The 57,269-nt window shown below is 40.3% G+C and carries 55 protein-coding genes; 36 read left to right on the top strand and 19 right to left on the bottom strand.

What is annotated here, in order from left to right:
• The first annotated feature begins 215 nt into the window (after nt 1–215).
• A complete protein-coding gene (locus tag EKC99_RS06750; RefSeq protein WP_163151172.1) occupies nt 216–1,430 on the top strand; it encodes an MDR family MFS transporter in 1,215 nt (404 codons plus the stop codon).
• 28 nt (nt 1,431–1,458) lie between these two features.
• Nucleotides 1,459–2,310 carry a transcriptional regulator gene (locus EKC99_RS06745; RefSeq protein ID WP_240468821.1) on the top strand — a complete coding sequence of 284 codons (852 nt, stop codon included), beginning with the start codon at nt 1,459–1,461 and terminating at the stop codon, nt 2,308–2,310.
• A 16-nt stretch (nt 2,311–2,326) separates the two neighbouring features.
• Here the strand turns inward: EKC99_RS06745 and EKC99_RS06740 are convergent, their stop codons facing one another.
• Nucleotides 2,327–3,004, bottom strand: a complete 678-nt coding sequence (locus EKC99_RS06740; RefSeq protein ID WP_075039742.1) for a formate dehydrogenase subunit gamma — start codon at nt 3,002–3,004, stop codon at nt 2,327–2,329.
• Entirely contained in the window at nt 2,985–4,034 is a 1,050-nt protein-coding gene (locus EKC99_RS06735) for a 4Fe-4S dicluster domain-containing protein (protein WP_075039741.1), read from the bottom strand. The genes EKC99_RS06740 and EKC99_RS06735 overlap by 20 nt, the downstream gene beginning before the upstream one ends.
• A 171-nt stretch (nt 4,035–4,205) precedes the next feature.
• Between EKC99_RS06735 and EKC99_RS06730 the strand changes: the two genes are divergently transcribed.
• The 3 genes from EKC99_RS06730 (at nt 4,206) to EKC99_RS06720 (ending at nt 6,603) form a co-directional block, all read left to right on the top strand.
• Nucleotides 4,206–4,850 (top strand): peroxiredoxin, encoded by a 645-nt coding sequence (locus EKC99_RS06730; protein ID WP_075039740.1) that lies wholly within the window; start codon nt 4,206–4,208, stop codon nt 4,848–4,850.
• A 117-nt stretch (nt 4,851–4,967) separates the two neighbouring features.
• The gene (locus EKC99_RS06725) at nt 4,968–5,453 is read left to right on the top strand and encodes a sigma-70 family RNA polymerase sigma factor (RefSeq protein ID WP_163151170.1); all 486 of its coding nucleotides are present in this window, start codon (nt 4,968–4,970) and stop codon (nt 5,451–5,453) included.
• A complete protein-coding gene (locus EKC99_RS06720; RefSeq protein WP_163151168.1) occupies nt 5,440–6,603 on the top strand; it encodes an immunoglobulin-like domain-containing protein in 1,164 nt (387 codons plus the stop codon). Before EKC99_RS06725 ends, EKC99_RS06720 begins: the two co-directional genes overlap by 14 nt.
• Before the next feature lie 19 nt (nt 6,604–6,622).
• Here the strand turns inward: EKC99_RS06720 and EKC99_RS06715 are convergent, their stop codons facing one another.
• On the bottom strand, nt 6,623–6,991 hold the full coding sequence (locus EKC99_RS06715; protein WP_163151166.1) for a hypothetical protein: 369 nt from the start codon (nt 6,989–6,991) through the stop codon (nt 6,623–6,625).
• A gap of 220 nt (nt 6,992–7,211) precedes the next feature.
• Here EKC99_RS06715 and EKC99_RS06710 point away from each other — a divergent pair, with 220 nt between their 5' ends.
• Both EKC99_RS06710 and EKC99_RS06705 read left to right on the top strand, forming a co-directional pair.
• Nucleotides 7,212–8,279, top strand: a complete 1,068-nt coding sequence (locus tag EKC99_RS06710; RefSeq protein WP_240468820.1) for a nitric oxide synthase oxygenase — start codon at nt 7,212–7,214, stop codon at nt 8,277–8,279.
• A 120-nt stretch (nt 8,280–8,399) separates the two neighbouring features.
• A complete protein-coding gene (locus tag EKC99_RS06705) occupies nt 8,400–9,881 on the top strand; it encodes a methyl-accepting chemotaxis protein (RefSeq protein WP_163151162.1) in 1,482 nt (493 codons plus the stop codon).
• A gap of 46 nt (nt 9,882–9,927) precedes the next feature.
• Here the strand turns inward: EKC99_RS06705 and EKC99_RS06700 are convergent, their stop codons facing one another.
• The 3 genes from EKC99_RS06700 to EKC99_RS06690 form a co-directional block, all read right to left on the bottom strand.
• Nucleotides 9,928–11,826 (bottom strand): protoglobin domain-containing protein, encoded by a 1,899-nt coding sequence (locus tag EKC99_RS06700; protein WP_163151160.1) that lies wholly within the window; start codon nt 11,824–11,826, stop codon nt 9,928–9,930.
• 17 nt (nt 11,827–11,843) lie between these two features.
• Nucleotides 11,844–13,940, bottom strand: coding sequence for a putative bifunctional diguanylate cyclase/phosphodiesterase (locus EKC99_RS06695; RefSeq protein WP_240468823.1), 2,097 nt, complete (start codon nt 13,938–13,940; stop codon nt 11,844–11,846).
• A 198-nt stretch (nt 13,941–14,138) separates the two neighbouring features.
• A complete protein-coding gene (locus tag EKC99_RS06690; protein ID WP_163151156.1) occupies nt 14,139–14,588 on the bottom strand; it encodes a C40 family peptidase in 450 nt (149 codons plus the stop codon).
• A gap of 225 nt (nt 14,589–14,813) precedes the next feature.
• Here EKC99_RS06690 and EKC99_RS06685 point away from each other — a divergent pair, with 225 nt between their 5' ends.
• Nucleotides 14,814–15,503 (top strand): TerC family protein, encoded by a 690-nt coding sequence (locus EKC99_RS06685; protein WP_163151154.1) that lies wholly within the window; start codon nt 14,814–14,816, stop codon nt 15,501–15,503.
• Nucleotides 15,504–15,630: 127 nt separating this feature from the next.
• On the opposite strand, the gene cdr is transcribed toward EKC99_RS06685, so the two are convergent.
• Complete coding sequence (cdr, locus tag EKC99_RS06680) at nt 15,631–18,069, bottom strand: CoA-disulfide reductase (protein ID WP_163151152.1); 2,439 nt, start codon at nt 18,067–18,069, stop codon at nt 15,631–15,633.
• 177 nt (nt 18,070–18,246) lie between these two features.
• Here cdr and EKC99_RS06675 point away from each other — a divergent pair, with 177 nt between their 5' ends.
• The 4 genes from EKC99_RS06675 to EKC99_RS06660 all read left to right on the top strand — a co-directional run bounded on the left by EKC99_RS06675 (nt 18,247) and on the right by EKC99_RS06660 (nt 21,453).
• On the top strand, nt 18,247–18,963 hold the full coding sequence (locus tag EKC99_RS06675) for an arginase family protein (RefSeq protein WP_163151150.1): 717 nt from the start codon (nt 18,247–18,249) through the stop codon (nt 18,961–18,963).
• A 98-nt stretch (nt 18,964–19,061) separates the two neighbouring features.
• A complete protein-coding gene (locus EKC99_RS06670) occupies nt 19,062–19,292 on the top strand; it encodes a FeoA family protein (protein ID WP_009360812.1) in 231 nt (76 codons plus the stop codon).
• Nucleotides 19,289–21,292 carry a ferrous iron transport protein B gene (gene feoB / locus EKC99_RS06665; RefSeq protein WP_163151149.1) on the top strand — a complete coding sequence of 668 codons (2,004 nt, stop codon included), beginning with the start codon at nt 19,289–19,291 and terminating at the stop codon, nt 21,290–21,292. Before EKC99_RS06670 ends, feoB begins: the two co-directional genes overlap by 4 nt.
• A gap of 14 nt (nt 21,293–21,306) precedes the next feature.
• Nucleotides 21,307–21,453 (top strand): FeoB-associated Cys-rich membrane protein, encoded by a 147-nt coding sequence (locus tag EKC99_RS06660; RefSeq protein ID WP_019418590.1) that lies wholly within the window; start codon nt 21,307–21,309, stop codon nt 21,451–21,453.
• Nucleotides 21,454–21,469: 16 nt separating this feature from the next.
• Here the strand turns inward: EKC99_RS06660 and EKC99_RS06655 are convergent, their stop codons facing one another.
• Entirely contained in the window at nt 21,470–21,748 is a 279-nt protein-coding gene (locus tag EKC99_RS06655; protein ID WP_009360814.1) for an acylphosphatase, read from the bottom strand.
• Nucleotides 21,749–21,851: 103 nt separating this feature from the next.
• On the opposite strand from EKC99_RS06655, the gene EKC99_RS06650 reads away from it, so the two are divergent.
• Nucleotides 21,852–22,592, top strand: a complete 741-nt coding sequence (locus tag EKC99_RS06650; RefSeq protein WP_163151147.1) for a DUF4397 domain-containing protein — start codon at nt 21,852–21,854, stop codon at nt 22,590–22,592.
• A 25-nt stretch (nt 22,593–22,617) separates the two neighbouring features.
• On the opposite strand, the gene EKC99_RS06645 is transcribed toward EKC99_RS06650, so the two are convergent.
• Genes EKC99_RS06645 through EKC99_RS06615 form a run of 7 tightly spaced genes read right to left on the bottom strand, consistent with a single transcriptional unit; the run spans nt 22,618 to nt 28,091 of the window.
• Nucleotides 22,618–23,115, bottom strand: a complete 498-nt coding sequence (locus tag EKC99_RS06645) for an NAD(P)-dependent oxidoreductase (RefSeq protein WP_163151145.1) — start codon at nt 23,113–23,115, stop codon at nt 22,618–22,620.
• Between the two features lie 5 nt (nt 23,116–23,120).
• Entirely contained in the window at nt 23,121–23,828 is a 708-nt protein-coding gene (locus EKC99_RS06640) for a sirohydrochlorin chelatase (protein ID WP_163151143.1), read from the bottom strand.
• Between the two features lie 4 nt (nt 23,829–23,832).
• On the bottom strand, nt 23,833–24,606 hold the full coding sequence (gene cobA / locus EKC99_RS06635) for a uroporphyrinogen-III C-methyltransferase (protein WP_163151141.1): 774 nt from the start codon (nt 24,604–24,606) through the stop codon (nt 23,833–23,835).
• A gap of 9 nt (nt 24,607–24,615) precedes the next feature.
• Complete coding sequence (cysC, locus tag EKC99_RS06630) at nt 24,616–25,203, bottom strand: adenylyl-sulfate kinase (protein WP_009360819.1); 588 nt, start codon at nt 25,201–25,203, stop codon at nt 24,616–24,618.
• Nucleotides 25,200–26,279, bottom strand: coding sequence for a sulfate adenylyltransferase (gene sat / locus EKC99_RS06625; RefSeq protein ID WP_163151139.1), 1,080 nt, complete (start codon nt 26,277–26,279; stop codon nt 25,200–25,202). The genes cysC and sat overlap by 4 nt, the downstream gene beginning before the upstream one ends.
• Nucleotides 26,280–26,323: 44 nt before the next feature.
• Complete coding sequence (locus tag EKC99_RS06620) at nt 26,324–27,370, bottom strand: sulfate permease (RefSeq protein WP_163151137.1); 1,047 nt, start codon at nt 27,368–27,370, stop codon at nt 26,324–26,326.
• 13 nt (nt 27,371–27,383) lie between these two features.
• The gene (locus EKC99_RS06615; RefSeq protein ID WP_163151135.1) at nt 27,384–28,091 is read right to left on the bottom strand and encodes a phosphoadenylyl-sulfate reductase; all 708 of its coding nucleotides are present in this window, start codon (nt 28,089–28,091) and stop codon (nt 27,384–27,386) included.
• Between the two features lie 183 nt (nt 28,092–28,274).
• On the opposite strand from EKC99_RS06615, the gene EKC99_RS06610 reads away from it, so the two are divergent.
• Complete coding sequence (locus EKC99_RS06610; RefSeq protein WP_163151133.1) at nt 28,275–29,252, top strand: HD-GYP domain-containing protein; 978 nt, start codon at nt 28,275–28,277, stop codon at nt 29,250–29,252.
• Here EKC99_RS06610 and EKC99_RS06605 read toward each other — a convergent pair.
• Nucleotides 29,247–29,465: a DUF1128 domain-containing protein gene (locus EKC99_RS06605; protein WP_019418581.1), complete on the bottom strand. Its 219-nt coding sequence runs from the start codon at nt 29,463–29,465 to the stop codon at nt 29,247–29,249. The genes EKC99_RS06610 and EKC99_RS06605 overlap by 6 nt on opposite strands.
• Before the next feature lie 70 nt (nt 29,466–29,535).
• On the opposite strand from EKC99_RS06605, the gene EKC99_RS06600 reads away from it, so the two are divergent.
• Genes EKC99_RS06600 through EKC99_RS06590 form a run of 3 tightly spaced genes read left to right on the top strand, consistent with a single transcriptional unit; the run spans nt 29,536 to nt 31,135 of the window.
• Nucleotides 29,536–30,006, top strand: a complete 471-nt coding sequence (locus EKC99_RS06600) for a low molecular weight protein-tyrosine-phosphatase (RefSeq protein WP_009360825.1) — start codon at nt 29,536–29,538, stop codon at nt 30,004–30,006.
• A gap of 13 nt (nt 30,007–30,019) precedes the next feature.
• Nucleotides 30,020–30,283 carry a hypothetical protein gene (locus tag EKC99_RS06595; protein WP_019418580.1) on the top strand — a complete coding sequence of 88 codons (264 nt, stop codon included), beginning with the start codon at nt 30,020–30,022 and terminating at the stop codon, nt 30,281–30,283.
• Nucleotides 30,284–30,301: 18 nt separating this feature from the next.
• Complete coding sequence (locus tag EKC99_RS06590; RefSeq protein ID WP_009360827.1) at nt 30,302–31,135, top strand: YihY/virulence factor BrkB family protein; 834 nt, start codon at nt 30,302–30,304, stop codon at nt 31,133–31,135.
• 207 nt (nt 31,136–31,342) lie between these two features.
• Here the strand turns inward: EKC99_RS06590 and EKC99_RS06585 are convergent, their stop codons facing one another.
• Complete coding sequence (locus EKC99_RS06585) at nt 31,343–31,489, bottom strand: BH0509 family protein (RefSeq protein WP_033383638.1); 147 nt, start codon at nt 31,487–31,489, stop codon at nt 31,343–31,345.
• A 65-nt stretch (nt 31,490–31,554) separates the two neighbouring features.
• On the bottom strand, nt 31,555–32,727 hold the full coding sequence (locus tag EKC99_RS06580; RefSeq protein ID WP_163151131.1) for an MFS transporter: 1,173 nt from the start codon (nt 32,725–32,727) through the stop codon (nt 31,555–31,557).
• Between the two features lie 139 nt (nt 32,728–32,866).
• Between EKC99_RS06580 and cax the strand changes: the two genes are divergently transcribed.
• Both cax and EKC99_RS06570 read left to right on the top strand, forming a co-directional pair.
• Nucleotides 32,867–33,916 carry a calcium/proton exchanger gene (cax, locus tag EKC99_RS06575; protein WP_009360830.1) on the top strand — a complete coding sequence of 350 codons (1,050 nt, stop codon included), beginning with the start codon at nt 32,867–32,869 and terminating at the stop codon, nt 33,914–33,916.
• 100 nt (nt 33,917–34,016) lie between these two features.
• Nucleotides 34,017–34,793 carry a YfkD famly protein gene (locus EKC99_RS06570; RefSeq protein WP_009360831.1) on the top strand — a complete coding sequence of 259 codons (777 nt, stop codon included), beginning with the start codon at nt 34,017–34,019 and terminating at the stop codon, nt 34,791–34,793.
• A 40-nt stretch (nt 34,794–34,833) separates the two neighbouring features.
• Here EKC99_RS06570 and yfkAB read toward each other — a convergent pair whose 3' ends face one another.
• Nucleotides 34,834–35,958 (bottom strand): radical SAM/CxCxxxxC motif protein YfkAB, encoded by a 1,125-nt coding sequence (yfkAB, locus tag EKC99_RS06565; RefSeq protein ID WP_163151129.1) that lies wholly within the window; start codon nt 35,956–35,958, stop codon nt 34,834–34,836.
• A 113-nt stretch (nt 35,959–36,071) separates the two neighbouring features.
• Here yfkAB and EKC99_RS06560 point away from each other — a divergent pair, with 113 nt between their 5' ends.
• The 17 genes from EKC99_RS06560 to EKC99_RS06480 all read left to right on the top strand — a co-directional run bounded on the left by EKC99_RS06560 (nt 36,072) and on the right by EKC99_RS06480 (nt 56,706).
• Nucleotides 36,072–36,266 (top strand): SE1561 family protein, encoded by a 195-nt coding sequence (locus tag EKC99_RS06560; protein WP_026011859.1) that lies wholly within the window; start codon nt 36,072–36,074, stop codon nt 36,264–36,266.
• Nucleotides 36,267–36,358: 92 nt separating this feature from the next.
• Nucleotides 36,359–37,882, top strand: coding sequence for a fumarate hydratase (locus tag EKC99_RS06555; protein ID WP_163151178.1), 1,524 nt, complete (start codon nt 36,359–36,361; stop codon nt 37,880–37,882).
• Between the two features lie 36 nt (nt 37,883–37,918).
• Entirely contained in the window at nt 37,919–38,749 is an 831-nt protein-coding gene (gene pdaA, locus EKC99_RS06550; RefSeq protein ID WP_163151127.1) for a delta-lactam-biosynthetic de-N-acetylase, read from the top strand.
• Between the two features lie 51 nt (nt 38,750–38,800).
• Nucleotides 38,801–39,649 carry a DNA-3-methyladenine glycosylase family protein gene (locus tag EKC99_RS06545; protein WP_163151125.1) on the top strand — a complete coding sequence of 283 codons (849 nt, stop codon included), beginning with the start codon at nt 38,801–38,803 and terminating at the stop codon, nt 39,647–39,649.
• 11 nt (nt 39,650–39,660) lie between these two features.
• Nucleotides 39,661–41,019: a 23S rRNA (uracil(1939)-C(5))-methyltransferase RlmD gene (gene rlmD, locus EKC99_RS06540; RefSeq protein ID WP_163151123.1), complete on the top strand. Its 1,359-nt coding sequence runs from the start codon at nt 39,661–39,663 to the stop codon at nt 41,017–41,019.
• Nucleotides 41,020–41,303: 284 nt separating this feature from the next.
• On the top strand, nt 41,304–41,909 hold the full coding sequence (locus tag EKC99_RS06535) for a hypothetical protein (protein WP_240468819.1): 606 nt from the start codon (nt 41,304–41,306) through the stop codon (nt 41,907–41,909).
• Nucleotides 41,910–42,140: 231 nt separating this feature from the next.
• Entirely contained in the window at nt 42,141–43,817 is a 1,677-nt protein-coding gene (locus tag EKC99_RS06530) for an McrB family protein (RefSeq protein ID WP_163151119.1), read from the top strand.
• Nucleotides 43,786–46,281 (top strand): restriction endonuclease-like protein, encoded by a 2,496-nt coding sequence (locus EKC99_RS06525; RefSeq protein ID WP_163151176.1) that lies wholly within the window; start codon nt 43,786–43,788, stop codon nt 46,279–46,281. The genes EKC99_RS06530 and EKC99_RS06525 overlap by 32 nt, the downstream gene beginning before the upstream one ends.
• Before the next feature lie 256 nt (nt 46,282–46,537).
• The gene (hsdR, locus tag EKC99_RS06520) at nt 46,538–49,783 is read left to right on the top strand and encodes a type I restriction-modification system endonuclease (RefSeq protein ID WP_163151117.1); all 3,246 of its coding nucleotides are present in this window, start codon (nt 46,538–46,540) and stop codon (nt 49,781–49,783) included.
• The gene (locus EKC99_RS06515) at nt 49,784–51,265 is read left to right on the top strand and encodes a type I restriction-modification system subunit M (RefSeq protein WP_163151115.1); all 1,482 of its coding nucleotides are present in this window, start codon (nt 49,784–49,786) and stop codon (nt 51,263–51,265) included. It begins immediately after the preceding gene.
• Nucleotides 51,262–52,668 carry a restriction endonuclease subunit S gene (locus EKC99_RS06510; RefSeq protein ID WP_163151113.1) on the top strand — a complete coding sequence of 469 codons (1,407 nt, stop codon included), beginning with the start codon at nt 51,262–51,264 and terminating at the stop codon, nt 52,666–52,668. The genes EKC99_RS06515 and EKC99_RS06510 overlap by 4 nt, the downstream gene beginning before the upstream one ends.
• A 448-nt stretch (nt 52,669–53,116) precedes the next feature.
• Entirely contained in the window at nt 53,117–53,836 is a 720-nt protein-coding gene (locus EKC99_RS06505) for a hypothetical protein (protein WP_163151111.1), read from the top strand.
• Between the two features lie 109 nt (nt 53,837–53,945).
• A complete protein-coding gene (locus tag EKC99_RS15895) occupies nt 53,946–54,359 on the top strand; it encodes an ATP-binding cassette domain-containing protein (protein WP_163151174.1) in 414 nt (137 codons plus the stop codon).
• Between the two features lie 65 nt (nt 54,360–54,424).
• A complete protein-coding gene (locus EKC99_RS06495; protein WP_163151109.1) occupies nt 54,425–55,288 on the top strand; it encodes an ABC transporter ATP-binding protein in 864 nt (287 codons plus the stop codon).
• 53 nt (nt 55,289–55,341) lie between these two features.
• The gene (locus EKC99_RS06490; RefSeq protein WP_163151107.1) at nt 55,342–55,998 is read left to right on the top strand and encodes an ABC-2 transporter permease; all 657 of its coding nucleotides are present in this window, start codon (nt 55,342–55,344) and stop codon (nt 55,996–55,998) included.
• 87 nt (nt 55,999–56,085) lie between these two features.
• On the top strand, nt 56,086–56,235 hold the full coding sequence (locus EKC99_RS06485; RefSeq protein ID WP_163151105.1) for a hypothetical protein: 150 nt from the start codon (nt 56,086–56,088) through the stop codon (nt 56,233–56,235).
• 231 nt (nt 56,236–56,466) lie between these two features.
• On the top strand, nt 56,467–56,706 hold the full coding sequence (locus tag EKC99_RS06480) for a transposase (protein WP_163151103.1): 240 nt from the start codon (nt 56,467–56,469) through the stop codon (nt 56,704–56,706).
• The last annotated feature ends 563 nt before the right edge of the window (nt 56,707–57,269 follow it).

The raw sequence follows: 57,269 nt of genomic DNA, 5'->3' as shown, positions 1-57,269 counted from the left end.
GTTACAGAACTCCACAAGAAGTAGAAGATCAAGCACGTCAGTCAGCATAACGAGTTAACTTTTTTCTGTCCAATATATTGACTCAGGTCCAACACGATTGATGATGTGGCTGAACAGTCATGATGTTTCTACAATTTTATCAAAATATTTTTAATTTATTCTAAAGTATAATATAATTTTAAACAAAGTTCATTCAAAAAGATAGAAGGGGAATTATGGATCATATAAAAAAACTACATCCTGTCAGCGCAACGATCATTATTGGGACATTGTTTGCAAGAATGGCGATGTTTATGACCATTCCGTTTTTAGCTATTTATTTAACGAGCGTAAAAGGAGTTAGCGCTTCGTTGGCAGGGGCAATTATTGGGATCAGTTCGATTGTAGGGTTGTTTGGTGGGTTTTTCGGCGGATATTTTTCCGATCGATACGGGCAAGAAAAAGTGATGAAGATTTCTCTTTTGATGTGGACGTTCGTGTTTATTGGTTTTGCGACAGCGGAGAGCGTTTGGACGTTTTTTTTATTAAATGCGTTAAACGGATTATGCCGTTCGTTTTTTGAACCTTCGTCGCGAGCGTTGTTGTCGCAGGTGACAAAACAAGAAAATAAATTGCTTGTGTTTAACTTGCGATATGCGGCAATTAATGTCGGGGCGGCGATTGGTCCATTAGTCGGCTTGAAGATCGGTGCTTCGTCATCGACGACGGCATTTTTTATTACTTCTTTTGTTTATTTTCTTTATTTCATTTTACTTGTCGTGATTTTTTCAAAATATACCATTGAACAAACGCATAGCGATATATCTGAACATGTAACGCTTCGCCGTGCTGTCCATGTATTAGGCAAAGATCGCGTTTTTTTATTCGCTGTCATCGGAATGATTCTTGGTGTCACAGGGTATTCGCAATTCAATTCAACTATTCCGCAATATTTGTCGCAATATAAAGATGGTGTACAACTTTTTTCTTATTTAATTGTATTTAACGCAATCACGGTGCTCGTTGTACAGTATCCTGTTTCGCGAATTGGCAAGCGGTATTCTGCGCTCACATCGATTATGTTTGGCATTGTTGCGGTGTCATTCGGACTTTTCGGGTTTGGTCTATTTACTGCTGTGCCGATGTTATTTCTTTCTATGTTTATTTTAACGGTAGGAGAAGTGATGATGTTTTCAATGGTCGACATATTTATTGACCAAATTGCACCTCGACAGATGAAAGGATTATATTTTGGTTCTATCGGTTTTACGGCCATAGGCAACGCCGTCGGTCCATGGATTGGGGGACTGATGCTTCAATACTTTGGTTATGAAAACCATCTCCTTATTTTTAGCTTATTATCTTTATGTACTTTGATCGGCTTTCCAGTTTTTTTATATGTTAGTGGGGTAATGAAGGCGACGAAACGGCATATCGAGTATAGCTTGTAACAGTTTGTTTCACGACGGAGGTGGAGAGATGAGGAAGTTTTCCATCTTTAGTTTGCTTATTGTAGCCATGATTGTAGCGATGTTTTTTTATGGTGGGAACAATTTTAAGGCAAAGGATGCTAGGGCTATTCTTGATGAAAATGGTTCCAGTTCATATGAACGAAAAGACGCGACACATGTTGAAACAGCGGTAAGCGAAGCGATTAAAGAACATGGGAAAACGTATGGGAAGGGAGAATACGTTGCGGAAGGACATATCATTCTTGATACAGAACAAAAAGGAAATAAAGTGAAAGCATATACAATCGCAAGTATAGGGGTATTTGAATTTCAAGATGGCATATTCGCCATTGTGTCGGGCAGCGGAGCCATTCCGACTGTGATGACATTTTTAATCGATAAGCATGGGAAGTATAAACTTGTCGCATACGAAGAACCGCTTGATGGAGAAGCATATGTGGAATCCATTAAGAAAATGTTTCCGAAAAAATATGACTCGAAGGTGTTATATGCGGAGGAATACTATGAGGAACTTGCTAAGCAACAAGAAAGACAGGCGCAGGAGTATTTAAAAAAGATTGGTCGGCATGCAAAAGTGAGCCTATCTTATGTGGAAAAACAACCGCTCAACATCTCCGTACAAGCGATGAATCATTTTCTTCGAATGCTTAGTAGGGATCCATTTTTGAACGAGTGTCCGGATTGGCTCGGAACGCGTGAAGTAGTCGAACAAGGGATTCGATATGTGTACGAAACATCTCAAAGTAAAACAAATGACGGACGAGATGTCGTCACTTTGCGAAAGATGAAAGAAGATGGAACGGTGATAGACATGCGGCAGTATGTTATTGAGGAAAATAAATTAAAGCGTATAAAGTAAAAAGCAATCCTTCGCATCAGGATTGCTTTTCATATGTCTTTTTTAACTCCTTATACCAGAGGGAATGGCGCTCTTTAACGTATTCCTCGTCCACGTAACCTGTAAACATACCTGGCAATAGTTTGCGATTTTCCTTCACGATAAATGCAGCTAAGTGCATGATGACACCGAGAATAACCATGACTGTTGCTAAGTTGTGCAGCTGTGCTCCCCAAAATAAAATGCCGTTTGTCGGTTGAACGCCCATGATATTTTTAATTACTTTAATAATACCAGTAACGATGACAAGACCGATAGAAATGACGAAATATAAGTAAGCGATACGTTGTTCAGGTAAGTATTTTTCGCTCGGTGGTTCTTTTTGTCCTAAAATCATCGCTTTTAAAATAAGATAAGAGCCTTTCATATCGCCTTTTTTCGGCCAAATGTCGAATTCTTTTTTTACAACGTGGTAGACGATATGATACGTTGTGAAGAAAAGAAGGGTAGCTGCAAAAAAGTAATGCACTAACAATGTGATCTCATATGAAGTGAGCCATTTTGTGCCGAACGGCTGCACGATCAAATAGCGACCGTATACGGGCATTTGTCCGATTCCAGTAATGATGAGCATAATAATAGAAATAGCGATACCCCAATGGACAAAGCGGTTCGGAAGTGGTTGACGGTAAATTTTATTTTTCTTCTTGTTCATGATCGTCTCCCCCTTCTTTTTTCTTCTGTCCAGATAAAACTTTGTAAGCGGTAATGCCTGCAGCAGCCGCACCAGCAATTGGAGCGATGAGTGTGGCAAGCATATACCCGTGGGTTGTTTCTAACATATTTTCGACTTCTGGTTTCATATGCGGACGACCGAAACGAGTATCGTTTTCTTCTTTTTTCTTTGTTTCAATTGCTTCGTTAATCTTATCAAATGGAACGTCTGAAACGTAAAGCGTTAACGTTCCGCTATTTTCGATATCCCCATAAATAAAGCCGCCTATTTCTTTTGCCCGTTCGTACGCTTTTTTGCGAATTTGTTCGTATGGGCCAAATTCAATTGCCCCTTTCGGACAGGCTGTTTCACAAGCAGGACTCTTTCCTTCTTCAAGCAAGTCTGCGCACATGTCGCATTTGTACATTACACCGCCCCCAGCTAATTCAGGAACGAGCTTCATATACAAACCGACGCCTGCTTGTCGTTGTGGAATGTCCCAAGGGCAAACGGCACGGCATTTTGCTCCACCCATGCAAAAGTTTTCGTCAATTTTGACCGCCCCGTGTTTCGTTTTCTCAATCACACCAAAAGGACAAAGTTTTTGGCATGGCGCATCAAGACAATGCATGCATCGTCTTGGGATAGCGACATCTTTTATTTGTCCATTCCAATTTACTTGCACTTTTTCAACGTATGTCCAATTGTAAGGGGTGAGGCGATCGGTGCGGTCTTTTTCGTTGGACCAGTCTTCATGTTTTTTTCGTGGCCAATAGTCTTTAATAGGTTTTTGTGGCTGTGGAAAACGGTGTTCGTTTTTTTGTCTACATGCTGTAACGCATAGTGGTGTGTCGTAAGCCGCGCAACCGTCGCATTTTGTTAAATCAATGATTGAACCGATTAACGTGCTTTCTTCTGATTGGTCTGTTTGAGCATATCCCGGTGTTTTAGTTGCAAGTAATATACCCGCTGTTGCACCAGCGACTGTCGAACGCTTTAAAAACGTTCGTCGACTAATTTTTTCACTCATCTTTTCACCCTCCTTTACTTATACACCTATAGGTATTTTATATAAAGCGAACAAAGTTGAAAAGGGGAAACGAGCTTTCATTTATGAAGAGTTTGTGACAGAATGGGGACAATGTTCGTGGCTAAGGGGAGATGCATAAGCTGAAACGGTAAAACGTATGGAGGGATATGTATGCCATTTATTTCGGACCGCTTTCCAAAGATAACGGTAGCGACGACTATGGGGACGATCACATTACCAGATGACTACGCAGGATATTGGTTTGTCCTCTTTAGCCATCCGGCTGATTTTACTCCCGTTTGCACGACGGAGTTTGTGGCATTTGAAAAAATGAAGCCGCAATTTCAACAGTTAAATACTGAGTTAATCGGTTTGTCGGTTGAGCAAGTGTTTTCTCATATCAAATGGGTAGAATGGATTCGAGAAAAGCTTCATGTTCACATTTCATTCCCAATTATTGCAGATGAACTCGGACATGTGGCAAAACAACTTGGGATGATTCATCCGACGAAAGGGACGCGGACGGTACGTAGTGTATATATTGTTGATTCTGAAGGAACCATTCGTCTTATGTTAACGTATCCGGAGTCAATTGGAAGAAACATATACGAAATTGTAAGAGCAGTGAAAGCATTGCAGACAGCGGATGCATATGAAGCAGCAACACCAGCGAATTGGCCGCACAATGAGCTGGTGGGTGAGCGACTCATTATGCCGCCGCCACGCACGATTCAACAAGCAGCAGAACGATTAAACAAAGCGAAACAAGGAGAAATGAGTTGCTTTGACTGGTGGTTTTGTACGAAGGGGACATAAAAAGACAGCGAGCGCATCACCCGCTGTCTTTTTGTATACTTAAAAAATAAAAAGTGTAGATCCGTTGCAACATTTTTATTTATTCAGTTGTATATGAAGTGAAAGGAGGTCGTTTCTTTGTGCACAAAAGAGCAAATCCAGCGTGCTATGGATGAATATGGGAATATGGTGTTGCGCCTCGCGTATATGTATATGAGGAATGAACACGATGCAGAAGATGTCTTTCAAGATGTGTTTATTAAGCTATATGAGCATATGGATCGGATACAAAGTGAAGAACATATGAAAGCATGGTTGATTCGGGTCACAGTCAATGTATGTAAAAACAAATTAAAATGGTTTGCGTATCGAAAGGTTGATGTATATGAAGAATGGTTGCATTCTCCTAATGTTGATGCCAACGATGACTTCGAAGTCATGTCAGCCGTCACATCGCTTCCGATAAAATATCGAGAGGTCGTTCATTTATTTTACTATGAAGGGTATCAAACGAAAGAAATTGCCGAGTTGTTGAAAAAGCGAGAAAGTACGGTTCGTTCGCTGTTAGCCCGTGCGAGAGAAATGTTAAAAAACAAACTGAAAGGGGAGTATGATTTTGCGTGAGCGATATAAAAAAGAGATGGAGCACATTGTCGTGACGGAAGAATTGAAAAATAAAGTCATTGAGCGGATTGAAAAAAGAGAAAAAGAACGGAAGCGAAAGTCGTTTCGACCAGCTTATATGACTTTAGTTGCTGCGAGTGTATTATTAGCTGTTAGTTTGTATCCACCTGCTAAAGAAGAAACGCAAGAAAAAATGGACATGATGATGGAACAAGAGAAAGGAGGGGATATGGTGAAAATGGAAGTGACTGATTCGTATGTAACTATTCATGACGTCACGTATGATTCGAACAAACAAAAGCTCCATTTCTCTGTGACAAATAAAAGCGATGGTGTCATTTCGTTCGGATATGCATATACAATTGAACGATACGATAACAAAAAACAGACATGGTTACAGACGACGTTAACAAATGATATTGCAGTCATTGAAGTTTTAGCATTAGTTGAAAAAGGACAAACGGTGAAGGATGTTATTGATTTTTCGTTGTTAAATCAACCGTTGGAAAATGGAAAATATCGCATCGTGCGTACGTATTATGCGGATACAGCTCATTTCATTGGTTATATTGAATTTGACGTCGCTGATCACAAGTTGTCGAACTTTCAAACGTATATGGAAGCAAAGCCGATTGAGACGAGCGAAACGAAAGATGTGAAACTAGCATGTGAAAAAGATCGCCACTTTTCTGTTTATAGTAGTCATAACGGACTTGTTTTAACGAGAACGAACCGTCAAGGGTTGCATATATACCCAATGTATGAAGGAAAAGAACAAGTGAATTTTTCGATGGAAGCAAGTGATGGAACGCTATTTACGGACAAAATGGCTGATGATGCGTTAACGATTTATGAAGCGGAGCAGCCTGTATCGTCTGATGAACAAATTATTGCTGAATCAATGCCACCTGATAGCGGACAGATCGAAGGCATGGAAGGATATGAAGGACCGAAAGTATTGTTTTTAAATAGAGAACGAGTGAACGTTGAGCCATCGATCGTGTATTGGGAACCGAATGAAGCAAGTAAAAAAGAGGAAGTCAAAGTGAAAGTGACTGTGATGAATGCGCGTAACAATGAACAAATAAACGTATTTTATGTCGTCATTGTTCGAAAAGGAGACGAATATGTATTAAGTCACATTGAATAAACGAGGGGAGTCCCCTCGTTTATTTTGCTAAAAGGAAACGAATGCTAGAAATAGCTGCTTCATGCTCGAGTGAACGATGCGAAAGAAGAGTTAAAAGCTTTTCATGACTGTCAATTTTACTTTCTAGTTTTTTGACGATTTCATTTGTTTCAAGCACGGCTTGCTGGACAAGCGTAAAGTCCTGCTTTGTCGCCATATTGGCTTTGACTTCTTGAAGTTCTTGTTTTGTTGCCATACTGCTCTTGACTTCCTCAAATTCTTGTTTTGTTACCATACTAGCTTTGACTTCCTCAAGTTCTGCTTTGATTTCTGCAAGCTCTTGCTTCGTCGCCATGTTAACTTCCATTTTGTTAAGCTTGTCCAAAATTTGTCGCAACGTATGCTCCATGAGTGAACCTCCTTTCGTTTAGAAGTGTAGAAAGGGAAACAGGTGACAGGCATGTACGGTGCTAGGAAGAGGTGTTTAGGATGTGTGGTAATGCGGATAAAGACTGTTTCCTGTATTTTATTATACACAATAGGCTCAAGGGGTGGAATATACTCTTTGTTGTGATTTTGTTGCTAGATGGTGTATTGTATAAACAGACAAGATGGCGGGGGGGCTAACGTTGACAGCATTATGGACAGAGGCAGAACAATTTATCACTTTATGTTATACAGAACTAGGAAAAAACGATGATGAAATATATGAGCGGTTGCAACAAGTGAAGCGAGAAATTGAACAAACGGGAACGTATGAACATACGTATGAAGAGCTTGAACATGGGGCGCGCATGGCGTGGCGCAACAGCAATCGTTGTATCGGACGTTTATTTTGGCAAACGCTTCATGTGTTTGATGCACGTGCGGTAGAGAGAGAAGAAGATATTGCAGAGTGGCTATTCCATCACATTGCTTTTGCGACAAACGAGGGAAAAATTCGTCCGACTATTACTATTTTTCGTCCTGAACGTGTTCGTATTTGGAATCATCAGTTAATTCGTTATGCCGGTTATGAAACAGAGCAAGGAATCATTGGAGATTCCTCATCCGTTTCGTTTACGAAAGCATGCGAGCAGTTAGGATGGAGAGGAGAACGGACGCATTTTGATATTTTACCTCTCGTCATCCAAGTAGATGGTCGCGAGCCGAAGTTGTTTCCGATTCCGAAAGATATTGTACTCGAAGTGCCAATTGAACATCCGAAATTTGCGTGGTTCCATGATTTACAGTTAAAATGGTACGCTGTGCCGATTATTTCAGATATGTGTTTAGAGATTGGTGGGATACAGTATACGGCCGCCCCGTTTAATGGTTGGTACATGGGGACAGAAATTGGTGCGCGCAATTTCGCGGATGATTACCGATATAATATGCTTCCGAAAATTGCTTCATGCATGGGCCTTGATACATCGAGAAATAGCACACTATGGAAAGATCAAGCGCTTGTTGAATTAAATATAGCCGTTTTATATTCGTATAAAAAAGCAGGAGTAAGCATTGTTGATCACCATACAGCCGCTCAGCAGTTTAAGCGTTTTGAACAACAAGAACAAGAAGCAGGAAGGAAAGTAACGGGCAGTTGGACGTGGCTCATTCCTCCGCTTTCCCCAGCGACGACGCACATTTTTCACCAATATTATGATAATACAATTGTAAAACCGAATTATTTTTACCAACAACGTCCTTATGAATGACACCGCGCTATTCACGCGGTGTTTTTTGTAAGAATATATTCCTAATTTTCAGAATAATATTTACTATCTTCTTATTTTTTTGATATAGTTATAGAAAAAAGGAAAAAGGGGGAGGCTTGATTGGATTTTATTGAGCAACTCAAAATGGAAGAAATGAGGAAGAAAAACTTTTTTCTGTTTCTCATTTATACGTTTAGTGCGTTAACAGGCTTGATTGGACTTATTTTGATTGGGGAGAAAGTAGAGAAGATTGCCATTTATGGAGGAAGTCTTCTGCTTAATGTGCTCGTTTATATCGTGTTAAAAAAAATAAAAAAGCATGAGCACATATATCCGTACTTTATTATTTTTATATTATTTTCTGCGACGTTAGGCAGCTTGTTTACGACAGGGGGAAGTTTAGGGACAATCGCTCTCGCTTTTTGTTTAGTCGTGTTGTCGGTGTTACATTTGTATCGCGTGTTGTTTATAACGGGAATGTTGCTCGGAACGATTATTTTAGTTGTTAGTGCACTTGCCCCTTCTCCATTTCAACACGTGTTTCAAAAAACTGGGCATACTGTTTTTATCGTTTATGTCATGATCGGTATCGCACTTTCTGTTTTATTGTATTTAAGCCGTAAGCAGTTTCATCAACTTGTTGAACATGTCGGACAGACGCATGATGAAAAAGAAAAGCAAAGCGCAAAAAGGTATGAACTTGAACAACAATTAAGGTGCATTATTGAAAATGTAGAGCATATTCATCAAAAGGTACTTCAAAATGTACAATCGCAAGAAGAAATGAAAGAAGCGATTCGGCAAGCTGCGGTGGCAGGTCAAGCACAAAGTGAACAAGTCATTGATATTCATGATGAAGTAGCAGAAGCGAAAACGATGAGTGAACGAATTTACGAAACTTCTAAACAATTAAAGGAACATTCAGCACAATCAAGTGAAATGGCGCAGGCTGGTATACAAAAGATGTATCTTTTACTAACACATACAGCAAAGTTCCATGAGACGATTCATGCGACGAGAACGACATTAAATGCATTAACGAGTAAAATTGCAAATACAAATGAGTTAACGAAACAAATTAAACAAATTACAAATCAAACGAATTTATTAGCATTAAATGCAACAATTGAAGCAGCGCGAGCAGGGGAGTATGGGAAAGGATTTGCGGTCGTTGCAGAAGAAATTCGAAAGTTGGCCGTATTAACGGAAGAAACGACACAACAAATCGTTTGTAATTTGGCAGAAGTAAACGAAAGTAACAATGAACTGTTAGAGCGGATGGATGAAACGAGTGAACAATTAACGAAAAATGAATCATTGACGGATGAAGTGAATGTATATTTTGAACGATTGTATCAGTCGTTAACTTATTTGCAAGAACAACTTTCTCACTTTTTTATCATTAGCGAGAAGTTAGAGAAACAAGGAGAAAAAATGGATCGTTCGATTAGCGATTTTTCTGTTTTCATTCAACAATCGAGTGCAGCGCTTGAAGAAGTAAGTGCAACAGTAGAACACTTAAAAGATGCGAATGAAAAAATGGCGGCATATGTGACAGAAACTGCCCATCGTGCCGCAATCATTCAACAACAAATGGTATAGAAGAACAGCACCCCTAGATCACTTAGGGGTGCTTCTTTAATGATATTTATGATAGCTTTTCCCTTGTTTCGAGAAAATCGTTCCACATTGTAATGAATAAGTCAATCAATTTCGGATCGAATTGTTTTCCACGACCATCAAGTAAAATCTCTTTTACTTTCTCTGGAGGAAAAGCGTCCTTGTAAATGCGTTTAGACAACAAGGCATCGAACACATCAACAATGGCGACAATTCGTCCTTCTAGCGGAATTTCTTCTCCTTTTAATCCGTTTGGATATCCTTGGCCATTCCACCATTCATGATGGGTTTGTGCAATGTTTGCGGCCATTTGAATGACAGGTAAATCGAGATTAGCTAAAATTTGATGTCCGATGAGCACGTGCGTCTTCATCGATTCCCATTCTTCTTTTGTCAATTTTCCTGGTTTGTTTAAGATGTAATCAGGGATACCAACTTTTCCGATGTCATGAAATTTCGCTGCAATTTGAATATCAGCCACAAATTGTTCGTCACATCCAGCAAGACGAGCAAGCATGCTGGAAAGAATACCGATGCGATGCACATGATTTTTCGTATCATCATCGCGATATTCAGCTAGTTGAAGCAACCGTTCAAGCGTATCAAACATCACTTTTGCCTCTTTTGTGACATCTTGAATGACAAGAAGGGCACGAGATAGCTCAAAAATTTTATTTTGTGGCAAAAGCCGAACCTTATAATAATGGGGCCCACTTTCGTTTTCAAATGTGGCAAGCATTGGTTCGGACTTTTCTTCCAGCGCTGGACAGCCTGAACAAGGGACGGTACGTTGATGAAATAACTCGTAACAACGACGTCCAATCGGATGCTCTCCCTCTATGCCGATGTGTTGCAACAATCGTTTCGTTTTTTCATCAATCCACGTAATACGACCAAAATCAATTGTGCTAATTTCGTAGGCATAAATATCAAGAAAATCGAAATCGCGTAAAAATAAGTATGGTCGAATAATTTCTTGCATAATTGAAAGTGTAAATTTCGTAAATCGCTCGAACGAGTGAATATATTGAACGACATGTGGGTCATGCAAATATTCTTTTGTTAAAAACACCTTTTTTATCGCTTCACAAATGGACTCGGTTGTAATATGGAAAAAGCTTTCATGATATTTTTGATCGATAATTAATCGACTCCAGTCGCGAATGATGCGAAAGTATGCTTCAGTGTCATAGTAAATTTTTTCTTGGAAAAATTGCAACAAAAAGTTTTTAACATAATGAAAAAACTTCTCACGTTCAAAAAAGCTGTATGAATACTCTTCCCATAGCCGTTGGGAAAACGATTGACGAAAAGCGTCCATAATTGCATCGACACGAAACGAAATATAGCCGCTAAATTGATCAAGATGTTGCAAATCTTGTTCTGTAAATCCGTTCACTTGCTGTAGTTTGTGCAACTCATAGCGAAGTGGATGAGCCGCTTTTTCGATTTCAGCCATTTCATATGCTTCAAGGGTAAGCTGCATGTCAAATGAAAATAATGCATGGATCGCTAATAAAACGTTGATCGTTTCATCCGACAAAATGGGAGAGATATGTTTATAAATAATTTCGATATATTTTGTATACGTAGCTAAATACCATTTTAAATCCAGTCCGATTTCGGAGTGCACTTTCCCGATATTGTATCGCTTTTGAATATACGCATCATCAATGATTCCTGCAAAACATTCATTCAAATATGTGATTTGTGTTTTTTTCAATCGTCTTAATGTCGAATGTTCTTCAATTAACTTGCGCAAAGAAGGGATAGATAATATCTCTTTATATAAATCTTCCACAATCCCTTTGACTAACGGTTGTAATACATTGCGATGATTGTAAATGGATTGTAGCTTTTCTTCTGTTACCCCTGTATAACGTAGCTGTTGGAGTCGCTTTTTGTCTGTTACTTGTATATGTTTCATCCCCCGAATTCTCCCCTTTATTGTATATGAGCAATTTGAACTTGTTTCACAACTTTTTCAAACGGAACAGGCGGGCTAAAGAAATAGCCTTGCACTTTGTCGCAATGAGTTGATTGTAAAAATGAAACGTGTTGATCTGTTTCTACTCCTTCAGCGACAATATGCAAATGCAAGCGATGGGCAAGTGCAATAATGGCTTCGGTTAATTTTGCAGTATGTTCGTTTGTAATGACTTCGAAAATAAACGATTTGTCAATTTTAAGTGTATCGACAGAAATATGGCGCAAATAACCGATTGATGAATAACCGCTACCGAAATCGTCAATTGCGATACGAATTCCCATTTGTTTTAGTGCACGAATCGTTTCGATGACTTGCTTTTCATCGCTTAACGCAATGTTTTCTGTAATTTCTAATTCAATATGGTTTGGTTGTAAACTCGTTTTCTCTAATAATTGTTGTACAAAAGAAAGAAATTGTTCATTTTTTAATTGACGGAGCGATAAGTTAATGCTGACGTATACGTGAGTCATGCCTTGTTCATGTAGTCGTTTTAAATCAAAAACAGCTGTTTGGAAAATATATTCTCCAAGCGGAATAATAAAACCATCCTCTTCGGCGATGCTAATAAATTCATTTGGTGGAACGAAGCCAAGTTCTTCATCGTTCCAGCGAGCGAGCGCTTCCATTCCAACCAGTTGATTTTTTTTCATGTCGATAATTGGTTGATAATATACAGCAATGGCACGTTGCTCTAAAGCGACGTGTAATCGTTGGCGAATGAGTGATTTGCGGATGCGCTCTTGTTCAAACGTTGGATCGTACATCGCCCATTGATTTTTTCCTTTTTTCTTTGCCTCGTACATTGCCATATCCGCATGTTGAATCAAAGTCATTTCATCTTCCCCATCTGTTGGGTATACGCTCACGCCAAGACTTGTTGTAATAAATAATTCTTTTTGACGAATGAAAAAAGGTTCATGTAGTATATCAATCATTTGTTGTGCCACTTGTTCAAATGAAGGGACATCAGCAACAATGACCGCAAATTCATCGCCCCCAAGGCGAGCGACAAAATGATCGTGCAAATGGCTTAATCGTTTCGCCACCAATTGCAACAAAAGATCGCCAGCCGCGTGACCAAGTGAGTCGTTAATGTTTTTAAAGTTATCTAAATCAAGAAAAAAAAGCGCCACAGTTTCGTTTTTTTCTTTCGCTATTTTTAAGTGTTCACGAAGTGTATCAATAAAATAGCGACGATTTGGTAAATTTGTTAGCTCATCAAATAAAGCTTGTTTTCTCAGTTGTTCTCTACTTTTAGCGAGCGCTTGCTCGGCGCGTTCTCTTGCTTGAAACGGTTCTTTAAACGATGCTAAATATAACCCGCGTAAAAAATAAGAAAAGCCGATCACTTTATATACGTGTCCGAATACATTTAACACATCATAAACGTGACGATATAACGTAAAAATGAGCTCGCTTAAAAATAAAAAGACGAAACCGATGATGACATCAAGCGTTGGCGCTAGCCGTTTTTCTTTATAGTGTCGAATGAGTAAAACGATCGTGATGATGTGTAATGTTGTGACGACGTACTCTACTCCGTTTTTTAGTGGAGTTGTTCCTAGTCCTTCAACGACAAGCGGTGGCAAGGAATCTGCAAAATGAACGATACTCATTGACACAATTCCTACATATAGTAAAGGAACAAAGAAACCGAGCAGCTTCTCGTTTTGTTGAATCGGTCCATCAGGAAGTAAAAAAGCGAGCAATAAAAAGACTGCTTGTGTGAGCCGAGCAGCTAGCCAAAAAGAAGTTGCAAGTTGAACGGAACTATCCGCAAACACAATGCCCGGCATTTCTTTATATGTAAGCGCATGCAATAAATCGAGGCAGCCGACGGCTAAAAAAGTTGTCGCAATGCGCAATCGACGGCGCGATAACGCTTGCGGAAACGAAATCCATCCTTGAAACGCAATAGCCATCGCAACTGTAATGCTGAAAAACTCAAGCAATGTATGAAGCGATAAAAAGTGATTTTGTTTAAATGTCATTGTTAGCGCTGAACTAAACAGCAAAATGGCAATGAAACAAATGAAGGCCAACGAGATCACCAGTATTGACCATTTCTCTTTTTTTGTCATCGATGTTATGTCCCTCCATCATCCCCATGTTACATCCATTATATATCGGAAAAATAGGAGAGGAAATGAAAAAATAATGAAAAAAGCAGGGAGAGTCCCCCTGCTTTGTTGTCGAGAGCAAGCACTTCGCGTCGAAAAGACGTTCGGCATGAAGTGCTTGCCTTCGCTTTATAAACGTTTTGCTCCAACAAAACGTTGTTTCCAATAAGATTGATGAATAGAGTCTATTTTGACCCCTTTTGACGATGTGGAATGAACCATACGTCCGTTGCCAATATAGATTGCAACGTGAGAGATCCCTTTATGTTTCGATGTTTTAAAAAACAGCAAATCCCCCGGTGCTAATCGTTTGAGGGAAACAGGCTTTCCGACTCCATACATCGCTCCTGAAGAACGAGGAAGCGAAACGCCTACTTTTTTGTATGTATAGCTAACAAAACCAGAGCAATCAAACCCTTTTGGTGTCGTTCCTCCTGCACGATACGGTGTACCAATCACTTTATGCGCTTCAGCAATGAGCGTATTTGCTGAAAACGCAGCTTCTGTTTTGAAAGGGTTTGCAAAAAAAGCGAAACTTAGTAACATGAAGAGAGCGGCAGTGGCTAGAGACTTTTTCATTGCTTGAACCTCCAAAAGACTTGTTCCGTCGACGAATACATTATAGCAAAAAAGATGTCGAAAAATTGTTACATAGCCATTAAATTATGTTACAAATACATTACAACGGTCGGTTTTTGTAAAAATAAAGAGAGAATTTAACATATATGTCGGAATAGAAAAGTTGAATGTAGACGAGCTTCGCGATAAGATAGGGGAGAAATATATTGAAGAAGGGGAACTTAAATGGGTGATTGGATGATTTCTTCAGAAGCGATTGTCGCTTTGTTAAAAATTATTGCGATTGACATTATTCTATCTGGAGACAATGCGATTGTCATTGCGATGGCTACACGGCGATTGCCGGAAAAACAACGCAATCGGGCTATTTTATTCGGTACTGCTGGCGCGGTCATTTTGCGCATATTGTTTGCGGCCATTATCGTCTTTTTATTGCAAATTCCGTTTGTTCATTTTATTGGGGGATTATTGTTGCTTTGGATTGCGTATAAAGTGCTTGTGAATGAGGAAGAAGAAGCGAATGTGCAAGCGGCTGACCGTTTATGGAAAGCGATTTGGACGATTATTGTAGCCGATGCTGTCATGAGCTTAGATAATGTTGTGGCGATTGCTGGAGCATCAGGGGGGCATATTGGTATGATCGCTTTCGGTGTCGCAATCAGTATTCCGATTATGATTTTTGGGTCGAAGGCGATTGTGTTGGCAATGGAGAAATATAAATGGATTCCGTATGTTGGATCAGGTATTTTAGCGTGGACCGCGGGGGAGATGTTATTAAAGGATGAACAAATCAACAAATGGATTGCTTTTCCGCACGGTTCGCAATCGCTCGTATTTCTTATTATGGTGACAGCTTCTATTTTACTAGCGGGATATGTAAAAAATAAAAAAATAGATAAACGAAAAATCGCATAAAAATTTTATGAACATATGTATAAAACAAAAAAGAACGGTCATAATGAATAATGCTAAGTGTATTCCCCCGATCCCCCTGTGAATATACTTGAAAGGGCTATCTCGATTGCGAGATAGCCCGATTTTTTTAAATAAATAAGTTTAAGCCTGCTTCTTCTGCATCACCTAAATATGTTGCGACACCGCCCACTTCGATTCCATCAATTAATTCCTCTTTTTTAATGCCCATAATGTCCATTGACATCGAGCAAGCGACAAGTTTGACACCTGCGGCCATGGCATTTTTCATTAATGTTTCAATGTCGTCTACATGTTTCTTTTCCATGACGTATTGAATCATTTTTGGTCCCATGCCTGCCATGTTCATTTTTGATAATGGGAGGTCATGAACACCTTTTGGCATCATCATGCCGAACATTTTCTCAAGCATATCTTTTTGTACCGGAGGAGCGTCTTTTTTCCGTAAAATATTTAGTCCCCAGAATGTAAAGAACATCGTTACTTTTTTGCCCATTGCCGCCGCACCAGATGCGATAATAAACGATGCAATCGCTTTATCTAAATCTCCGCTAAACACAACGATCGTTGCCCCGTCTTTTTTCGTTTCTTTTATAGATGGAGTCGGTGCTGTCGTTCCTTTTTGAATATAGGCGATAAACATTTTATTTTCGAACGTAGTTTTTAGTAACGTGTTCCCTGTTTTTTTACACCATGATTGAATGTCGCGAGCAAATCCTGGGTCCGTTGCTTTTACTTCTAATACGTCGCCATCTTTTAGCTGTTCCATTGTTTGATATACTTTCATAATTGGGCCAGGGCATTGAAGTCCGCATGCATCTAATGTTGTTGTCGCTTGAACATTCATGACATCGACACGCTCCACTTGTTTTTCTTCTTTCTCTGTTTGCTGTGCTTCATATTCGTTGTAAACAGCGGCATATGTTTTATATCCGCCATCTAAGTTTTTCGCACGGAAGCCATGTTGAGTTAATATGCGTGCTGCTAAATAACCGCGTAATCCTACTTGGCAATAAACGTAGATCGTTTCATCTTTTGGTAGCTCGTGAAGTCGTTTGCGTAATTGCCCGAGCGGAATGTTGATTGAGCCTGGAATAAATCCCATGTCGCGTTCCATTTCTTCACGAACGTCCACGAGGCATGCTCCGTTTTTCACTAATTGATTGACTTCATGCCATTGAATTGTTTCGACCATGTTTTCAATCATATTTGATGCAACGTACCCTGCCATATTGACTGGGTCTTTAGCCGATGAATATGGTGGTGCGTAAGCTAATTCTAAATCTGGTAAATCGAATACTGTCATTCCACCTTTGATTGCTGTTGCAATGACATCAATTCGTTTATCCACCCCATCGTAACCGACCGCTTGAGCACCGAATATGCGACCGGTTTTGCGATCGAACAATAATTTTAGGGCGATTGGAAACGCACCTGGATAATAGCTTGCATGTGAATTTGGATGGATGTGTAACACTTCATATGCGATGCCGAGACGTTGTAGCGTTTTTTCGTTGTTTCCTGTTGCGGCAACCGTCATATCAAATACTTTTGCAATCGCTGTGCCAAGCGTTCCGTTGTAACGTACGTTCCGGCCATAAATATGGTCGGCAACGATTCGACCTTGGCGGTTTGCTGGCCATGCGAGCGGAATGTGAGTCGGCTTGCCGTTAATATAGTCAATCACCTCAATTGCATCACCAATCGCATAGATGGATGGATCAGACGTTTGTAAATATTCATTGACTTGAATGCCACCCCGTTCGCCAATAGTTAGTCCTGCTTGTTTGGCTAATTCATTTTCTGGTTTTACGCCAATGGCTAAGACGATCATGTCCGTTTCGATCGTTGTTCCACTTTGTAAGCGAACGATTTTTCCTTTTTGCTCAAATGATGCAACGCCATCTTCTAAAATGAGACGAACGCCTTTATCTCTTATATGTTGGTGAAGAATCGCCGCCATTTCATAGTCAACGGGTGCCATAATTTGTTTTGCCATTTCAACGAGCGTCACGTCTATGCCGCGCTCCCATAAGTTTTCCGCCATTTCTATACCGATAAAACCGCCACCGATGACGACAGCTTTTTTCGGTTTCTTTTCATCTACATATGATTTGATTCGATCTGTATCTGGAATGTTGCGCAATGTAAATAAGTCGCTTGCTTCTTCTATGCCTGGAATGTTTGGTTTGATCGGGCTTGCTCCAGGTGATAAAACGAGATAGTCATAACTTTCTTCGTACGTTTCACCTGTTGGTAAATGTTTCACAGTTACCGTTTTACGTTCGCGGTTGATCGCAATCACTTCACTTTGAATGCGGATGTCGAGATGAAATTTTTCCGCCATGCCTTCAACCGTTTGAACGAGCAAAGCATCACGCTCTGCGATAGCACCGCCGATATAATATGGAAGACCACAGTTTGCAAACGAAATATATTCTCCACGTTCAAACATCACGATTTCTGCTTGTTCATCTAAGCGGCGTAGACGAGCCGCTGTTGTTGCGCCACCAGCTACACCACCAACAATGACAATTTTTTTGCTCATATTGATCAACCTCCTTACATTGTGAATTGTATCACAATAAAAATTATAGATGAAGGGGTATTAGTATTTGTTTGTGACGAATATGTGAATGTTTTCACCAAAGAACATTGTTGTATTGGTGATAGAGATATTTGTATAATTTGGTTGAAGAAAAACTTGCACAAGGGTGGGGAAAGTATGCATCCAAGTGTAACGTTTTTAAACTTCGACAACACGTATACGTGGCAACGAAATCTTCTCCGTTTTCCTCATGAATGGATCGATATGTATGACATCGAAGGAACAAATTTATATTGTGATGATGATGCAATAAAAGAAATTGAAAAAAGAATTGCACGTCGCCATACGAGAGGGATGACGTTGATCGGAAGCGGCAACTATCATTATGTTTCATACGTATTGCTTAAGCAGTTTCACGAGCCGTTTACACTCGTATTGTTTGATCATCATACAGACATGAATGAACAAACGCTGTTTCCGCTTCTGTCATGTGGCTCATGGGTATCATATGCTCAAAAACATGTTCCGACATTAAAACACGTTGTCATGATCGGTTCAGCAACTTCGTACGTATCTTCACATGTCACGACTTTTCCAAAAAATGATGTGATGTATGCGCCAATGACGATTGTGCGCGCCATTCCGACAAAACATGTGTACATTAGCATAGATAAAGATGTGCTTCGCCCACAAGATGCACAAACAAACTGGGACCAAGGGACGATGTCGTTACAGATGCTTTTGACTTACATCGACTATCTTTTCCGGTACAAGCATGTGCTCGGTGTTGATGTATGCGGTGAGGATCGAACATTTTGTGTAAAAAATGAGCAAGCAAATGAAGCGATTATACGCGCATGTTTCAAACATATGCCGATATCATCTGCGTCGTAACATTTTGTGAACACAATAAAAAAAGGATAGATGTTTTCCGCCTTGCGTACTATAATGGATATTGAAAAAGGTTATCATTATTAATTGGGGGATTATGTATGGTTGCGATGACGCAATTACGAGTTGGGGAACGTGCAAAAATTGTTGATTTATCGCGAGTAAGCGATTTAGTAAAAAGAAGATTGCTAGACATGGGGGTTACGGAAGGGGCGGAAATTTGTTTAAAATGTACGATGCCACTTGGTGGTCCATTTATGATTGAAAATTGCGGACAATGCGTCGGCATTCGTCGCAATGAAGCAATGAACATTCAGGTGAAGCCGTTATGATGCATATTGCGCTTGTGGGTAATCCAAATACAGGAAAAACATCGTTGTTTAATCAGTTAACCGGCACGTACGAATATGTTGGAAACTGGAGCGGCGTGACCGTTGAAAAAAAAGTGGGTGTTTTGCGAAATAAACAAGCAAAAATGATTGATTTGCCTGGCGTATATTCACTTCATCCACTTTCCCGTGATGAACGAGTGGTGACGCAATTTTTATTGACGGAGTCGTTCGATGAAATTTTAAATATCGTCGATGCCTCACAACTAGAACGGAATTTATTGTTAACTGTTCAACTACTAGAATTCGGTAAACCACTAGCGATTGCTTTAAATATGGTCGATGTCGCAGAAAGACGCGGGATATTCATTAATCAAGAAAAATTGGCAGCAGCGTTGCGCGTGCCAGTTGTCCCTGTCATTGCTCGCACAGGGAAGGGATGTGATCAAGTAGAGCATTTGTTGCTTGAAAAAGCAACAGAGCAAACAGAGCCTCTTACTCTTTTTTATGGTAGAACGATGGAACGAGCAATTGAGCGCTTTCGTGCCGCATGGGGAACGGAGGAGAAATTCCCTGTCCGTTGGTTAGCTATTCAGTTTTATGAAGGGAATAGCTATGTTCGTGATTATGTAGCAAAAAAATTGCCAGAAGCAACATGGCGCTCATTGTATGAACAAGCAGAAAAAGAAGTGCAACAAACAGAGCAAATGCCACCTGCACAGCTCATTTATGAACGGCGCCGTTCATTTGTAAAAGAAATCATTGAACAATCTGTACAGCGCAAAGAAATCGGACGGGTGACGCTAACGGATCGAATTGATGCTGTTGTAACAAATAAATATGTCGGTATTCCGCTTTTTTTATTGGCGATGTATATTTTATTTCAACTTACATTCGACTGGCTCGGAGCACCGCTTTCCGATTTGCTTGACGCATTTTTCGCTGGCCCGTTGACGAATGTGGTCACAGCGATGTTGGAAGCCATCGGGGCTTCTGAATTTATTCGTTCGCTTATCGTCGATGGCATTATCGCAGGAGTAGGCGGCGTGCTTGTATTCGTGCCACAAATTTTCATTTTGTTTTTCTTTATTTCGTTTTTAGAAGATTCGGGATATATGGCGCGTGTAGCGCTTGTCATGGATCGATTAATGGAAGCGGTCGGATTAAACGGAAAAGCATTTATTCCGCTTATTATTGGATTCGGTTGTAATGTTCCTGGCGTCATGGCAGCACGGACGATTGAACAACCGCGCGAACGGCTTGTGACGATGTTGTTAACACCACTGATGTCTTGTTCGGCACGTTTGCCTGTATATGCTTTATTTGTCGGTGCGTTTTTTGCTGCACATCAAGCGATTGTCGTTCTTTCGTTATACGTTCTTGGCGTCTCACTTGCTCTTATACTCGCTAAGCTATTTTCATTAACGATCTTAAAAGAAGAAGCATCCGTATTCGTCGTTGAATTGCCACCATATCGTATGCCCCAGTGGCAAGCATTATGGCGCAGTACGTGGGATAAAGGAAAAGGATTTGTGAGAAAAGCAGGGACGTTCATTTTTGGTGGTTCCGTTGCTATTTGGCTCTTATCTTATGTCGGTCCACATGGTGTAAATGTAAATATGGACGACAGCTTTTTAGCGATGATTGGTGGTGTGCTTGCGCCGTTACTTGCTCCGCTTGGATTTGGTACGTGGCAAGCTGGTGCCGCGTTATTAACCGGATTTTTAGCAAAAGAAGTCGTTGTGTCGACGATGAACATTATTTATCACGTGCCGGATGTCGAATCGCTTCAAGGACTCATGGCATCGCACTTTACTGCTCTATCTGCATTTAGTTTTATGGTATTTGTTTTATTATATGTTCCATGTTTAGCAACTGTTGCGACGATTTATAAAGAAACACGTTCGCGAAAATGGACGATGTTTTCGATTGGTTATGCGCTAGTTTTAGCCTATATCGTTTCGTTTGTCATTTACCAAGTCGGAAGCTTATTCGGCTTCTAAAGGAAGGGATATACATGATCGCAAATGTTGTCATCGGATCGGTCATTTTCGGATATGCAGGATGGACAATTTTCCGCTTTATTCAAAAAAGTAAACGTGGCACATGCGCTGCTTGCTCAGTCAAAGGATCATGCGGCACAAATTGTCATGAAAAAAGCTGACTTCGGTCAGCTTTTTTCAATAGATGATGCGAAAGGTCGTTTCGTGAGGGACGGTAGGAATGGCGTATTGTTCTACTCGTTCGACACGTGCAAACGGTGGTCCTTTTTTTATTTCATCAACAAATGCTTCTACTCGCTCTGTCTCGCCTTGAACTTCCATTTCGATCATATGGTCGGCTTCACAGTTTTTTACCCAACCGGTTAAACCCCGCCTTCTTGCTTCATATTGGGCAAAGTAACGAAAACCTACACCTTGTACGCGACCGTGCGCAACAACGGAATAACGAACGATCATCTGTTTATCTCCTTCGCTAAAAATTTTCTATAAAAATCATACAACAGTCTACCTTGTATTGCATACGTTGAATACGTAAAAAGATGAATGAGGAGGAACTGTTGTGAACGAGACAGATCGTTACATTCAAAAAGCAGTGATGTACGACTTATTAGCGCGCTACTATCAATATAGAGATCATGATCAATATGAAAAGTATATGCGAAAACATATGGAGTATGTAGAAAAACTTGCGAAGTCACGCGAGGAAGAGCGAGTGGATGATGATGGACGCATTCGTCTGTTTCACGCTTCACCGAATGCCCCTGCAGTTGACGTATACGTGAATGGACAAAAAATATTGCGCAATATGAAATATAAACAACTAAGTCAATATATGAAAGTGACAAAAGGAGAGCATCGCATCGACGTGTATCCAGCAGGACATACGACGTCTCCAGTTCTAAGTCAAACCATTCAAGTCTTGCCAAAAATGGCGTATACGCTTGCGGTCATTGGTGACGTACATCGCTTGCAACTTCTTTCTATTCTCGATGAACCATATGCACCGTATGGAAAGGCGAAAGTGCGTTTTGCTCATTTCTCGCCCGATGCGCCAGCGGTAGATATTGCGCTACGTGGTGGGGATGTGTTGTTCCAAAATGCTTCGTTTGGAAAGGTGACGAATTATATTGAGGCGCCAGTCAACGAAAAATTGCATGTCGATGTGCGGGTGGCAGGGACAAATCAAGTCGTTTTATCGATTCCCAATGTGCGCTTCCAACCGAATAAGTCTTATACGGTCGTTGCCGTCGGTTACGTATCCCGCACTCCTTCATTACAGGTGTTAGTATTAGAGTCATAAACAGAGAGAGCGTTGATCGAAATGATCAAGGCTCTTTTCGCTTTTGGCGTTGTTCGTATAATGTTTCGAGATGTTGAGCGATCGATTCATCGAATTGTTGTTCAAGTTGTTTTTTGATTTGTTTTGCAAGTGTAGGGCTTGCTCCCCCTGTTGTAATAGCAATTTGTAATTTTCCACGTGAAAAAAAGGCAGGTACATGAACGTTGCCGAAAAGATGGTTGCTCGCTACGTTGACAAGTTGATTTGGGGATGCATAGGTAGCGATTTGTTCATTGATGTTTGGATCATTCGTTGCGGCAATAATGAAAAAAGCATCGGCATAGTCGCTCGGTTCAATTGAACGTGCATGCCACGTAATTCGCTTTTGTTCGGCTAAATGAACAATGGCGTCGATCGCTTTTGGGCTAATGACGGTAATGCAAGCCCCTTCATCAAGAAGAGGGAGGAGGCGGCGATACGCAATTTGTCCGCCACCGGCAATGACCACTTTTTTTCCTACCATTCGTATGAAAAGAGGAAACATATGCCCTACCTCCATTCTTTGACTTGTTGTTCAACGAGACGATCTAATACGTCATACGTCCGAATCGGAGGATATAATGTAAACGATACGTCGCTCGTTTGTTGTGCTTGAAGCGTTTCATGAATATAGTCAAGCAGCTGTCCGAAAAATAAAATGTATGGCACAACGGCCACTCGTCTGTGCTTCGCTGTTTTGGCAAGCGAAGTGACAACGTCAGAAAAAGAAGGAGAAGCAGCTGCTAAATAACACGGATAGACGGGGATGTTTGTTTCTCGTTGCAATAGATGAGCAATTTGTTTGAAATCAGCTTGCGCGTCTATATCGCTGCTTCCACGGCCAACGAGCACGATCGCATCAGCAGGTTCGAGTGTATTCGATATGGCGGAAACGATACGACGTTGTACGCCGAACGGTTTTCCATACGTCATCGTGACAGCGGGAAACATCTTTTTTGCTTGTTCTAATTCATATGGAATGTCGCGTTTTGCGTGGTTAGCCGACAATAGTAAAAGCGGAATGGCTAAAATGGCAGTTGCTCCATCATGAACGCAACGTTCCACCCCTGTGACAATATTCGGTTCACATAATTCTAAAAAGCATATATGTTGAATGGGGATTGAAATGGAAGAAGAGAGGCGTTCGACGAAAGCGACCGCCTCTTTTTGTCCTTCTATGGAACGACTTCCGTGACAAATATATAAAACAGCTTGCATACGTCTACCTCATTCCATGTGCAATTTTTTCTTCTAACATTGTTTCAAACCATTGCAGTTGTTCATGTAGGCGAACGACTTCCCCGACAATAATAATGCTCGGGTTCGAGATGGATTGTTTTTTTACCGCTTCTACAATCGTATGTAACGTCGCTACGATCGTTTTTTGTTCGGGAAGCGTTCCCCATTGGATGACGGCAACAGGAGTTTGTGGATGTCTGCCGTACAACTGTAATTGTTTACAAATGAAAGGGAGATGTTTCACGCCCATATAAATGACGAGCGTATCAACTCCTTTTGCTAAATGTTCCCATTGTACCGCATCCGTTGCATCGAGTCGGCGATGACCTGTGACAAATGCAACGCTTCCGCTAAAATTGCGATGAGTGACAGGAATGCCTGCATATGCTGGAACGGCAATGCCAGATGTCACTCCGGGAACGATTTCAAACGGAATGCGATGTTTCATAAGTGCTTGCGCTTCTTCACCACCACGTCCGAATAGAAAAGGATCGCCGCCTTTCAATCTCGTGACAAATTTCCCTTTTTTCGCATGCTTCACTAAAAAATGATTAATTGTCTCTTGTTTCATTGTATGGTAATTTGGTAACTTTCCGCAATAAATCAAATCAGCATCGCGCTTGGCGTACGACAGTAGCTGTTCGTTAATGAGGCGGTCGTATAAAATCACATCTGCTTGTTGAATACATTTTAATCCTTTTACTGTAATGAGCTCAGGATCCCCAGGACCAGCGCCGACTAAATATACTTTCCCCATTGTCTCCTCCTAAATCCACTGTTTATTTTTTAGATAGGAAATGATTTGTTGAACGCATTGTTCAATTGAATATTGATCCGTATCGACGACAAGTTCTGGCGAAAGCGGTGGCTCATATGGTGAATCAATGCCGGTAAAGTCGCGAATTTCTCCATTTCGTGCTTTTTTATACAGTCCTTTTGGATCGCGTTGCTCACATGTTTCAAGCGGACAATGAACATAAATTTCGATAAATTCATCTTGCTCGAGCTTGCTGCGAACGAGTTGACGGTCTTGACGAAACGGAGAAATAAAGGCAGTCAGCACGATTTGTCCACTGTCTACGAACAATTTTGCTACTTCACCAATGCGGCGAATGTTTTCTGTACGATCTTCGGCAGAAAAACCTAAATCGCTATTTAAGCCGTGACGCACGTTATCGCCATCAAGCACGTAACATTGAATGTTTTGTTCAAATAATGTTTTCGCGACCGCGTTAGCTAATGTGGACTTCCCAGACCCTGACAACCCTGTAAACCAAAGAACGAAGCTATGGTGTTTATTTTTTTTTCGTCGATCTTCTTTTGTTACACTTTCTTGATGCCAAACGATATTCATGAACGGCCACCTCCGACTGTTTGTAAACCATCCATCAGCACGCGCACAACTTCTGGGCGACTGAATGTGCTTGGTGGCATTTCACCAGCGCGCAACATTTCCCGTACTTTTGTTCCAGACAGAACGACATGAGCGGTTGCATCGTGCGGGCACGTTTTCGTTGACGCCATCGCTTCACATTTTGTGCAGTAAAAGCTATGTTCGAAAAAGAGAGGGGTAATGCCTAGCTCTTCGTTTGTAAACTGCAAGAAAATTTTTTGAGCATCATACGTGCCATAATAATTGCCAACTCCCGCATGGTCACGGCCGACGATAAAGTGGGTGCAACCAAAATTTTTACGTACGAGTGCATGAAAAATGGCTTCACGTGGACCTGCATAGCGCATTGCAGCTGTAAATACACCGAGAAAGACGCGATCTTTTGGATAATAATGTTCAAGTAATACTTGATAGCTTTTTAAACGAATGTCTGCAGGAATGTCATCTTCTTTCGTTTCGCCAACGAGCGGATTTAAATAAAGACCGTCGACGATTTCAAGTGCACACTTTTGAATGTATTCGTGGGCGCGGTGAACGGGATTGCGCGTTTGAAACCCGACGACTGTTTTCCAGCCAAGTTCCGCAAACCGTTGCTTTGTTTCTTTTGGTGTAAAAAAGAATGGCGAAAAAATTCCTTTATCTGTTTGACGCACAAGCTTCACAGGTCCACCGATATATATATCCGGTTTTTCAAATAATTTTTTTACGCCAGGGTGTGCCACGTCTTCTGTTTGGTATACAAGACGCGCTTCTTTTCGCTTGTCTGGGCGATATATATGTTGCACTTCCATGGTGCCGTACACCGTTCGGTCATACACGAGTTCGACTTCTTCTCCGAGCGATAGTTGTTTCGCTTGTTGTTCTGTTACTGCAAGCGTAATGGGGATGCTCCATACCGCTCCATTTGTAAGCCGCATCGTTTCGACAACCGACTCATAATCATCTTTTCCTAAAAAGCCAGTGAGCGGTTCATATCCGCCGATGGCCAGTAATTCAAGGTCACTTAACTCTGCTTTACTTAATACGATTTGTTTCATGTTCAATACCTCCTAAACTTATTATTCTTATAAAATAACTAGGTTTAAATGCCGCCACCATGTTCGTGAAATGAGCGACGTTCCTCTGTGATCGTTTTTTTTAAGCTAATCGTTCCAAGTGTGGCGAAACAAACGCTCACAATCGCAATAGCTGTATAGACGTCGCTATGAAGCAATAATTTAATTAAACTATATGAAACAGCTAATGCAAAAATAGGCGAGACAACCCACACTTTTAGCACTTGAATGACAATTTGCTTTTGCCAAATGGAAAAGCCGCTTTTCGTTGTGCCGATACCGATAATGGCTGATGTCGTAATTTGTGTCAGTGGAACGGGAAGACCAAAAAGAGATGAAACGATGACGAGCGTTGCTCCGATTCCTGAAATAACGCATCCTTCGAGCTGAGAGAACGTCGTAATTTTTTTTCCGTTCGTTTCTAATACGCGGCTACCGAGCAAAAGCGCTCCAAGGGCAACGAATAACCCGCCGAAAATGATCCCGTGTTGGACGGATAGTAAACCTGCTCCAACGAGAGGACCGACCGCGTTGGCGACATTGTTCATTCCGGCTGAAAACGCCTCGAAAAATCCAGCAATAATAAGCAAAAAGCCGATCCATTTGTTTTGTTTGACGGTTTTTCCTTTTAGCCATTTGCTAATGAAAAAAGCGAAAGAAAACGCAGCAAGCGGTGTAATGAGCCAAAACGATACAATCCATATGAGCTTGCTCACATATACGCTTTGATACGCAATACCTGCCCCAACGACCGCCCCGACTGTAATTTCGCTTGTCGATAGCGGAATACCGAGCACGTTGGCCGCAAATAACGAAATCGTTGCTGCTGCTAAGACGATGACAACAAGCTCTGTTTGTAAAATGGATGGAGGAACGAGGCCAGAGCCGATCGTTTTCACAACTTCTCCTCCGCTTAAACTGCCGAGGAAAATGGCGATGGCGCATATGAGTAAAGCGATTCGTTTATTTGGCAATGTGCCAGAACCGTAAGCAGCTCCCATGGTCGCAGCGGCTCCGCTTCCCCCAATGTTCATCGCAAAGAAAAAAGCAATCATAAAAGCAACGATGACCAAATCACTCCCCCCTTTATGATTCGTGCAAGCCGCATTCTGTTTTTCCTAGCCCAGCCCATCGACCAGAACGTAAATCTTCTTCTGTATAAGCAGGGGCTGTACACGGTGCACAACCGATGCTCGGATATCCGCGGTCATGAAGCGGATTGTAAGAGAGATTGTGGCGATGCACATAGCGCCATACGTCTTTCCACGTCCAGTAAATGAGCGGACAAACTTTAATGTTTTGAAACTTTTTATCGCGATTAATAAATTCAACATGTTGTCGTGTTGGCGATTGTTCACGGCGCAGTCCTGAAATCCACGCTTTTTTTCCTGTCATCGCTTCTCGTAGCGGAATAATTTTTCTTAGTTCACAGCATTTGTTCGGGTCTCTTTTCCAAAGTTCTGCACCGAATTGTTTCTCTTGTTCTGCAAGTGATACAGACGGTGTTTGCAAATGAATGCGCAAGCGCGGGTATGCTCGTTTGACTCGTTCGATCGTTTCGTATGTTTCAGGAAAATGTAAATGTGTATCGAGAAACACAATGTGAGCATCATCCTTCACTTGAGAAATGAGATCAATGAGCACGATGCCTTCAATGCCAAAACTGCACGCATACAAAAGATCGTCACCATAATGGGCATACGCCCATGAAAGCACATGTAATGCTCCTTTTTCGTTATTATCGATTGGAAAAGTTGGTTTTTGAACGTCATCCCACGTTTCATACGTAATCATATCTCATCTCCCTTTCGTATTCGTCGCCCTTTATGTTTGATTGTTTTAAATTTTAACACAATTCATTCATATGTCAATCCTAGTTTTTCTATCGGAATTTATTTTTTAAAAAACGTCATGGCAAACGAAAAAAAACATGATTATACTGTTTGTATGGGAGATGTTGAAGGGAGTGGAATATGTTTGCGGCTCATTTTATTAGAAGAATACGATGAGCGAACGATGGAATTGGCACGTCCGATTTATGATCGCCATCGTCGTGTATTGTTAGCAGCAGGAAGAAAAATTCATCCTAAATATGTAGAACGTTTGAAACAAATGGATATTCGCTACGTATTTGTTGAAGATTCGGTGTCTGAAGGCATTACTTTAGAAGAGTTGCTCGATATGCCATCATGGATGGATGCGATTGAAGTTGTTCAACAATCGTTTGATGCAGTACGAAAGCGGGAACAATTGCCGCTTCGTTCGTTGTTTAAACTAGCGGTAAAGCTCGTTGATGAAGTGAAAAAAAGAAAAGTGTTAGCGGTCATTCCGGCGACATCGCTTGAAATGGAAGCACAGCCTTACGCTCATGCTGTGAATGTCGCATTATTGTCATTGCAATTAGGGAAGAAGCTACATTTGAACGATTTACAGTTGCGCGATGTCGCGCTTGGTTCGTTGTTTCATGACATCGGAAAAGAAATTGAAGGAGAAGCGCATCATACCGTAAAGGGATTTGAATATTTACGAAAAGAGCGGGAACTTAGTTTATTATGTGCACATATGGCGTATCAACATCACGAACATGCAGACGGCTCAGGTACACCGCGCGGATTAAAAGAAACGGATATTCATTTGTACGCCCAAATTTGCGCTATTGCCAATGAATACGAAAATTTAATTTCCGCTGAATTTGTGCCGCCGCACGAAGCGCTTGAGATTATTATGGCGCGAAGCGGTATTCGGTATAGCCAGCAGCTTGTGCGGCTTTTTGTTGGCACGATTCCTGCCTATTTGCCGGGAACAATGGTCAAAATGAGCGACGGAAGAAACGCAATCGTTACAAAAATTGTTGAACATATGCAACGTCCGTACGTACGGTACACGGATACACATGAAGAAATTGCGCTCGCGGATCATCCGTCGCTTCTAATCGTTGGACAGGCGATTTTATAATTTTTTGCGTAAATTTCCGAGCTCTTCAGCGATCGCTTGCATTTCGCTCGGGCTAAACGATGGCTTTTTCATCACCATATCGTATATATCTTTTAATTCATCATATAGTTGCTCGTCGAAATGATCTGGTTTAATCGCATCAAAATTTAATACTTTTAATTTTTCTTTGATTTGCTCAATCATTTGTTCAACTGATAAACGCACAATCGTCATCCTTTCATATATGATTGTGTTCATTGTATCATTGTTTAACTATTCATTCTACTTTGAGAGGTGAAATAAAGTGATTCGTGTGTTATTTGTTTGTTTAGGAAACATTTGTCGTTCTCCGATGGCGGAGGCGGTATTTCGACATCTTGTGAAGCAAGAAGGACTTGATCACGTCATTTCTGTTGATTCAGCAGGAACGGGAAACTGGCATATCGGTAAACCACCTCATCATGGCACACAGCGCATTTTAACAGAAAAACAAATTGATTTTACAGGATTGAAAGCACGACAAGTTACAAAAGAAGACTTTCATACATTTGATTATATTATTGGCATGGATAGCGATAATATCGCTCATCTTCGCCGTCTTGTCGGCGATGATTGTCGTGCGGTGATTGCTCGCTTTATGGACTTTGTGCCAAACCGTCGCGTAGACGATGTTCCAGATCCGTACTTTACAGGAAATTTTGAAGAAGTGTACGAATTAGTCGAAGAAGGGTGTAAACATATATTAGAGCGCGTGAAACGAGATCATTCATTGTAAGGAGGAACAGGCGATGGGAAAGGGGAAATGGTTGGCATTCGCTGGGATTGCTCTGTTGTTGACGAATAAAAAAGCGCGTCAAGTGGTAAAAGAAGCGTGTCGTGAATGGATGGATGATGTGGAAAGAATAAAAGAGACCGTACAGCAAACGAGACAACATGTCGATGAAATGGTGAATGATTTGCAGTTTATTGTGAATAAACTAAGTGAAGTAAAAGAAACAACGCCGCAAGTGATGGAGTGGATTGGGGAACTGATTCGCAAACGCTCGACATAAGGAGCAAGGTGGTGAAAGATGATTATTAGTTTTTCCGTCGTCCGAGAGCTCATGAAACGGTTCGATGAAGATGAAGTGTTCGATTTATCGGCTGAGTTGGCATATTTCTTTTTGCTTTCGCTATTCCCGTTTTTGCTGTTTTTGCTGACGTTTTTATCGTATTTGCCCATTCCGCATGAAGATGTAATCGCCTTTTTAAGTCAATATGCTCCGAGCGAAACGGCACATTTAATTGAAACAAACATTAAGCAGCTCATGGAATTACAAAGCGGAAAATGGTTATCGTTCAGCGTACTTGCAACCGTATGGGCTGCATCGAACGGGATGTCCGCCATTATTCGCGCCTTAAATCGTGCATATGATGTAAAAGAAACGCGCTCTTTTTTTGTTGCACGTGGGGTTTCCATTTTGTTTACATTTGCCATGATTTTCGTCATTATTGTGGCGCTTGTTTTTCCTGTATTCGGAAAAATGATCGGTACATTCCTTTTTTCAGCTTTTGGGCTTTCCGATGTGTTTTTACGCATATGGGAAACGATTCGTTGGTTTGTTAGTTTCATCATTTTATTTTTTGTTTTTTCTGTGCTATACGTTTTTGCGCCGAGCAAATATGTTCGTTTTCGTGACGTATGGAGCGGTTCGCTATTTGCCACAGTCGGTTGGATGGTTGTCTCTCTTGCTTTTTCGTATTATGTGAATCAGTTCGGTAACTATTCGGCGATGTACGGTAGTCTAGGTGGCATTATTGCGCTAATGGTTTGGTTTTATTTGTCCGGTATGATGATTGTATTAGGTGGAGAGTTAAACGCTATCTTTTGTTGTAAACGAGAAGGAAACATGCGCATACGGTAGTTATTCCCTCTTATAAAAAAGCCTCGCTGAAACCATATTACAAATGAACGTCGTTATGAAGGGGGACTATTACGTGACGAAAAAAACGAAAAAGGATGGCGGAACAAAACAAAAAGGAAAAAGCCGCCCGAAACATAAAACGAGCAGTAGCGCAAACGGACAAAACGGATACCATTAAAGAGAAGAGGGATGTGTTGCACATCCCTCTTATTCTGCAATTTCTTCGTGATGATAATATGTTTGGTTGTAAATATGTTCGATTTCTGCATCCGTCATGTAAACAAGTTGCTCTTGATTAAATCCACGCAATTTTGTAATAAACTCAATCATATTTTTTCTTTCTTCTCTACTCATCATGATCGCTCTCCCCTCTGTTTTAAAACAGTTTATTTTGTTTAATTGTATTATATAACAGAGGGTTAAAAAGCGTCAACGTTTTTTTCTTGTTTTTTAGAAAAATATTTTGAAAATTTTGTGAACGGGCGCTGGGCGAATAGTAAAAGAAGCAAAAGAGAGCTCATGGAGAAGAAAAATAATCCCTCTTGCTGTTGTAATACAACGCCACCGATTGCAGGACCGCATATGCTCCCAATACTATATAGCATACCGCATAAAATGTTGCCGACAGGAAGAAGCGACGTTGGCAACAAGTCCGCCATATACGCCATGCCGAGTGAAAAAAGTGAACCGACAAACATACCGGCAACGAAAAGCGTCGTTGTTAGTTGCACAGGAGAAGAAAACCATGTCGCTATAGCAAAACAAAAGGCACCTACGGCTAATGCAATCATAATCATCGTTTTTCGTGAAAAGCGATCGCTTAACGTTCCGAGCGGAAGTTGAAAAGCGATGCCGCCAAGAGCAAACGCAGGAAGCATCATCGCAACTGTCTCAACGCTCAATGCGTTTCTTAGCGCATAAATAGGAAACATGCTATGAAGTGAAGCCTCTAAAAAGCCGTAGCCGAATGGCAACAACAAAGCTGGCCAAGCTTGCTTCCAAGCGTGAAAAAAGCGTGTCGCTCCAACCTTTTCTGTTTCTTCCGTTTCTGGATATGTATGTGGCAAGAAAAATAATAATATCCAGCCACATAAGCTGAGCAAAGATGAAACGATAAACGGCAACGCTTCATGTATGTGAACGAGCGGAACGAGAAGCGGTCCGATCATAAAGCCAACGCCAAACGATAAACCATATAGCGAAATGTTGCGACCGCGCCGCTGAGTAGGAGAAGCGTATGTAATCCACGTTTGCGAACCGAAATGAAGGATGTGATCGCCAATTCCGATAAATAGCCGAAGCATAAACCAAAACAATAACGAAGATGAGATCGGAAAAATCGTCAAAGAAACGATTACGATCGCTCCACCGGTCATAATTAAACGTTTAAAGCCGTAGCGACGAAGCGGACGTTCTAAAAAAGGTGACACGACAAGAACGCCGATGTACATCGCTGTCGCATGTATGCCGCTAAGCGATGAATGAACACCATTTTGTTCAAAAATGATAGAAATAAGCGGCAACAATAGTCCTTGAGAGAGACCTGAAATCATGACGATGCTAACTAAAATAAAAAAATGACGTTGTCGCATAATTCCCTCCTGTAATATATTCACTATGTTCGATATTAAAGCGTTTCACGAGAAGAAGCAACGAAAAAGACGGATGAAAATGGGAGTAGATTTGTGTAAAATATGGTTGATATCCCATAAATGAAAAGGAGACGATTTGATGGAACGCATCTTTTTTTTGTTAACGGTCATCGGTGTTCCACTTTCTGTTGCAGGAAGCTTACTTCATTGGCCTGCAACCCCGATGTTTGTCGTTTATTGTGTCACAATTATTGCGCTCGCTAGCTATATGGGACGAGCGACAGAAAGTTTGGCAATTGTGGCTGGTCCTCGCATCGGTGGACTTTTGAATGCGACATTTGGCAATGCCGTCGAATTGATTATATCCATTTTTGCGTTGAAAGCTGGCTTAGTAAGTGTTGTGTTGGCGTCGTTAACGGGTTCCGTGCTTGGCAACTTATTGCTTGTAGCAGGTTTATCGTTTTTTGTTGGTGGTTTGAAATATAAACGGCAATCATTTAACGTATATGATGCGCGTCATAATTCAGGTTTACTAACATTTGCTATTTTAGTTGCTTTTGTCATTCCAGAAGTATTTTCGATGACGATGAATGAACAAAAAACGTTATCATTAAGTATCGGTATTTCGATGATTATGATCGCCCTTTATTTAGCTGCGTTATATTTTAAACTTGTTACTCATCGCGGTGTATATCAACATAAAGAAGATGTGGAAGAACATGAGGAGCCAGAATGGTCAAAAGGAAAAGCGATGCTCATTTTAGCCCTTGCCACCGTCGCAGTTGCTTACGTATCCGAAAGTTTAGTTCATACGTTTGAAGTCGTCGCTCATTCATTTGGATGGAGTGAACTATTCATCGGGGTCATTATTGTTGCCATTGTCGGAAACGCTGCAGAGCATGCTTCCGCCATCATTATGGCATATAAAAATAAAATGAATGTTGCTGTTGAAATTGCGATCGGCTCAACGCTGCAAATTGCGATGTTTGTTGCACCTGTATTAGTGCTCGTTTCCCTCTTATTTCCGACGCACATGGCGCTCGTTTTTACGCTTCCAGAGCTTGTGGCGATGGTGACAGCTGTCTTATTAACAATCGTTCTTTCCAACGATGGAGATACGAACTGGTTCGAGGGGGCGACACTGCTCGGGGCGTATATGATTATGGGAATTGGATTTTATTTATTGTAATCCGTCAGTTATCGCTGGCGGATTTTTTTGATCAAGAGGATAAATTGTTGACTTTTGAAAAAAATAACGATGAACGATGTAAAAAGAAAGGAGTTTCCGCATGAAAAGATGGTTTGCTTTAAGCATCATATTCATTTTCTTCTGTATTCCAACGGTTAGCGAAGCAACTGTCAAGCTCCCGCCATCGGTTATTGACATTTCAAAAGAAAATACGTATCCGAATCCGACGCAAAATTTGCCGTATTTGCAACCGAGTGAGTTAGCGAAACAACTGCTTCAGTCGGCGAATGTGAAAATTGAAAATCCGGAATTAATTCGTCTTTTAAACGAATCGTCGATTTCAAGCACGCCGTTTGCGATCGGTTATGAAGCAACGATTTATTTAGGACAATGGCCGTTAAATTATGAATCGACGGAAACATCGACGAATTGGGAGTATCAAAAAGTGAATACAAACTTCATCGACAATCGCGGTGGGAAAACCGCAGCGCGACTCACATATCGACAAGAGATGCAAAAACAAGTACGCGGGGGACTAACCGCGAGCATCCCAAATGAAGAAGACGTAAAAAAAATGATGCTACTCACAGCAATGAAAAAGACAAACTTGCCGCTCTCGTTTAGTACGTGGATCGGCATCGGGACGAAAAAAGAACAAGCATATAACGTCCCGCCGAAAAAATTAGGATATTTATACGCCTACGCTCCTGCGGTGAACGAAAAGGGAAAAGTGACGTACGGTGAAGTATATATCGTCTTAAAAGGAAAGAAAAAGAGCATTGTCGTCAAAAACGTGACGTCGCAAGGAATTGGCGCTTGGATTCCTGTACAAGACCGCCTATCATTCGCATTTGTCGCGAGCGACGTTCCGAGATGATGAAAAAAGCTTGTCGAGCGCCCCGACAAGCTTTTTCATCTTACCGTTCGATTTTTGCTTTTCTTGTTGTAAAATCGACATTCGGATAATAACGGTTTTTTACAAGTACATTTGGCCCTAAACATTTTACCGCAGGACAATGGCAGTTCAACGATTTGGCTAAGTCAGATGCCATCCATTTGTCATAAGCAGAAAGAAGCGAGTCGGTTTGAATGTTGCCAAGTGTCGGTTCATCACCAAAATCAGTGACAATAATGTCGCCTGTAAAAATGTTTACATTTAAACGTGAACGTCCATCAGGGTCGTTTCGTACCGTTACATTTTTACTCTCGTATAAACGTTTTAATAGCGCTAAATCTTCTTCGTTGTCGCTGCATGGATAAAAAGGTAACGTACCAAACAACATCCATACGTTCTCGTCCCGTATATCAAGTAAATGATGAATCGTCTCACGCAGTTCATCTAACGTTAATGTTTCTAAACTGCTAGCGAAGTCGCTTGGATACATTGGATGTACTTCATGACGTTGACAGCCCATTTCGTTCACAATTTGGCGATGAATCGTTTCTATATGTGGACGCGTCCGTTTATTTAACATCGTTTCAGCTGAAACGATGACCCCCCTGTTTGAAATGGCACGCGCATTTTCAATCATGCGTATAAAGTAGCGCTCGCGTTGTGCGACAGTTGGCTTTTTATCCATCATCGCAAATCCGCCTTCAATAAAATCATCAATCGTGCCCCAGTTATGCGAAATATGTAAAACGTCTAAGTAAGGAATAATTTTTTCGTACCGTTCTAAATCGAGCGTTAAGTTAGAGTTTATTTGTGTGCGCACTCCGCGTTCGTGTGCATATTTTAGCAGCGGCACGACGTATTGTTCGACGGATTTCATCGAAAGCATCGGCTCACCGCCTGTAATGCTTAACGAACGCAAATGTGGAATTTCATCAAGACGACGAAGAAGAAGATCGAGTGGTAGCGCCTCAGGATCTTTCGTTCGTAACGTATAACCGACGGCACAATGTTCGCAACGCATATTGCAAAGGGTTGTTGTTGTAAATTCGATATTCGTCAACTGCATGCTTCCGTACTGTTCAACATCCATATATGCTTCCCAAGGATCAAATGTCGGAGTAATCGCTTGACGCAACAATGTTTCCATAACCAAGCTCCTTTTATTTTAAAATAGGACTAACGATAATTATGCAAACGAAATGGAATGATTGTCAATGATGTTTCGATCGTGTACGATAAAGAAAAAGCGAGGTGACGATGTTGGGCAACGCAGTATCAGATCAAAATCTACAACTAACATATTTAAAAACGCGCTTAAATATGTTTCTTGAAGTGCTCGAAGCGCTCGATCCAGAAACGGCTGAATTAGAAGACATTGACCGCCTTATTCAAATGATTGATGATTTAGAAATGAAATACGAGCGGTTTAAAAAAGATTGGGAAAAAAGTCGCTAAGCGACTTTTTTTCATGTTCATAAAAGAGGTATAATACAAGTGGAGAATTCGAAAAATTGTTACATATTGAACAAAGGGGAAGGGACATGGTGATGGAAAAGTTTCAAGAAAGTATGTACAAGCTAATTGTTGAAACGTCAACAAAGTTGCCAAAAGATGTACGACGTGCCATTGCGAAAGCAAAACTGCGTGAAAACGCAGGGACGAGAGCAGCGATGTCGCTTGCTACGATCGTGCAAAACATTCAAATGGCCGATGAAAACGTATCGCCGATTTGCCAAGATACAGGTTTGCCGACATTTAAAATTAAAGTGCCGGTTGGGGTCAATCAAATGGAAATGAAAGAGGCGATTCGCCGAGCGATCGCTCAAGCAACGAAAGACGGGAAACTGCGTCCAAACTCGGTCGATTCATTAACAGGTGAAAATAGCGGCGACAATTTAGGGATCGGGTTGCCTGTCGTGAAATTTGAACAATGGGAAAAAGATTACATTGACGTTCGCTTAATTTTAAAAGGTGGCGGCTGTGAAAATAAAAACATTCAATATAGCTTGCCGTGCGAGTTAGAAGGACTTGGTCGCGCAGGCCGCGATTTAGATGGCATTCGTAAATGTATTTTACATGCGGTATACCAAGCGCAAGGGCAAGGCTGTAGCGCAGGATTTATTGGCGTTGGGATCGGCGGCGATCGTTCTGCGGGGTACGACTTAGCAAAAGAACAACTATTTCGTCCTGTTGACGATGTCAATCCGAACGAAGATTTGCGCAAACTAGAAGAATACATTATGGAAGCTGCCAATAAACTCGGCATCGGCACGATGGGATTTGGCGGGGAGACGACGCTTCTTGGCTGTAAAATTGGCGTCATGCACCGCATCCCAGCTAGCTTTTTCGTTTCTGTCGCATACAATTGCTGGGCGTTTCGCCGTTTAGGTGTCATCATTGATCCACGCACAGGCGACATTCAAGAATGGTTGTATCAAGAAGGCGAAGATGCCGATTTCAAACAAGAAGAAACCGAAATGACAAGCGAAGCGCGTGAAGTTGTGCTTGAAGCGCCAATTACTGAAGAACAAATTCGCTCGCTAAAAGTAGGCGATGTCGTTCGCATTAACGGCATGATTTATACAGGCCGCGATGCGATTCATAAACATTTAATGGATCACGATGCTCCGGTCGATTTAAACGGTCAAATCATTTATCACTGTGGACCGGTTATGTTAAAAGATGAAAACGGCAAATGGCACGTCAAAGCAGCTGGTCCGACGACAAGCATTCGTGAAGAGCCGTATCAAGGAGAAATTATGAAAAAATTTGGCATTCGTGCCGTCATCGGAAAAGGTGGAATGGGGGCGAAAACGCTCGCCGCGTTAAAAGAACATGGTGGCGTGTATTTAAATGCCATTGGTGGTGCAGCGCAATATTATGCGGAATGTATTCAATCAGTAGAAGGCGTCGACTTTTTAGAATTTGGAATTCCAGAAGCGATGTGGCATTTGCGTGTGAAAGATTTTACAGCTGTCGTCACGATGGATTCACATGGAAATAGCTTGCATGAAGATATCGAAAAATCGTCGCTCGAAAAATTAGCTCAATTTAAAGAACGTGTATTTTAATGGAAATCCGTCTAGCCTAAGCTAGGCGGATTTTTTATGCTTCTTTTTGCACAACCTATCATTGAAATGAATATGGAGGTGCAGGCAGTGAAAAAAACGATCATCTTCTTTCTCTTCTTTTTATGTTGGCCGCTCAGTCAAGGAGAGGCGATGTCATGGGGATTTAAGCGAAGCGAAAATCATCTCCCTCCTTCTGCAGGAAAACAGTTAGATGAACTACTCGCCAAATACGATGCGTTTTATTTAGGTAATCCAACAAAAAAATATATTTATTTAACGTTCGATAACGGGTACGAAAATGGCTATACCGGACAAATTTTAGATGTGCTCAAACAAAAAAAAGTTCCCGCTACGTTTTTTGTGACCGGCCATTATTTACAATCTGCTCCGGATCTAGTGAAACGGATGGTGAACGAAGGGCATATTGTCGGCAACCATTCATGGCATCATCCTGATTTAACGACCGTTAGCGATGAGAAGTTACGTGAGGAGCTAGAGATGGTCAGAAAGAAAACAGAACTGTTGACGGGTCAGAAGCATATGCGCTACATGCGTCCTCCACGCGGCATCTTTGATGAGCGCACGATGCGTATTGCGCGCGAACTTGGCTATTATCATGTCTTTTGGTCGTTAGCGTTCGTCGATTGGCACGTTCACGATCAAAAAGGATGGACATACGCTTACAATCACGTCATGAAACAAATTCATCCGGGTGCCATTATATTGCTGCATACAGTATCCAAAGACAATGCCGATGCGCTTGCTAAAATTATTGACGATTTGCGAAAAGAAGGATATGTTTTTAAAAGCTTAGACGATTTCATGTTGCAAAAAATCAATGTTCCTACTTGGATTTTCTCCCTTTGACGATGTGCAAAGGGATTTGTTTTGATACAATGGGAAAGGGGAGAGATGGTAATGATTCATGTTCAGCCTCCGTACGATTTTACGCGAGTATGCGAACGGCTGGCAAACGATCCGCTTATACGTATTCATCATAACGAAATCACCGTTCCGCTGTATGTGAACGAAAAGCCGCTTCTTGCGTGCGTGAAAAGCGTTGGAACAAAAGAGAAACCTGCGTTTGTCGTGTCGTGTGACGAAGAACAGCATAAAGAAGAAGTGATCGCGCGTCTTTCGCGCATTTTTCATTGGGACAGGCCGCTTGCTTTCATTCACCATCATTTTATACAAACAAATTTGCGCGACGTATTTATCGCTCATGAAGGAACACCGCTCGTATTAGAATTTGATTTATATTTTTGTTTAATGAAATGCATTATTCACCAACAAATTCATATGAAAGTGGCTCATCGGCTAACGGAACGTTTTGTCCATACATTTGGTGAGCGTCTCGGGGATGTATACATTTATCCGCGGCCTGAGCGCGTCGCCAATGCTTCATATGATGAATTGCGGGCTTTGTCGTTAAGTGAGCGAAAAGCGCAATATATTATTGATATTTCACGGCTTATCGTAGAAGGAAAGTTGCGCTTAGAAGAGATGCATTCGCTTTCTGACGAGGAAGTGGCGAAACAGCTCCTTTCGATCCGTGGCATCGGTCCGTGGACGGTGCAAAATTTTTTAATGTTTGGTCTGGGGCGTCCAAATGTATTCCCGAAAGGAGACGTCGGTTTGCAACGGGCGATTGAACGAACATTTCAGCTCGATCATCGCCCGACGATGAAAGAAATGGACGCATTTCAACGAATGTGGGAACCATATGCAAGCTATGCCGCTTTGTATTTGTGGAGAAGTATAGAATAGGAGAGAGAACGATGCTACAACAAGGACAGCAATTTCCATTAACGATTAAACGATTAGGCATTAACGGAGAAGGGGTCGGCTATTTTAAAAAACAAGTGGTGTTCGTTCCAGGAGCGCTTCCAGGAGAAGAAGTCGTCGTTCAAGCGACGAATGTGTACCCAACATATACAGAAGGAAAAATGGTGCGCATACGAAAACGGTCCCCTCATCGTGTTAAGCCGCCTTGTCCAGTATATGAACGGTGCGGTGGATGTCAACTGCAACACCTTGACTATCACGCGCAATTAGAGGCAAAACGTGATATCGTCATTCAAGCACTGGAACGCCATAGCCGATTAAATATAGAAGCACTTCATATTCGTCCGACGATCGGAATGGAAGACCCGTGGCATTATCGCAATAAAAGCCAATTTCAAGTCGGAGTAAAAAAGGGACGCGTCATCGCTGGACTTTACAGCATGAACTCGCACGAGCTTGTTGACATTGACCGCTGCTTGATTCAACATGACGCGACTAATCGCGTCACAACGGTCGTGAAAGCGATTTTACAAGATTTGCGCATTCCGGTTTATCACGAACGAAAGAAAACAGGTGTTGTGCGCACGATTGTCGCCCGGGTCGGATTTTTTACAGGTGATGTACAATTAGTCATTGTGACAGCGACGAAAGAACTGCCGCGTAAAGAGCTGTTTGTAGCGGAAGTGAAACGCCGTTTGCCGGAAGTAAAATCGATCGCGCAAAACATTAACGGGCAAAAAACGTCGCTTATTTTTGGCGATGAAACGATCGTTCTCGCAGGTGAACCGTACATTCAAGAAGTGCTCGGCGACTTATCTTTTGAGCTATCGGCTCGCGCCTTTTTCCAGCTTAATCCGATTCAAACGATCAAGCTATACGACGAAGTAAAAAAAGCAGCAGCACTAACGAAAAACGAACGCGTCGTCGATGCGTACTGCGGCGTCGGAACGATCGGGCTTTGGCTTGCGCGTGAGGCGAAAGAAGTGCGCGGCATGGACACCATTCCAGAAGCGATTGACGATGCGCGCCAAAATGCCGAACGTCACGGCTTCACCAACGTCACTTATGCGGTTGGAAAAGCGGAAGTATTGTTGCCAAAATGGGTGAAAGAAGGGTGGAAGCCAGACGTCATCGTTGTCGACCCTCCACGAACAGGCTGCGACAACGCTTTATTAAAAACGATATTACAAGTGAAACCGAAAACAGTCGTGTACGTTTCTTGTAACCCATCCAGCCTCGCACGCGACATCGACACCCTTGCAAAGCACTATCACATCGAATACATTCAACCGTTCGATCTTTTTCCACATACGGCGCATGTCGAGAGTGTCGCAAAGTTGGTGAGGAAGTAATGAGTCAACTACCCCCACTTAGCTAACGCTTGAAGCGGGGGCTTGCAACTCCCCAGAAGTGCGAATGGACTTCGTCCTCCTTCCTTGACTTGGGGTTACATCAGGGGCAGGTTGACGACTGCCCAACGACATAGGTCATGCCTATATCGCTACCGAGTGGCTCGGCATGTCTGTAGGCAGTACTTGACTTCCACGCACAACAGACGGATGTACGCTCGATGTTTTACGGTTGCAACGTTTCCTGCAACCAACTCCCTACATCGAGTAACGGGGATTGGAGTGCCTTGATTCAACGGTTTTCTCCACATTCTTATTCTATCATATACAAAAGAAAGGAGGAAGGGCGATTCCTCCCTGACTTTCGCTCTCGCTTAGAAGTCGGGGTCTCCTCGCCAAAGACGATGAAAACAGACATAGGCGAATACATAGTAGGTGGGTATTTAAAAGTCATCAAACAATGTGACTTTGTCGATTATAACGTTCGTATGCCAGGCGGCGGGCTGAAAGGATTGAGTGAACTCGATGTTGTCGGATTAGATTTTAAAACAAAAACAGCGTATTTATGTGAAGTGACGACACACATACGTGGGTTGCTTTATGGCAATAATCAAACGACCGTTGAAAAGATAAAGCAAAAACACGAAGTGCAAAAAGAATACGCCGAATTATTATTAAAAGACTTTCCTAATCGTATTTACATGTTTTGGTCACCTTATGTGCCAGAGGGATATATCACTACAGAGTTGGGAAAGATCGAGACGCTTCAATTAGTGATTAATAAAGATTATACTCACTGTATTGAAGAAATGAGAAAATTCGCAGCGAAAAATACAAATGACTTAGGGAATCCATTTTTAAGGGTGCTGCAAATTCTTGAACATTTAAGATAAAGAAAAATTTGCTTTATTGGCAAACAGTGCCTGTCACTGTTCTCCTGGGCTATAACTTGTTATCGCATTTAAAACAGAAGGGGGGCTAATATAACTCTATTTTCTTATGTACAAAAAAACTTAGTATTGCAGTAGAAAACGATGGACGGCTTTTTTGATGTTTTTGTAAAATAGAGTACAAATATTTCAATTTTTCTACATATTTGACGTCATTTAAGGGAGTTTGAAAAAATGGCTTTACGCAATCAACTTTTGCAAGTAATGGAGCACTATTTACAAGCAAAAAGAGATAGCATTTCGAAACACCCAATCGCCCATTTAGTCACTCACGAAATTCCTACGATTATTCGGCAATTTCATTTTGTCAATCGAGAACGCTATCTTGTGGAAGGATCTGTTGGTAAAGGGAATTGGGCCGCGATTCCATGGATTGCTGTGATGGACAAAACGGTCACAACGTCTACGCAAAGAGGATATTATATTGTTTATTTGTTCAGTGAAGATATGAAAAGAGTTTATCTAACCTTTGCCCAAGGAGTCACGGAAACCCCAAAAGATGAAATGCTCCAAATTAAAGAAGAAATTCGTCAAATCATTCCAATGAGCGAAAACGTCAAAAAAGACGACGAGATTGACCTTGGCGAAAGCAAAAAAGCAAAAGACTATAAGCTGTCTGTCGCTGCTTATATCCCATACTCGTTTGAACAAATGCCATCAGAAGAACAACTACAACAAGACTTACAACAAATGATTCAATACTATGAAAGATATGTGGAGATTAAAGTTGATATGAAGCAAATAGAAACATCTTATTCGTATGAAGCGATTACGAATCATATCTATTCCTATATCTCCGGTAAAGGTTTTTACTATACAAAAGGAGAAATAATCAATTTATTTTTATCATTGAAAACAAAACCGTTTGTCATTTTATCAGGCATTTCAGGAACGGGGAAAACAAAGGTCATTCAATGGCTTGCGGAAAGTGTAGGAGCGACAGAAAAAAATGGAAGATTTACGTTAATCCCTGTTCGCCCTGATTGGAACGATGGCTCTGATTTACTTGGATATGTCGACATCAAAGGAGAATTTAAGCCAGGACCGCTCACGAAAGTGGTGCTAGAAGCGGAACAAAATAAAGAGGATCCTTATTTTGTTTTGCTTGATGAAATGAATTTAGCCCGTGTCGAGCATTATTTTAGCGATATATTAAGTGTGATGGAAAGTCGGCGTTGGGAAGATGGAAAAATCGTATCATCCAATCTTCTTTCAAAAGAAATAGCTGGTCAAGACATCTCCCTGCCACCAAATGTGTATATCATCGGAACGGTGAATATGGATGAAACAACCCACCCTTTCAGCAAAAAAGTGTTAGACAGGGCTAATACGATCGAATTTAACCGCGTTCAACTTAATCATCTAGATTTTTTAAAAGAATTAAAGGAAGCAGAGCCTATTCAGTTAAAACAAGAGGTGTTTACTGCTAAATATTTACATTTAAAAGACGTTTATCATCAATATCCTCACATTGTTGAAAAAGCAACAACTGAATTAGTCCAAATCAATGAATATTTACAACCGTTAGGAGCACATGTTGGCTATCGGGTCCGCGACGAAATATGTTTTTATCTTGCCTATAACGAAGAAGGACAGTTGATGACATATGAGAATGCCTTTGACCATTGCCTGCTGCAGAAAATCTTACCAAGAATCTCTGGAAGCGACACAAGAGTGCAGCACGCGTTAGAACAATTATTTACGTTTTGCACGAACATTGAATTAAACGGGGAATACGATGGCCTGCTGGATTTTACATATGCGAAATATCCGAAAAGTGCAAACAAAGTGTTAGACATGTTAAGGAGGTTGGGGGATGATGGCTTTACCTCCTTCTGGATTGGTTCGTGAGGATGTTGAGCTCGTCCATATTGAAACCGAATGTTTAACCCTTGTTATAAAAGGAAAGCCGTATCATGAACAGTATCAAGGGTTACAGCAATACCGTCAACTGGACTTTCATGAATGGATGGAGTTTTCGGTAGAAGGGGAAGGCATCCAAGAAGTGAAAGTATTTGATATTGATCAACAAAAGTTAGTCGAATGGTCGACACATCGCCCGATCTTTTTTGAAAACGGCATTTATCAAGTAATCGTTTCCCCGAAAATGGATGGCGATTTCACATTTTATCATGAACATCCGTTATTAAGAAGAGCGATCGATAAAGTAAAAATCGGCAATGACTATATACTAATGGGAAATCTGCAGTTTCAAAATGAAGTTGGCTTTTCCACCTTTGAAATAAGAAATGGAAGCAAGACGATCTTAGAAGTGACTCTCGAAATTTTTCCGACGAAATTAAATTATAAAGAAGATTATCAAAAACTATTACAAGAAGTAAGTGATGAAATTTACAATCTTGCCTTCCACTTTATCAAGAAAACGTATCAGCGGGCGAAAGCGAAGCTCGACGGCACGCCGTCACGCAGTGAATTTTTCCGCCTGATGGAAGCGCATTTTCACGATTTTCTGCAAGCGATCAACCAAATTGAACGGCAGCCGCATCATCAACTCGTCACTACCCATGTAAAAGCGAGAGGTGATCAGCTCGGCCGGCTTGATCAAAAAGGGAGACAATATTTGCGGAAACGACCGCAATTATTTTGTGAAGTCGCAAATGGCTTGATGCTTCATGGACGTTCCGTGATGCCGATATCGGGATTAAAAATGAAAAAAGAACTGACTTACGATACGTTAGAAAACCGTTTTGTCAAATGGATGATGATGCGGTTGCTTCATAAATTAACTGATTTATTTGCAAAAGTAGAGTCAAAAAACAAACGATATGAAGTCGAACCAGACACTGATTTGCTTGCAAAGATTGCGAACATGAAAAAAGAATTAGAAAAGAAAACGAAAAATCGATTTTGGCAACCAATTGGAAAGCTCGATCGTTCTGTGACGAGTCTTGTTTTACAAATGGCACCTGGTTACCGCGATGCCTTTCAAATTTATTTAATTGTTACACGAGGCCTTGCGCTACAAGGGAAGCTGTATCAAATGTCTGTTAAAGATGTTGCGACGCTATATGAGTACTGGACGTTTTTGAAATTAGGACAACTGTTAGGAAAAAAGTATAAGCTCATTAGTCAGGACATCATCCGAGTCAATCGCACAGGTTTATTTGTCAATTTAGAAAAAAACCGCTCCGCGACAAGAGTATATGAGCACCCGCATACGGGCGAGAAAATTACGCTCACCTATCAAAAGTACGAAGGGAAACTGCCGACGATTCCGCAAATTCCCGATACGATGTTGGCGATTGAAAAGAAGGGAAAAGACTACACGTACAATTATATTTTCGACGCCAAATATCGCATTGATTTTGCGGTTGAAGGAAGCAGCTATCATCGAAATTATCAACTTCCAGGGCCAATGGAAGAAGATATTAACACGATGCATCGCTATCGTGATTCCCTCGTTGTCCGCCACAATGGTCCGTACGAAAGAGCGGCATTTGGCGCTTATGTGTTATTCCCTTGGTATGATGAGGATAGCTACGAAGAACATAAGCTATACAAAAGCATTAATGAGGTCAATATTGGCGGACTGCCGTTTTTGCCGAATGCGACACGTTTAGTCGAACAACTCATCGAGCGGCTCATCGAAAAAAGCCCAGAGGAACTGCAGAAGGAAGGGATTCTTCCAAGAGGAACAATCGAAGAATGGTGGTCTTCTTTAGATGAGAAAGTGATTGTCGGAATGGTGCCGCGAGAGCAAAACTACCGCGCCCATCTCCAGCACCGCTTTTATCACATTCCTGTGAAGCGATTAAAAAAAGGTTGGCAAGAAGCGAAATACATTGCGCTGTATCCAAAAAAAGGAGCGGCCCCAGTAAATGGGGTTACTTGCTATGGGAAAATTGTCGATGTCCAATTTGTTCAGCGCTCCGAAATCAAAGAATTGCCGAAACCTAGCACAGAACCATACGTCAAATTTATCGTCGAAAGCTGGAAACCGCTAAAGGACATTATAAAACCGGTTGGTTATGGAATATCGGTCTACACGATGACAACGTTAAATACCTTAAAAGAAGCAAAAGAACTGCCAGAGCTATTCATGAAATCGAAAGAAGAAGTCACTTTGTGGCGTATGTTGCGCAGACTATCCAACCGCATCCGCTTTGACCTCGATGATCGCTATCTTGATAAAGCATCGAGAATTGAAGCGTATCGAATCAAAGATATTGTCATTAAGCTAGCTGACCGACAGCTAGTGATTGTGAAAGGGAATGAAAGTAAGAAGTTGCAGATTGATTATTTGCTGAAACAGCCGTCGGTAGTGTTTAAGGAAATTTTGAGGATGATGGGGTAAAACATTTCGGAAATCGAGAAAAATGTTGAAAAGTGATCATTATGAAAAGTAAGAGACTTTTTTGTTACCTGATGGCAACGATGAAAAAATAGCGCCGTATTCCCGTATTGGTCAAATGGATTTCATACATAATGAGGAATATTGTAAATTTTATGCTAGAATGATTGTGTACAATTTTTTATGAGATAACGCATTTCGTTTTACAATAATTTCAGGACGCTCAATGAACGATGTGAAAGATAAGTGAGGTGTGGATATGTCACATAACTTTCGCTTTTTAGAAGAAAAATGGGAAGTTCTTGCTCGTGTTGGGGAAACGGCAGAACGAAATGTGTATCAAAATCCAAACGTGACGATTAGTGAATTAAGAAAGTTTGCAGAAACAATTACAAAATATATTTTAGCTTTAGAAGAAATTAGAGAAGAACGCGGAACGGATCAACAAGAACGTCTGAGAGTTCTTTTTTACGATCAAATTATCCCGAAAGAAATATATGACTTGTTTACGATCATTCGATTGAAAGGAAATGAAGCGGTACATAATCCGAGTTATGGAGAAGTAAATGAAGCAAAAGCTTTATTACATATGGCGTTCCGAATTGCGGTTTGGTTTATGGAAGTGTACGGAGATTGGTCATTCCAAGCCCCAGAGTATATCGAACCGGCACCGCAAACATCTATTTCAGCCGATGAGTTGAATAATGTTGTTAAATCATATGAAGAAAAACTTGCTCAATTGGAAACAGAGCTTGAGAAGATACGCAAAGAACAGCTATATATTAGCAGTGAAGAGAAGCAAAAACGACGTGAATATTCTCGACGTGCAGTCGCTAATTTTGAATTGACGGAGGCAGAAACCCGTATTCTTATTGATCAGCAATTGCGAGATGCTGGCTGGGAGGCTGACTCTGAAAAGTTACGGTTCTCCAAAGGAATTCGTCCGGAAAAAGGTCGAAACATGGCAATCGCGGAATGGCCGTTAAAACGCGGTTACGCCGATTACGCGCTATTTATTGGCCTTGAACTGGTGGGAATCATTGAGGCGAAACGTGCCAGCAAAGATATTCCATCCGACATTGAACAAGCAAAAGAATATGCAAAATTAGTCGTTCGACATGGCAACGAAGTGATCCATGAGCCGTGGGGAGACTACTTTGTTCCGTTTTTATTTGCAACCAATGGACGTCCTTATTTAAAACAGTTAGAACAAAAGTCAGGTATTTGGTTTTTAGATGCTCGTAAATCAACGAATCACCCGCGTCCGCTTCAGGGATGGTATACTCCGCGTGGGCTGAAAAAGCTATTAGAACAGGATATTGAACGTTCGGAACAATTTTTACGTGATGAAAAATTTGATTATCTGAAATTAAGACCTTACCAAGTGAAAGCCATTCAAGCCGTTGAAAAAGCATTGGAAGAGAAAAAGCGCAGCATTTTAATCGCAATGGCAACGGGAACAGGGAAAACGAGAATGGCGATTGGTCTCATTTACCGATTGCTCAAAGCAAAGCGCTTTAATCGTATTTTATTCCTTGTCGACCGAAAAGCGTTGGGAGAGCAAGCTGAAGCCGCTTTTAAAGAAAGCAAGTTGGAAAATTTCCATACGTTCACCGAAATTTATGGATTACAATCTCTTTACGACCAAAAGCCGGATCCGGAGACAAAAGTGCATATTGCAACCGTGCAAGGAATGTTAAAACGTATTTTCTATAACGAGAAACCAGAGGATATACCATCGGTTGATCAATATGATTGCATTATTGTCGATGAAGCTCATCGAGGCTATACACTAGATAAAGAGATGAGCGACATAGAAATTGAAATAAGAGACCACAATGACTATGTAAGCAAATATCGCAAAGTACTTGACTACTTTGATGCGGTTCGCATCGGTTTAACAGCAACTCCTGCGCTGCATACAACCGAAATTTTTGGACCGCCAGTTTTCACATACTCTTATCGTGAAGCAGTCGTAGATGGCTATTTAGTCGACCATGAACCGCCGTATCAGTTTGAAACGGTATTGAAAAAAGAAGGAATCACTTGGACTAAAGGTGAAAAGGTCGATGTGTATGATACGGTGACAGGAACGATTTCCCAAGAGTATCTTGAAGATGAAGTGAATATTGAGGTTGATCAATTTAATACAAAAGTCATCACCGAAAGCTTTAACCGTGTTATTATACGTGAGTTGACAAAGTATATTTCGCCGGATGATGAAGGAAAAACGTTGATATTTGCAGCGACAGATGACCATGCGGATTTAGTTGTGCGTCTTTTAAAAGAAGAATTTGAAAAAGTGTACGGTGAAATTGAAGACAATGCGATTATGAAAATTACCGGTTCCATTAAGGACCCATCTGGTGCGATTCGCCGCTTTAAAAACGAGAAATATCCAACGATTGTTGTCACTGTCGATTTACTGACAACGGGCGTAGACGTTCCGGCGATTACAAATCTCGTCTTCTTGCGACGTGTTCGCTCGCGGATTCTTTATGAACAAATGTTAGGACGTGCAACGAGAAAATGTGAAGAAATCAAAAAAGATCACTTTAATATTTTCGATGCCGTTGGGATTTATGAGGCGCTGAAACCATATACGAGCATGAAGCCGGTTGTTACTCGTCCAAATATCTCGCTCACTCAACTAGCTGAAGAGCTGGAAGGTTTAGAGAAAGAGGAACATCTTCAATATCAACAAGAACAAATTATTGCCAAAATCCAACGGAAAAAGCGCAAATGGTCTGATAAGCAACATCAAGATTTTAAAGTGTTATCTGGGGGCAAAACGGTCGATGAGTTTATTGATTGGTTAAAAGGCTTGCAACCAAGTGAGTTACCTGTACAATTAAAAGAGTACAAGTCGATGTTCCGCTATATCGATGAAAATCGCTATCAGGAAAATAAACAATACATTTCTAATCATGATGATGAGCTCATCGGAGTCAAACGCGGATATGGAAATGCGGAAAAACCGGATGATTATTTACAATCATTCGGGGAATTTATTCGCAACAATATGAACAAAATCCCTGCTTTAATGATTGTTTGTCAACGTCCAACCGAATTAACGAGAGAAGAGCTGAAAAAACTAATGCTTGAACTGGACCAGAGAGGTTTTTCCGAGAAGAAATTACAAGCGGCGTGGCGTGAGGCGAAAAATGAAGACATCGCAGCGGACATCATTGCCTTCATTCGCCAGCAAGCATTAGGCGATCCGCTCATTAGTCATGAAGAACGAATTAAAAACGCCATGAAAAAAATCTATCAAATGAAAGCATGGCCGCCTGTGCAAAAGAAATGGTTAGAGCGAATTGAAAAACAATTATTGCAAGAATCCGTTCTTCATCCAGATCCGGAAAAGGCTTTTGAATATGAACCATTTAAAAGCCGTGGAGGCTTTAAGCAGTTAAATCAAATTTTTGATGGACAATTAGCACAAATTGTTCGCGAAATTAATAATAACTTGTACAACTATCACCAAAAGAAGGAGCAAGCATAGATGAACAACAGAGAGATTGTACAAAAACTTTGGAACTTATGTAATGTTCTTCGTGATGATGGAATTACTTATCATCAATACGTTACAGAATTAACTTATCTGCTGTTTTTAAAAATGATGAAAGAAACAGGTCAAGAGTATATAATTCCAGAGAAATATCGCTGGGATTCGTTAGTGACAAAAGACGGGATTGAATTAAAAGAGCATTACCAACAGTTGTTGATTGATTTAGGAAAAGAGGAAAATGAATTATTAAAACAAATTTATACGGACGCGACATCGAATATTAGAGAACCAAAGAACCTAGAAAAAATTATTCAATCGATTAATGAATTAGATTGGTATAACGCAAAGCAAGAAGGCTTAGGCGATTTGTACGAAGGACTGTTAGAAAAGAACGCGAGTGAAGTGAAATCGGGAGCGGGGCAATATTTTACGCCTCGCGTCCTTATTGATGTCATTGTAGAACTTGTGAATCCACAACCGGGCGAGCGCTGCCACGACCCGGCTGCTGGAACATTCGGTTTTATGATTGCGGCGGACCGTCATGTTCGTGAGCAAACGGATGATTATTTTGATTTGTCACAAGAAGAAATCGAGTTTCAAAAGTATAAAGCTTTCTCAGGAGTAGAGCTTGTAAAAGATACGCATCGCTTAGCAACGATGAATGCGCTGCTTCATGATATTCATGGAGAAATCTTATTAGGTGATACTCTCTCATCGCTGGGAGAAAGTTTAAAAAATTATGACGTGATTTTAACGAATCCGCCGTTTGGAACGAAAAAAGGCGGCGAGCGGGCAACGCGGACAGACTTCACTTTTACAACATCGAACAAACAGTTGAATTTCTTACAGCATATTTATCGAGCGTTAAAACCAAACGGGAAAGCCCGCGCAGCGGTTGTGCTTCCAGATAACGTCTTGTTTGAAGGCGGAGTCGGTGCCGACATTCGCCGTGACTTAATGGATAAGTGTAATTTGCATACGATTTTACGTTTACCGACAGGGATTTTCTATGCCCAAGGGGTAAAAACGAACGTCTTATTCTTCACTCGCGGAACAACGGATATCGGCAATACAAAAGAAGTATGGGTATATGATTTACGAACAAACATGCCTTCCTTTGGTAAGCGGAACCCGCTAACTAAAGAACATTTTGAAGGATTCATTAAAGCCTATACAGCAGAAGACCGCCATCAAGTCAAAGATGAGCGTTGGAATGTATTTACCCGTGAAGAAATTGCGAAAAAAGGTGACAGTTTGGATATTGGTTTAATTGCGGACGAATCACTGTCTATATACGAAAACTTGCCAGACCCAATTGATTCAGCCGAAGAAGCGGTTGAAAAACTAGAACTAGCCATCTCCTTATTAAACGAAGTTATCACCGAATTAAAAGCAGTCGAACAACCTAACAGCTACCAAACGACTTCTAAAGAAATGCTAAAAGTGGCAGAAACATCTGAGGTGCTTAAAAAATGAGCAAAAAGAAACAGAAATCGATTGAAGAACTGCTAGAAGAAGCATTAGTGCCGGAAGAAGAACAGCCTTACAAAGTGCCGGAGAATTGGACATATTTTTACTTCACTTCAATATTAGATATTCAGGGCGGAACACAACCTCCTAAAAGTCAATTTATAAATGAACCAAAAGAAGGTTATATAAGACTAGTTCAGATCAGAGATTTTGCGTCAGATGATTATTTGACATATATTCCATACACAAGTAAGTTAAGATTGATTGAAGAAGAAGACATCTTAATAGCAAGGTATGGAGCTTCAATTGGCAGGATTTTAACAGGACTAAGCGGTGCATACAATGTTGCATTAGCTAAAGTAGTTTATCCAAAAGAACATATTTATAGAAAATACTTATATTGGTTACTACAAACAGAACATTTTCAAGGACCTTTGAAAATGATCTCTCGTTCAGCCCAAGCAGGATTTAATAAAAATGATTTGTCTAACATTAAATTACCATTACCTCCTTACAATGAACAAAAACGCATTGCTGAGAAGGTCGAGCGGCTTTTTGCTAAAATTGATGAAGCGAAGCGGTTGATTGAGGAAGTGAAAGAGTCATTTGAACTTCGACGGGCAGCGATTTTGGATAAGGCGTTTAAGGGACAATTAGGTACAAATGATCCTAATGAGAAGAGTATGCTTGAAACTTCTGATGAGATAAAAGAAAAAGACATTATCCTTGAAGAAGAGCAACCGTATAAGGTGCCTAAGAATTGGGTGTGGGTAAAGTTAAAATCGTGTCTAAAAAATCTACAATACGGATACACGGCATCATCATCAACTTTAGAGGAAGGTCCGAAATATCTGCGTATAACAGATATACAAAATGACAGTGTTGACTGGGAAACAGTCCCTCATTGCAGAATAGAAGCAGATCAGCTAGAAAAATATAAATTGAATAAAGGCGATATTGTCATTGCAAGAACAGGAGCAACAACCGGAAAAAGTTTTTTAATAGACGATGCGCCATGTTCGGTTTTTGCTTCCTATTTGATTAGATTAACTACTAATGATAACTTGAATCCGCGATATTTGTGGAATTATCTAAAAAGTCCAATGTACTGGAAACAAATCACTGTTGTGAAAAAAGGAATTGCACAGCCGGGAGCAAATGCCCAAATCATAGGAGGGCTTGCTATTCCACTCCCCCCTATTAATGAACAACAACGTATTGCTGAGAAAGTAAATTATCTATTAAGTAAGTTAGAAACTGAAAAAGAAATGGTTTTAGAAGTTGAACAAAAACTTGAGTTATTAAAGCAATCTATTCTCAACAAAGCTTTCCGCGGCGAACTTGGCACGAACGATCCAACCGATGAACATGCCATTGAGTTATTAAAAGAAGTGCTAAAGTCTAAATAAACGATTTATGTAAGAGCTCACTCGATGAGTACGGGGTGAGCTCTTTTTTATCTCCTTGGCTGAAAAGTTACCGTTTGATCGTGTCGTTTATGATTCGGATATTGAAGCAAGTTTTGCTGAGCGCTTTGAAAACGAAGAAGTATATATCAGAATTCATCAGATCGAAGAAAGATATATGAACCATTTTATGCCACTAAGTCATTAGTCATTTCATTTACGACAGAAGATGTAAGGTTTCTATTTTTTTTGTTGTTTTTATGACATAATTCGACAAAATTTTTTGTAAAAATAATTTAGGATAAAAATAAGTTTTTTCATGTATAGAAAAAGTATCGGTTAATTTCAATATGAAAAATGAATATTTACAACATCTACAATATCTCACAATCTATCAGTAGATTGAGATTAACCAGAACATAGAGAAAGAAATATAGAGGGGAGAGAGATTATGAAGTTTGAAGAGTTAACCGCTGTGTTAAAACAAGAATTTCCTGAAGAGGCAATTAATTTAGCTGAGAGTCTCGTTCTTGTAAAAGAGATCATTAATGATGTGATGAACGCAATTAATCACCAAATGTCAAAAGCATATATTGATCGAAATTTTGATAAAAGCAGGGCATACATGAATATGGCGGAGAAATTCCATCAATTCGAGATAAAGTTAGAGGATATCATTAATGAGCTCGAAGTAGACAATGTTGATTTTATGGTGCCTGTGGAAAATGAAGAAGATGATACGACTAAAAATCCTGTTCGCAACTATTCGCAGTATGAAGTTGATTCTGATGTAGAGCATACGCTATATGAGAACTTGACTCATATCCGACCGTATGGGTTTAAAATCAATGAACATCAAATTGTAAAAGTGAGAACATGGAAAGAAATGCTTGTAAAAGCGTGCGAGTTTTTAATTGCTATTGATGAAGAAAAGTTTTTGAACTTTGAAAATGTCGATTATATGAATGGAAAGAAAAATAAATATTTCTCTGTTGATTCACGTCTTCTTCGTAAACCGGAGAACGTAGCAAACAAAATATATGTGGAAACGAACATGAGTAGCAACGCCATTCGTAATTTACTGATTAAGTTATTGAAAGAATACAACTTTAAAGTTAAAGAATTTAAAGTATACTTTCGGGCAGATTATACAAGTCTAAATTCTAAATAAAGTCAGTTTAGTAATCGTAATCTTGAACACAGTTATAACGGAGGGGAATGTATGAGCTACAAAGCTATTAGCATAGCGAACAGTGCCTGGCACTGTTCGCTAAGAAAATATTCTATATGGACAAAAAGATAAAACAAAAGATGACGTAATTAACTTAATAAATAAATATCATTTAACTGAATATATAAATAGACTTGAAAAAGGACTGGAGACAGAAATAGTACAAAATGGTTCGGGGATTTCCGGTGGGCAAGCGCAAATAATTGCCTTTCTACGAGCTATTATTAAAAAAAGAGATTTAATTATTCTAGATGAAGCAACATCTAATTTGGATGCTGACACTAAAAAACTTATTTTGGAAATACTCAAAGAAAGTGATCTTTGTAATATTTTAATAATAATTTCACATGAGGAGGAAGGGCCACAATTTATAAATAAAATAATACAGTTACAACATAATAAACCTTCTTTAGAAAAAACGGAATGTGTTATTGAACATGAGGCAATGAGAGGAATGGCTTAAAAAATGATAAACCAGACCAATTTCTATAACCTTTTCACTTTTGATAATAAAGGGAGGAACGAAAATTGGAGAACATTTTGGAATTGGACAATGTGTGTAAAGTGTTTCAGGGCTTTGCTTTACAAAATGTTAGTTTTTCTCTCAAAAAGGGCTATATTATGGGATTTATTGGCCCAAACGGTGCTGGGAAAAGTACTACGATCCGCTGTATTATGGATCTCGTACATATTGACAGTGGTAATATTAAGCTGTTTGGTGTAGATTATCATAAAAATTTGAAAGCATTAAAGCAGCGCGTTGGGTTTGTCTATGATCAGGATGTCTTTTTTGAGGATTTAAGTGTGGAAAAAAATAAAAAAATTATCTCGTTATTCTATAACACGTGGGATGATGATATTTTTTACCGATATGCCAACGAGTTTAACATTCCTTTAACAAAGCCAGTAAAACATTTGTCAAAGGGAACAAAAATGAAGTTTGCCTTAGCCATAGCTCTTTCTCATCATGCAGAACTAATTATTATGGATGAACCGACTACAGGGCTTGATCCGGTTTTCCGAAAAGAATTATTGGATATCTTAAAGGATATTATTAAAGATAAAGATAAGGCGATTTTTTTCTCGACACATATTACAACCGATTTAGAACAGATTGCTGATTTCATTACATTCATACTTGATGGGAAAATTCTTTTTTGTAAACAAACGGAAGAATTACTCAAACAGTATGTAATAATAACAGGGCCATTGAATCTTAAAGAGGTAGTCCAAGCCTCCCAACCCATATCATTCAAAGAAACATCGCTTGGATTTGAGGCATTTTTTGAAACGAGTAGGGCAACAGAAATAATTTCAAAGTATAATTTAAGCTTTAAAAAACCTTCCTTAGAAGAAATAATGTATTATTTAGTGAAATCTAATAATAAATAGGAATTCCTCTTGGATTTATAATTTCAAAGGTTGAAAGAAGGAGGAGAAATGCTTTGCTTCGTTTAATTTTAAAAGATTTATATACACAAAAAAAAATTGTTTATTTTTCACCTCTATTATCATTACCATATTTTCTTTCAGTGGGTAAAAATATCTCTGGTTCAAATTTTATTGCGATCGTAATATACAGCTTATGTATTGCATTTATTGCTTATTTTATGGCAATGTATACCAATTTTAATACGGGAGAAAGTGAAATAAATCAAAATAGGCTTATTCTTAGTTTACCCGTTACGAGACGTTCTGTTATCAATGCAAAATACATAATGATTAGTGTATGGTGGTTATTTTCATATACTTCTCATATTTTGATATTTATTTTAATGAATGTGGTTGATACCAGTATGACTTTTAATCAATTGCTTGATATGAAAGTATTGTTGCTTTCATTGTGTTTTACCTATCTTTTAATGTCTATTTTCTATCCACTCAATTACAAGTTTGGATTTCGTGTTGCAAGCCCAATTGGAATTGCAGTATTTTTTCTTGTGACAAGTGGAGTGGGAAAGATTTTATCATCTAATAAGGCTAAGGGCATGATCTCTATCATAATAGATCAACCGATTATTTCCTTTTCTATTATTGCAATTAGTGTTACTTTAGTCTCTTACGTTTTAACAGCACATATTTTTACAAACAAAGATTTTTAAAATTTAATTATGAAAGAACCGACAGAAGAACAAAAAATAAAATAAATCATGAACCTAACGTTGCTTTATGAGGGGAGAGTTAAATAAATGATTCGTGGAAAAAAAGCCTCATTTATAATGGCAGTTATTTTTATGTTTGTTGCAGCAGCTCAAATCTTAGATAGAAACTTTTTGGCTATATTTCCATTTTTCTGTGGTATATATTTTCTTTTACAGGGATTTAGAGATAATAAATAAGTTTTATAAGATTCATAAAGGACTAGAAGAATTTTTTTCTTTCTGGTCCATTTTTTAATTAACCATTTATGACTTCATGTTATAAAAATAAGTTTAGGTTTTGATGTTAGTCTAAAAAGTGGACACGGAGAACAGGGAGATTATAATAAACTTAATTACAATAGGTTCGAGGTGTCCAATCATGAAAAAGAGAGCATTTGATAAAGAGTACAAGATTCAAGCGGTTGAGTGATGCTTGGAAGGGGACAAGTCCATTGCTCAAGTGGCAAAAGAGTTAGGTTTGGCTACAACACTCTTCACCGCTGGGTCAAAGAATACAAAGAAAGCAATGGAACAAGCTTTGTAGGTTCAGGCAACATCAAGCCGCAAAATCAAGAAATCATTGAATTATGCCGTCGCAATCAAGAGTTGGAGGAGGAATTAGCGATCCTAAAAAAGGCGTTAGGCATCTTCACCAGAAACCAGAAGTAATTTACGCATTTATTTTTCAACACCGAAATGAATTTCTTAGCGAACAGTGCCTGGCACTGTTCTAAAATAAACAAGTCGTGTGCCTATGAAATTCAGTGTTTTTTTCTAGGATCCGCATCGCGAAATCTTTGATATAACAGCATTTTGGCCATTTTCATTTGCCTAAAATGGCCTCAAAACTGTCGAACTCGGGTTATGAATTTACATTAAAAACCAATAATGGTTTAATATACTTGAAAACAGAATCTAAAAGATTAGAGGGGGAATGTTATGATTCTGTCAAGAAGAACGAAAAATTTAGGTGTATTATTTCACGTGTGTTGATTAACCAATAATATCCATAAAAACATAGAAAAAAGAGCACTTTTCCTGTAGAATGTAAGTAACCACACAAACAATCCCAGGAAAGAGGTGCTCTTTATGAACAAGCATACCACACTCCCGAATTTGATGCAAAAAATTGTGTCAGACGGTTTGAGTCAAGACTTTGTGGGAGATTTTTTTCTCGACCGATTTTTTTGGTTATATATGGTTTTATAAAATCGTTATATGTAAGCGCTTTT

Origin of the sequence: Anoxybacillus sp. MB8 (assembly GCF_011006755.1) — a bacterium.
Lineage (GTDB): Bacteria > Bacillota > Bacilli > Bacillales > Anoxybacillaceae > Anoxybacillus > Anoxybacillus gonensis.
This window is presented reverse-complemented; position numbering and strand designations above follow the sequence as displayed.

Coding starts and splice junctions, on each gene's coding strand:
- EKC99_RS06750 (WP_163151172.1), top strand. CDS start 216: ATGGATCATATAAAAAAACTACATCCTGTCAGCGCAACGATCATTATT.
- EKC99_RS06745 (WP_240468821.1), top strand. CDS start 1,459: ATGAGGAAGTTTTCCATCTTTAGTTTGCTTATTGTAGCCATGATTGTA.
- EKC99_RS06740 (WP_075039742.1), bottom strand. CDS start 3,004: ATGAACAAGAAGAAAAATAAAATTTACCGTCAACCACTTCCGAACCGC.
- EKC99_RS06735 (WP_075039741.1), bottom strand. CDS start 4,034: ATGAGTGAAAAAATTAGTCGACGAACGTTTTTAAAGCGTTCGACAGTC.
- EKC99_RS06730 (WP_075039740.1), top strand. CDS start 4,206: ATGCCATTTATTTCGGACCGCTTTCCAAAGATAACGGTAGCGACGACT.
- EKC99_RS06720 (WP_163151168.1), top strand. CDS start 5,440: ATGATTTTGCGTGAGCGATATAAAAAAGAGATGGAGCACATTGTCGTG.
- EKC99_RS06715 (WP_163151166.1), bottom strand. CDS start 6,991: ATGGAGCATACGTTGCGACAAATTTTGGACAAGCTTAACAAAATGGAA.
- EKC99_RS06700 (WP_163151160.1), bottom strand. CDS start 11,826: ATGAAACATATACAAGTAACAGACAAAAAGCGACTCCAACAGCTACGT.
- EKC99_RS06690 (WP_163151156.1), bottom strand. CDS start 14,588: ATGAAAAAGTCTCTAGCCACTGCCGCTCTCTTCATGTTACTAAGTTTC.
- EKC99_RS06685 (WP_163151154.1), top strand. CDS start 14,814: ATGGGTGATTGGATGATTTCTTCAGAAGCGATTGTCGCTTTGTTAAAA.
- cdr (WP_163151152.1), bottom strand. CDS start 18,069: ATGAGCAAAAAAATTGTCATTGTTGGTGGTGTAGCTGGTGGCGCAACA.
- EKC99_RS06675 (WP_163151150.1), top strand. CDS start 18,247: ATGCATCCAAGTGTAACGTTTTTAAACTTCGACAACACGTATACGTGG.
- EKC99_RS06670 (WP_009360812.1), top strand. CDS start 19,062: ATGGTTGCGATGACGCAATTACGAGTTGGGGAACGTGCAAAAATTGTT.
- feoB (WP_163151149.1), top strand. CDS start 19,289: ATGATGCATATTGCGCTTGTGGGTAATCCAAATACAGGAAAAACATCG.
- EKC99_RS06660 (WP_019418590.1), top strand. CDS start 21,307: ATGATCGCAAATGTTGTCATCGGATCGGTCATTTTCGGATATGCAGGA.
- EKC99_RS06655 (WP_009360814.1), bottom strand. CDS start 21,748: ATGATCGTTCGTTATTCCGTTGTTGCGCACGGTCGCGTACAAGGTGTA.
- EKC99_RS06645 (WP_163151145.1), bottom strand. CDS start 23,115: ATGTTTCCTCTTTTCATACGAATGGTAGGAAAAAAAGTGGTCATTGCC.
- EKC99_RS06640 (WP_163151143.1), bottom strand. CDS start 23,828: ATGCAAGCTGTTTTATATATTTGTCACGGAAGTCGTTCCATAGAAGGA.
- cobA (WP_163151141.1), bottom strand. CDS start 24,606: ATGGGGAAAGTATATTTAGTCGGCGCTGGTCCTGGGGATCCTGAGCTC.
- cysC (WP_009360819.1), bottom strand. CDS start 25,203: ATGAATATCGTTTGGCATCAAGAAAGTGTAACAAAAGAAGATCGACGA.
- sat (WP_163151139.1), bottom strand. CDS start 26,279: ATGAAACAAATCGTATTAAGTAAAGCAGAGTTAAGTGACCTTGAATTA.
- EKC99_RS06615 (WP_163151135.1), bottom strand. CDS start 28,091: ATGATTACGTATGAAACGTGGGATGACGTTCAAAAACCAACTTTTCCA.
- EKC99_RS06605 (WP_019418581.1), bottom strand. CDS start 29,465: ATGACGATTGTGCGTTTATCAGTTGAACAAATGATTGAGCAAATCAAA.
- EKC99_RS06595 (WP_019418580.1), top strand. CDS start 30,020: ATGGGAAAGGGGAAATGGTTGGCATTCGCTGGGATTGCTCTGTTGTTG.
- EKC99_RS06590 (WP_009360827.1), top strand. CDS start 30,302: ATGATTATTAGTTTTTCCGTCGTCCGAGAGCTCATGAAACGGTTCGAT.
- EKC99_RS06585 (WP_033383638.1), bottom strand. CDS start 31,489: ATGAGTAGAGAAGAAAGAAAAAATATGATTGAGTTTATTACAAAATTG.
- EKC99_RS06580 (WP_163151131.1), bottom strand. CDS start 32,727: ATGCGACAACGTCATTTTTTTATTTTAGTTAGCATCGTCATGATTTCA.
- cax (WP_009360830.1), top strand. CDS start 32,867: ATGGAACGCATCTTTTTTTTGTTAACGGTCATCGGTGTTCCACTTTCT.
- EKC99_RS06570 (WP_009360831.1), top strand. CDS start 34,017: ATGAAAAGATGGTTTGCTTTAAGCATCATATTCATTTTCTTCTGTATT.
- yfkAB (WP_163151129.1), bottom strand. CDS start 35,958: ATGGAAACATTGTTGCGTCAAGCGATTACTCCGACATTTGATCCTTGG.
- EKC99_RS06555 (WP_163151178.1), top strand. CDS start 36,359: ATGGAAAAGTTTCAAGAAAGTATGTACAAGCTAATTGTTGAAACGTCA.
- pdaA (WP_163151127.1), top strand. CDS start 37,919: ATGCTTCTTTTTGCACAACCTATCATTGAAATGAATATGGAGGTGCAG.
- EKC99_RS06545 (WP_163151125.1), top strand. CDS start 38,801: ATGATTCATGTTCAGCCTCCGTACGATTTTACGCGAGTATGCGAACGG.
- rlmD (WP_163151123.1), top strand. CDS start 39,661: ATGCTACAACAAGGACAGCAATTTCCATTAACGATTAAACGATTAGGC.
- EKC99_RS06530 (WP_163151119.1), top strand. CDS start 42,141: ATGGCTTTACGCAATCAACTTTTGCAAGTAATGGAGCACTATTTACAA.
- EKC99_RS06525 (WP_163151176.1), top strand. CDS start 43,786: ATGGCTTTACCTCCTTCTGGATTGGTTCGTGAGGATGTTGAGCTCGTC.
- hsdR (WP_163151117.1), top strand. CDS start 46,538: ATGTCACATAACTTTCGCTTTTTAGAAGAAAAATGGGAAGTTCTTGCT.
- EKC99_RS06515 (WP_163151115.1), top strand. CDS start 49,784: ATGAACAACAGAGAGATTGTACAAAAACTTTGGAACTTATGTAATGTT.
- EKC99_RS06510 (WP_163151113.1), top strand. CDS start 51,262: ATGAGCAAAAAGAAACAGAAATCGATTGAAGAACTGCTAGAAGAAGCA.
- EKC99_RS06505 (WP_163151111.1), top strand. CDS start 53,117: ATGAAGTTTGAAGAGTTAACCGCTGTGTTAAAACAAGAATTTCCTGAA.
- EKC99_RS06485 (WP_163151105.1), top strand. CDS start 56,086: ATGATTCGTGGAAAAAAAGCCTCATTTATAATGGCAGTTATTTTTATG.
- EKC99_RS06480 (WP_163151103.1), top strand. CDS start 56,467: ATGCTTGGAAGGGGACAAGTCCATTGCTCAAGTGGCAAAAGAGTTAGG.